This is a genomic window from Ferdinandcohnia sp. SAFN-114, assembly GCF_059415045.1.
In genome coordinates this window covers 1-57,671 of sequence record NZ_JBPFDQ010000007.1, presented here as the reverse complement: position 1 = coordinate 57,671, position 57,671 = coordinate 1, and the positions used below count along the sequence as shown (strand labels likewise).

The window sequence follows — 57,671 nt, the reverse complement described above, 5'->3', positions numbered from 1 at the left end:
GATGGCATTAATGATCCAATCATACTGACCTGCCCCTTCTCCTGTCAGAGCTTTTAAACTTAATATTTGAGCCTTTGGAGCAATCCCTACAACTCCATCGCTATTAAGACTAGCTGCAATCGTACCCGACACATGTGTCCCATGACCATTGTTGTCTTCAAATACATCGGGGTCTCCTTTATAATCACTTGTAAAATTCCGTCCGGCAATAATCCGATCTTTCAGATCAAGATGAGACGTGTCAATCCCAGTATCAATCACTGCAACGACAACACCTTCCCCCTGACTGCTATCTTCCCATAATGAAGGTGCCTGTACCAATTGAACTCCCTCTGGTGTTTCATTTGCCTGATCCACAACTGACTGAATGGTATACGGTAATAATTTGACCTGATTTTTCAAGATGAATCTCCTCCTTCAAATCTAGTTTTCAAAACAATTACCTTCATTCCCCTTCTGTCTTGTGTTTCCTTGGTTGCTTCGATATAGGAACGTTTGTTTCATTATACTAACTGGACAGCCTTTTATCAAGGTAAAATACTGAAAATTAAGAAAATGAATAGATGGTCCCAGATAAAATTCTATTTATCCTTAAAATTACATATGTACATCAGACTAATTCTAATTTTTAAACATTTCTATGTTCCATTGACACTTATCATTCCTATCGATAAAATCAACTAATAATTTCATACCATTACTCGTATAATCTTGGAAATATGGTCCATAAGTTTCTACCAAACTACCGTAAATGGTTTGACTACGAGAAGAGTTCGGCTTTTTGTGTACGCCTGCAAAAAGCTCTATTTCCTTCTCTGTGTCAAACCCTGGGTAAAAGCCCAGGGTTTTCTGTTTATATTGAGGAGGAAGTAAAATGGAAAAAGAATTAGTAAGGAAAAGAATAGCTGTCTCTTGTAAGCAAATCCCCGCAGATCTTGTTATTAAGAATGGAAAAATCATAGATGTGTTTAACCTTGACATCATTGAGGCTGATGTCGCGATTTCAGATGGTATGTTTGTTGGAATTGGTGAGTTTGAGGGTAAACAAGTCATAGACGCGAAGAATCGCTATGTATGTCCTGCTTTTATTGATGGCCATGTGCATATTGAATCCTCTATGGTCTCCCCTTCTGAATTTGCGAAAGTGGTCCTTCCTCATGGCGTAACAACCGTTATTACGGATCCTCATGAAATCGGCAATGTTTCAGGTAGTGAAGGATTATCATTTATGATTGAGGACTCTAAGAATCTCCCGCTTGATGTTTTTCTTATGCTCCCTTCAAGTGTACCTGCTACTTCGTTTGAAAATAATGGAGCAGACCTCAAGGCTAAGGACTTGGAACCATTTTACAGCCATCCACGAGTTCTGGGGTTAGCTGAGGTAATGGACTTCCCTTCTCTCAAAAACGCGGAGGATTCGATACTTGATAAAATTGTCATGACTGCTAAACATCATGGATTAATGGATGGCCACTTAGCAGGAGTAGATACAAATGCGATTGATATCTACCGAACAGCTGGTATCAAAACCGACCATGAATGTAATACGGCACAGGATGCACTAGAGCGGTTAAGACGAGGAATGTATGTATTAATTCGTGAAGGTTCTGTTGCAAAGGATTTAAAAACACTGATAAAGGTCCTCACTCCAACTAATGCACGTCGTTGTCTATTCTGTACAGATGATAAGCATTTAGATGATTTGATCGAAGAAGGAAGTATTGACCATAATATCCGGTTAGCGATTGAAGAAGGGATCTCTCCTCTCCAGGCTATCCAGATGGCTACATTAAACGCTGCTGAATGTTATCGTCTCCCCGATAAAGGTGCAATTGCTCCTGGTTATGACGCAGATTTCCTGTTACTGGACCAGCTTGAGACGATTCAAATAACAGAAGTGTATAAATCTGGGAATCTTGTTGCACAGAATGGTCGCTTTGTTGGAAAATCAGATGCTAAACATGTTCCAAATACACAGTTAATGTCAACTGTTCATGTGTCTGAGTTACATGAAAAAGACATTCAAATCCCATTCCGTAACGGAAATAAAGCAAATATCATTGAGATTATTCCAAATCAATTGATCACAAACAAACTAGTGGAACAAGTTACAGTGGAAAACGGTGATTTTCAGCCATCCATAGAAAATGACCAACTTAAATTAGTCGTCATTGAGCGTCATAAAAACACAGGTAATATCGGATTAGGAGTCGTTAAAGGATTTGGTTTTACAGATGGGGCGATTGCAACAACCATCGCACATGATTCTCATAATATTGTTGCAACAGGCACTAATGATGGTGATATTTTGGTGGCGATACAGGTACTTAAGGACATGAATGGTGGCTTAGTGATTGTCAAAAACAAACAAATCATGGCGTCTTTATCCCTGCCGATAGCAGGACTAATGTCGGATAAAGACTCACAAACTGTGAATGTGGAGCTTGACCAATTAAAACTGTCATTAAGTCAATTAGGGTTTGTCGGTGAGTTTAATCCGTTTTTAACCCTCTCCTTTCTTACATTGCCCGTCATACCATCTTTGAAATTAACAGATTTAGGATTATTTGATGTGGAAACATCTACACATATACCAGTACAAATGAACTAATTTTAATGAACCCCTTGAAAATATGGAATAAGAACAACTAAAAAAAAGTGTCAGGTACCATTGGTCTTGGCATTTTTTTATGTTAGTTAAGTAGCACACTTCTTATCATTTTTTGATACAATCGGCTTTAAATGAAATCATAACAAATAGTAAATTGTTTAAAATTTCACCAAAAGAGGGACAAACTATGTATCCATTTAAACAAACTTTTTTTGCAATCTATTTCTTCGCTACACTTTTGATAATCGGTGGATGTTCACAGGAGGAAAATCAACCTAATAACAATAATGAGAATATCACAAAAACGACTGAGGAAACGGAAATTAATCGTGATGAGGATACCCCATCCCCTACTGAAAAGCAAGAAAAGGCAACTCATTCATTATCTGAACTTACCGTTCATTATATGGATGTTGGTCAAGCTGATTCAACCTTACTACAATATACGGATAAGGGTGAAGAATATACTATCTTGATTGATGCAGGGAATTGGAACAGAGACGATGTCATACATTACTTACATTCCCAAAACATTTCCGAAATTGATATCGCAATTGGTACACATCCAGATGCAGATCATATTGGTCAACTCGATAAAGTTATCAGTACGTTTAGTGTAGGAGAAGTATGGATGTCCGGAAATACGAGTACATCCCAAACGTTTCAGAGGTTACTTCAAGCGATCGATCAAAACGAGGTTGATTATTATGAGCCAAGACGAGGCGATGAATTTAAAGTTGGCCCACTCCAAATTGATATTTTATATCCGATCTCTGTTTCAGAAAATGACAATGAAGAATCTATTTCGCTAAAGCTCACGTACGGAGAGGTTTCTTTTGTTTTTACAGGTGATGCAAGTCGAAATGATGAATTACGGATGATAAATGGTAGTATTGATGTAGACGCTGCTATCCTTCATCTGGGTCATCACGGTTCAAACACTTCTACTCACCCTGCTTTTCTAAAAGAAGTGAGTCCAGAAATTGCAATCTACAGCGCTGGAAAAGATAACAGCTATGGGCACCCACACAAAGAAGTGGTCGATCTAATTCTAGGGTCCAATATTAGACTTTATGGAACGGATGTACACGGGACGATTATTGTTAAAACGGATGGCAAAAACTATGAGGTGTTGACCAAAAAGGACGGTAAGATTACTCCCCCTACTTCTGGACGTGTACCTTTATCAAAGCCAGAACCAACAAAAAAGGATAAACAAGAGCCCGGTGATAAATGTATGAATATAAACACAGCTAGTTTTGAACAGTTACAAGAAATCATTCATTTAGGGCCAGCACGTGCAAAGGAACTGATCAACCTACGGCCTTTTACATCCATTGATGAGTTATCACGCATAAAAGGAATTGGTCCGTCAAGAATGGAAGATATAAAAGCACAAAATCTAGCTTGTGTAGGAGGATAATATGAAAGGCTATTTGGATCGAATCGAAGAAAATCGACATGCAGTTATTATAGTAGAAGAAATCAATAAGGAATTCATCATTCCTATCAATCAATTACCTAAAGAATCATCAGCAGGATCCTACTTTGACATTAGCATCGAAAATGGAAAAATCATTTCCATAACACTAAATGAGAATGAAACAATCTCACAACAACAAAAAGTAGATGATATGATGTCTAAAATCCGTAAGAAGAATTCCGGAAGCAAATTTAAGAAAAATTGACTTGAGTGCCTGTCCCTAATGTATTAATCCAGAAGGGACAGGCGTATTTTTTAGAAAATATCATTTTTATATTGTTTTTCTGATATATTTTAGCGGAATTACCAGCTACCATAGATAAAATGAATGCGATGTATAAATCAAACGCATTTTACGAATTGCGAAAATTGCGTTATGATTAAAAAGTCACAGGAATGTCACATCATCTTGCCTTTTAAGGTGAAATACATGATAGATGCACTTTACCAACAAGGTTCAAATTTCATAGGTATTTCTTCTATTACTAGATAACTAGGAAATTAGAATACACATAAATATGGTATAAATCAGTTAATGTCTTCCCCTTTTAAATGTGAATATGTGAACATTTTCTCGATATAGTATATTAAAACCAGATAATACTTAGTGAAAATTCAACGATGAAGGAGAATTGAAAATGTCAGAAGTATTGATTCAAGAAAAAGAGGCTACAGGCACAGAAAAAGAATTACTTGATCAATTATTAAAACCTGAAGTGCAAGAATCGCTCACTACTTTAGTCGAGCAACTACCAAAGTTAACAGAGGCTGTAAATCTCTTAACAAAAACATATGATTTAGCTCAATTAGTGGCGACTGACGATGTTCTAAAAAATGATACAGTCAGTGCAATCAAAGAAATTTCTGAACCTGTTATTGGCTCAGTTAAATCAATTGCTGCTACTGCTATTGAAGCAAAAGACCGTGCTGAAGCTTCAAATGAAGTGATCGGGCTATTTGGTGTATTAAAATTATTGAAAGATCCAGAAGCACAAAAAATGTTACGTTTTGTAAGCGCATTTCTAGAAGTTCAAGCTGAACGTAAAGCTTAATTAATAATCAGTACCCTTTTTATTACTTAGTAAGGACGGAGGATAAATCATGTCAAAAAAAATCGTCATCTTAGGTGCAGGTTACGGAGGTTTATTAACTGCTCTAACATTACGTAAATATGCAAGTAAAGAAGAAGCGCAAATTACAGTGGTGAATAAATACCCTACTCACCAACTTATTACAGAATTACACCGTCTTGCGGGTGGTACAACAACTGAACGCGCAATCTCTTTCCCGTTAACAAAGCTTTTCAAAAATAAAGATGTCAACGTGGTAATCAGCGAAGTAACGTCTTTCTCAGTAGATGAAAAAGAAGTCCAACTTGCGGATGGTTCTGTTTTGGATTACGACAACTTAGTCGTTGCTCTTGGTAGCCAAACTGGTTTCTTTGGTATCCCAGGTCTTGAAGAAAACAGTTTTGTATTAAAATCAGTTGAAGATGCAAACAGCATCTACCAACACATTGAAAGCAAAATTGCAGCTTATGCGGAATCTAAAAATCCAGCAGATGCAACAATTGTAATCGGTGGTGGTGGGTTAACTGGTGTTGAACTAGTTGGTGAAATCGTAGACCACTTCCCTGAAGTGGCTAGAAAATATGGTGTTGACTTTAATGACCTAGACATCAAATTAATTGAAGCTGGCCCTAAAATCTTACCAGTACTTCCTGATAACTTAATCGAGCGTGCTACTGAAAGTTTAGCTAAACGTGGTGTTGACTTCTTAACTGGCTTACCTGTTACAGGCGTTGAAGGAAATAAAATTTCCCTAAAAGACGGTTCAACAATTGAATCGAACACATTTATCTGGACAGGCGGCGTTGCTGCACTTCCAATCGTTCAAGAATCTGGCCTTGAATGTGATCGTGGTAAAGCAGTTATTGACGAGTATTTGCGCTCTAAATCACATCCAGAAGTATTTGTGGTTGGTGATGCGTCTGTGGCACTTCCAGCAGATGGGGGTCGCCCATTATATGCGCCTACTGCACAAAATGCATGGCAAATGGGTGAAACATGTGGATATAACCTTTTCGCTATCCTTAAAGGACAAAAGCTCGAAGAATTTAACCCAATCAATTCTGGAACGCTTGCTAGTCTCGGACGTAAAGACGGCGTAGCTTCTGTTGGTGGAAACAATATTCCTTTAAAAGGTCTTCCAGCATCCTTGATGAAAGAAGCTAGTCATGTTCGTTACTTATCTCATATTAAGGCCCTATACGGTTTAGCATATTAAGATTTAAATTAAAGGCTCTTTTCTAAAAGATTGTTGCTTTCTGATAATAAAGGCAAAACTAATTGATTGGAGCGTAAGGTGGCGACTCCTCGAAAATGTATTCACATTTTCTTCGTGCGTGGGTTATTTCAATGAAGCAAATTCAATGTCCAAGCGTGAGACTTGAGACCCCGCAGGAGCGGTAGCTACGAGTCCAGTTTCAGCGGCTAGAAACTCGAGAAATTTCAACTCCTCCTTCAGAGGCAAAATACGCCTCTGAAGGAGGAGTCTCCGACGCACAGGAAGTGCTAGTGCCGACTCCGCCACAGGACGTGGCGCTTTAGTCGGCCAATTTTCTCGTTTCTGTCAAGCCGCCTCCACATTTCGTTGAGGAGGCTCAAGCCACGCCCGCGGAAAGCGTCCACCTGAAGCGGAAGTCAACGATATAAAAAACAACAAAGTTTGCGAAAAAACAGCCAAATTAAATAACTACAGAAAGCCAATTTTCTTGAAAATTGGCTTTTTCTATTAGGATTAGGTGTCGTTGCTGGAGTAAATATTGCAAAGTCTTGTTATGCCATTGTTAGTAAGACTTGCGTATTTAACTACATACTTGCACATGATAAAAGAGAACATATTAATGAATGGAGGAATTGTGATGAACTTTAAAAGTAAATTACAAGAAGCCCAAGATATTATCCATACAGCCCATCATCATTTAAAACAAGTGAATTCGAATAGTCCTGAATCAGAGGCATGTCACTTTGCCCAAAGTGAACTAGAGAAGGCGCAACAAATTATCCAACAGGTACAACAACAAATACATAATTAGATTAGTGGATTGAAAAATGGCTGGATATATAAATCCAGCCACTTGAATTTTTTATTCATTTTCCTGTTGTTGAGTAGGAATTTTATAATCAGGATTTATTTCTTTTGCAATTTCCATTGCAAGATCGTAGTTTACTTCGAATGGATTCATTTTTAATTCAGAGGAATTTTGAGACGAATTTTGGGCTTGTTGAAATCTCTTCTGAACTTCTTGATTGATCCGACTATTTTTACCACCGAATAAACCAAGTATGGTTACACCTAATATAGAAATCCATATCCACATTCTATTGTTTCGTTTTCGTTTGAATGCTTTCAGTGATTTGTTGCCACCTAAGCTCCTAAGTACGGATGACAGTAGTTGCATATAGTTCATAACTCTTCCCTCCTCATTCTATTGTGTGGAGTAGAGCAAACCAATATATGTGGAAATTATTAATAACCTTTGAGTGTATGATTCAAAGATAAGGTAACGAGCATGTTCGTTCACAAAAAATCGCTAGAAGCAAAAGAAAATACTTTTTACAAATTATGTAACTGGTCTTCTTTTGAATAACTAAATTGACACCAGTCCTCAAAAATAGTGTCTTCTTTCGAGTCATCATGTAAGTTCACAAAAGTGGTAATGATCTACTCCAACTTTTTCTCAAAACAGTCAACTACCTTTCCTTCCCACTCGCTTTTTCCATAAAATGAATATCCAACTGATCTCCAAAACCGTTTTGCAGGCTCATTGTTGTGTAATACGCCAAGTCGAATCTTCTTGAAATGTTGTTGTTTTAGACTTTCTTCAAAAGCAACATACGCCTTTTTTCCGTAACCTAAAGAATGATAAGCACCATGGATCATAAATAAACCAATCCAAGGATGTTTGTCTTTTGGGTTATGTTCTAAAAAATCAACGATACCAATAGGTTCTTCCTTCTTTTTTTATTAAATAACTATTTGTTGTTGAGTTGAGCAGTTCACTTCTTACTTCTTTTATTGTTCTTACAGGATTGCCGTTTTCTATCATGTTGTATGTCGGATTTGAGTTCATGATGTCTAATGCCAGGTTTAATGATTCTTCTGTGATTGATTCGAAGTTCATATTTTGAGACTCCTTTTTCACATAGTTGTGCCAGGTTACCTACTTTCTCTCCCCTTCCATCTACTTATACATTACTTCGAGTTGTAGTCCTTCTCTATTTTATTGATTTCAGAATAAAGACTTCAACCTCGTTTACTAGTATACGTAATATGCTATAATTTGGAGTGTAAAATAGAAGTTAGAGGTGACCACTCTTGGCGATTCATGTTGTACTTTATCAACCAGATATTCCGGCTAATACTGGAAATATTGCACTCACTTGTGTAGCAACGGGTTCAGCCTTGCATTTAATTAGACCACTTGGCTTTTCAACAGATCCGGAAATGTTAAAAAAAGCAGGCATCGATTTCTGGAATGATGTGAACATCACGTATTATGATTCATTGGAAGACTTTTTTTCAAAAAATCAAGGTGAATTTTACTTTATAGAGACGTTTGGTGAAAAAACACATACAGGCTTTGATTTCAGTGATGAAACGAAGGAACATTTTTTTATGTTTGGAAAAGAAACAACGGGTTTGCCGAAAGATTTACTAGAAAAGAACAAAAATCACTTTTTGAGAATACCCATGAACAATCATGTTCGTTCACTCAATCTCTCAAGTACTGCTGCGATATTGGTATATGAGGCATTACGCCAGCAAGGATATCCGAATTTGAAATAAAAATTCTTCCGTTTTGGAAGATTTTTTTATGGGCCAAGTGGATATGAAATTCCCCTTAACTTCTCCTTCTTCTTATCATCGCAATTACTAAAAGGATGATTGGAAAGATGACTTGAAAGGGTAAGTGAAGCAACATAGGAACAAATTTGTAACCCTCATGTAAGTGTTCAGCAAAACTACTAGCCATCGTTATGGATAATAATAAAACAACCAAAGCCATTGGATAACATAAACGTGTATGACTTTCTATTGAGAACAAATTGGTAACCCCTGTGACAACCGCATAAAAAAAGATCCCGATTTTAAAAAATCCCCCAATAATTAAAGCTAACATAAAAAAGATATCGAGTCGTTCAATAAACTCCGCTACTTGAATCATTTGAATGGTAGCCAAGAGTGGAAAGGGTGCACGAGATGTCAGATTAACACCCAACACACTAATGTTCATTAACATGACAAGCGTTAGATTGATCCCACTTAAACCTATTGCACATAAACCGGCAATCCTTGCTTTACGTGTATTATTTAAGTAAGGAAAAATCATCGCAAATACAACACTCTCTCCAAATGGAAAAAACAAAGTCTGAGTAAATGCTGCTTTTACAACAGGCATAATGCCTTCACCTAATATTGGCTTTAGGTTGTTTACATCAATTAAACCAGAGATCACAATGAGGATAAATCCCGTTACCGCTAGCACATACATGATGCTAAAAAGCAGTTCCCCTGTTCTCCCTAATACCTCGATTCCTTTTCGAACCCCATATACTACTACGATAATTAAAAGTGCATTGACAATAAATAATGGTGTTTCTGGATAGGCGAATGTCACCAGCATTACACCAAAATCCCTTAATACTCTTGCTGCTAGATAAGCAAAATATAAGATGTACATAAAAGCAAGTAGCTTCCCGAGTGGTTTTCCAACAATTATCTGTACATACATGGTTGGTAATTTGTCGGGGTAATATTGATAGAGACGGAAAAAGATAATAAAGAGTATCATTCCACCCAACATCCCAAGGAGAACGGCAATCCAAGCATCCTGCTTAGCGTCCATTGCAAGTGGCAGAAGTAATGCACTTCCTAATTCAAACAGCAAGACAAGTACAAATAGCTGATAAGAACTGATTTTTGCCTTCTCCATGTGATATGCTCCTTATTTCTATTTACGATTTTCCTCTATTTCAGTAAGGAAAGATTTTGTGCGTATACCCGTCCGACGGACAAACGCATCTACTTTGACATCCACGACTAATTCTGGAAAATACACTGAATTCCAGTCAGACTTGAGCTTCTTCCAAAGCTTAGGATCGGCGCGTTGGACCACTTCTCCAAATCCAAAAACATCCGATTTATTTTTTTGGGCCTGTTTTATGGCCTCTTGGATTTCTTTCTTAATTTCCTTTTCAACCTCTTTTTCGATTTTTACTAATACAAGTGGGTCTGTTAAATCGACTGGTATTTCTACTTCCCCGATATCACCTTCAGCACTTACATCTATGGTAATCAAGGGTTCCTCATTATAAACCTTAGGCAGAACTTTGGTTTTTTGGCGAATCACTTCGTACGCAATGGCTTCTTCATGTTCTTGCCAATTAATATTCACATCCGTTTTTTCAATTTTATCCAAAATCCATAAAGATCCTCTTGCCGTACTCCCTTGTAACCAATCAACTAGCTTTCCGTTTCTAAAAAGAGCTATTCCCTCGGCCTCAAGAACCGCTTTAGGAGTCGTTTCTTCAATATTTGCCATTTTCATAGCCTGATCAATTTCACCTTTAATTTGAAACCCTGTAATTAATGGCTCTTTCCCATCGGATACTAGGTTATTAAGTACATCTTTCATATTCGCTCTCAGATGTGTCCCCCAGTTTTTTTCTGTTGACTTTAGTGTTTTAATCACTTTATTGGAAGGGATCTTATCAATTGGAGTTATTGTTCTTACAATATCTTTTGCCTCCATATCTTGAGCAATGATCACCTCAGATGTGATTCGAAATTCTGGGTCACGGTCCATGGCATCAAAAAGACGGAGGATTCCTTCCTCTCTTGCTAATCGCTCTCCAACAACTACTAAATTTGTATGGGCATAATATAGTCTTCGCGATATGCCGGTGGAAAACTTCCTACTAACTTCAGTAAGGTTATTTCCTGTCTCAGTATACACATTAATTGGTGGGCCAATACTTGAACCTCCATCTTGCTGGCCACCTGTAACATTCCCAGGATTAATTACTTGAATCGTACCTACGTACTGTCCTTTATCATTCTTATCGATACCAAAAGCAGAAATTATCGCGATGTCAGTAAGCTCCTTCTTGCTCCAACAACCCGATAGGAGAATAAGTACAGAGAATAAAAGGAGAAGAACAATACCTCTATTCATCTTGGTCACCTTTTTCTTCAGTAAACTTAAGCATGCCGCGTCCAATAGGCGGCTCAGGTTTCTGGTCTTTCCCTACGCGAATCATATTTCCTTCACTGATCAATTGTGGCCGCCTCTTTAATGCCCACCATGGTAACCGGAAAAAGGTATCCGCGTTCTCCTTCAGAATAAACGGAGCCATTGGTGTCATATAGGGAACACCAAATGAACGCAAGCCACTAAGATGAATCGTAAGCATAATAATCCCTAAGATAATTCCGTAAAAACCAAATGTAGCTGCAGCAATCATAAATACAAAGCGAACCAATCTTGCAGAAATCGCCATCGCAAAGGATGGAGTAGCGAAACTAGCTATTGCTGTCATTGCCAGCACAATGGTCATGGCTGGTGAAACAATTCCCGCCTGAACCGCTGCTTGTCCAATTACAAGGGCTCCAACTATAGAAATCGCAGAACCTACTGCCCGCGGCATTCGAATTCCGGCTTCTCGCAGAATTTCAAATGTGACCTCCATAATGAGAGCTTCTACAAATGCCGGAAAAGGTACAGCTTCCCTTTGTGCCGCTACAGCAATTAATAACTGTGTCGGAATCATTTCCTGATGAAACGTGGTCGCAGCAATATAGGCTGCAGGTGCAATAATCGAGATTGAAAAGATTAAAATCCGTAAAAAACGTAGTGCCGTCGCAATATCAAATCGCGCATAGTAATCTTCTACTGCCTGAAAGAACTGAATAAAAACAGCGGGTGCAATTAATACGAAAGGAGTCCCATCTACGAAGATGGCAATTCTCCCTTCAAGAAGATTCCCTGAAACCGTATCAGGTCTTTCCGTATGATAAAGTGTCGGAAAGGAAGTAAATGTTTGGTCCTCAATAAACTGTTCAATATATCCAGACTCAAGAATACTGTCAACATCAATTTGATCAATACGTCTACGAACCTCTTCAACAATTTTCTCGTTTGCAATTCCATTTATATACATAATGGCAACGTCAGTATTCGTCACCTTACCCAACTTTCTTGCTTCCACCCACAAATTCGGAGACTTGATACGCCGGCGCACTAAAGAGGTATTTGTGATTATCGACTCTGTAAATCCATCACGAGGACCACGCACCGTCACTTGACTCGTTGGTTCCTCAATCGAACGTCTATCGCCACCTCTTGTATCAACAACGAGCACCTTCGTTTTTCCATCTACAAGAATGATCGTTTCCCCATCCATTAACGCGGAAAAAAGTTGTTCCCAATCATTGGCATTTCTTATACTCCCAAATGGCAAAGCCTCATCTTCAATTACCTCTAATGGATCTTGTTGAATCAGCTTCTCCTGCAAATCAGGACTTTTTATGATGGATTCAATTAAAAAATCTTTTATGGACTGGCTATCGACAAGCCCGTCTATATAGACAATCGCGGTTTGAATCTTTGGTTGTAGCCCGATGCTAACATTTCGAATAATCACATCAAAACTATTACCTGTTTTATTTTTAATCACATCAAGATTATTAGATAATCGTACATCAATGGAATCAGGAAAATCCTGTTCTGATGGCGGTTGCGTTTGGTTTTCATTAGTTGTGTTACTTTTTTTATGTTTATTCTTGAAAAAACCAGGCATTTTTGTAAAACCTTTCTATTCTATAGTATTAACTGTTCTGCCCAGTAGATTAATATTTATACCTTGTCATATAAGCGTTTTAAAAGGAAATAATAATTTGAAAAAAGGTGTGAGAAAAATGAAGATAATCGGGATTACTGTATTGATGATGGGCTGTCTAATGAGCTTCTCGTTTTGGCTAGATTATCTGGAGGGTTTCGATCTGCAAACAGCATTTAGAAATGCAACGAGTCCCTTTCGAGTCATGGATCCTGCTGAAACGATTGTTTTTTTATCCTTTATTCTAACTGTCCTAATCGAAATAATCGTTTATTCGTACAAGAAAAGAAAGGGAAGAGCGAAGGCTGGATAGGAGTGGTTCTTAGTGTAAACTTTCTTTAAAACAAAAGCCCTTTTTTAGCACTAAATCCGAACGCGCAACACAAAAAAGCAGCCTAGAAAACTAGACTACTTCTAAATTCCCAAGTTTTAAATTTATTGGCCTTTTACTCTTTTAACAAACTTAGTTAATGTTTTTTTAAGCTGGTCTGACCCCGAACTCGGCCGAAATTCTTGGTTATCAATCACTAACGGAGCACCTATTACAACTAATGGCGCACCATACTTTGGCATTTGAGCAGCTTGTTCAATCGATAATCCTCCGACAGCTTGAACCGGAATGGAAACGGCCGATACAACATCTTCTAAGCAATCAAACGGTGAGCGATCCGGGTCTTCTCCTCTTTCATCAAAACCCGTATGAACAATAATGTAGTCAACACCATTTTCCTCAAGCATCTTTGCACATAATACTTTGTCAGATGAAGCCATGATATCCCCCATCACTTCTACACCATAATCCCTTGCTGCTTTTACAACTGCTCGGATGGTCGCTGGATGAGCAACACCCATGACAACAACATGGGTAGCTCCAGCCTTAGCCATCATTTCTACTTCCAAATAGCCACCATCCATTGTCTTTAAGTCTGCAACAATCGGCTTATCGGGAAATAATTCCCGTAGTTTTCTTACTGCATGTAAACCTTCTGCAAGTAATAATGGGGTTCCTGCTTCAATCCAATCAACCCCAGCCTCTATAGCGATTTCCGCCATTTCTAGAGCTTCATCAATGTTCGTTAAATCGAGTGAAATCTGCACAATTGGTTGCATCTTCAAGCCCCTCTACTAATTTCTATAGAATTTAAAAAAGGAAAAACGTATTACTCGTAAGCTGCCTTCGGAAACTGTGTTGCATATTTTCCTCCACTCACATCAATTAGAGTGCCGGTAATATACCCCGCCAAATCGGATGCTAAAAAACAGATAAGTTGTGCGATGTCCTTTTTCTCTCCCCATCTTCTTAACGTTAAGCTGTCTAATAACCGCTCTTGTTGTTCTTGTGGCAACTCGGAAAAGTGATTGAGAGTGGTCGGAATCATTCCCGCGGCATAGCTGTTAACCGTAATATTCCATGGTCCTAACTCTCCAGCAAGCACGCGAGAAAATTGTTTCACTCCAGCCTTAGAAGAGGCGTATGCAGCACTGCCAATACTTGGGATAATCGCTGCAAAAGATGCTGAATTAATAATCCGACCGAATTGCTGCTTTTTCATAATGGGAATAACAGATTTGCACATCAGGTACATCCCTTTTAGATTTACATCATGACAGTAATCCCAAACCTCTTCTGCTAAAGTTTCAACTTCTCCGTTCCCAGCAACACCTGCATTGTTAACCAACAGGTCAATCCTGCCATACTTTTGCACCGTCTCACGAATCACTTCAGAAATCCTAGTACTATCAGTAACATCACAGTCAAAAAACAAACCCTCTAATCCTTGTTCTTTAAATTCTTGTGCTAACTGGTCAAGATCATCTGGGAATACATCAATCCCCACTGTTTTAACCCCTTCTCGAGCTAAGGTCAAAATGATCTCTTTCCCAATTCCTTTTCCAACACCCGTAACGACTCCTACCATCCCATGTAAATCAATCAGCACATCGACCATCCTTTCCTGATGACGCTTATCCTTTTACTGCCCCTGAAATAATACCACTTACAATGTATCGTTGTAGAAGCAATGAAATAATCAAGATTGGTAGCGTAATGATGACAGCAGCTGCCATTAGAGCTCCCCAATTGATTTCTGAATAAGAGATAAAATTAAAGACGGCAATTGGTAATGTCTTCGTGTCATCCCCAGCTAGTACTAAAGCAAACATAAAGTTATTCCACGATAGGATAAACGACATCATAGAAGCTGTAATAATTCCTGGTGAAACCAATGGAAGCAAGACCCTAAAAAATGCGCCTTGCAATGTACAACCATCTACTCGAGCCGAATCCTCTAGTTCTTGTGGCAGTGCTTCAAAGGAAGATATCATTATCCAGATAATAAAGGGCAAACCTACTAACATATGACTTAATGTTAATGCCGTATAAGTGTCGACTAAGCCAAGCTTTGAGAAAATGATAAACCAAGGAATCATAAACGAAATACCAGGAATGATTCTAGCTATTAATATAATGACTCCAAATTTATGAAGCTTATATTTTGCAATCGCATAGGCTGCTGGTAATCCCAACACCAATCCAAGAACGGTTGAAGCAAAAGCAACAATAAAACTATTTACGATAAACTTAATAAAGTCATATTGCGCAAAAACTTCAGTGTAGTTTTTAAAACTAGGTGTAAAAATAAAAATGGAGTCCGTAGACATGATTTGAGCTTGGTTTTTAAGAGAAGCAATGAACATCCACACAAATGGGAATAAGAATACTACACTCACAAAAGCGATTAAAACATAACGTATAATCTCCATTCTCCGTTTATGCTTCATAATGTCACCTCCGTCTTCTTACGGAAGATCAAGATTAAGCAACTCATTATCAGCACAATCATAAAGAATACCATTAAAATAGCGCTCGTATATCCTAACTTGAAATACTGAAATCCATTGGCAAACCCATAAATATTTAAGGTTTCAGTTGCATAACCAGGTCCGCCCTGTGTCATGGCATAGATTAAATCAAAATGCTTTACCGCATCAATGGAACGTAGAAGAACTGCTGCGAATATGGTAGGAGCCATTAGAGGTAATGTGATTTTCCAAAAAATTTGCCATGCATTAGCGCCATCAACAGCCGCCGCCTCATAATTTTCATTCGGTAATTGAGAGAGTCCGGCTAATGTGATTAACGTAATCATGGGTGTCCATTGCCATGTGTCTACCATCGCAATTGCCGGCAATGCCTGTTTCGGTGACGCAATCCATAACTGTGGATCAATTCCAAAATAACCTAAGAACTGATTCGCAAACCCGATGGATGGTTCGAAAATTAATAACCAAACTAGTCCGATTGCAACCGGTGTTGAAACCATAGGAAGTAAAAATAAGGTCTTTACGAGATTACTACCTTTAAAGTTTCTAAAAAATAAAAGTGCAATCGCTACCCCCAATACGGTTTGAGTAACAACTGCCAAAATCGTAAAATAAAACGTTCTAAAAAAGGCTGGCCAAAACCGAGGATCATCAAAAAAGATTTTCTTAAAATTGTCTAAAAACACCCATTTCGGCGGTGAAACGCTCGACATGCTCCAGTCAAAAAAACTTAAATAGGCTGTATATCCAACAGGAAATACAATCATAATGAGAACAAAAAGTACGGAAGGCAACGTAAAAATATACTTAAGATGTTTTTCAATCCAAAGTTGAATGATATTCATCCCCCTTCTATGTATCGCTATAAAGAGGATAGAGGGGTATTAACATTTAGTAATACCCGCTCTTTCCCATTCAATTTTTAATTTTCATCATCTAATAATTGCTGGAACTGTTTGTTGGCTTCTTTTGCAGCGGCTTCTACATCCCCACCTTCAATGCCCGTCACAATCGCCGTACCAATCATGTCTCTTGCCTCATTTACTTTAATAACTAATGGACGGTCATATTCTTTTCCAATCTTATTCGACTCAGAGATGACTTTAACGAGCTCTTCAGGGAACGCCTCTGTTCCTTCTGGTGAATCCCATACAGATTGTCGTGGTCCTGGAACACTCTTCTTTTGTAACTCAGCTACAATGTCTTTACTTGTTGCCCACTTGATAAATTCCCACCCAGCATCTTTGTTTTTGGATTTAGCATTCATCGCCACGCCCCATGACGTAACGTTGTATGGCGTTTGTCCTTCTGGTCCTTCTGGGAATACGGCAAACCCAACCTTTTCACCTACAACTGATTTTTCAGGATCTAGTAGGTTTGGATAAATACTATCAGCATCTGTGTACATAGCTGCTTTACCTTGTGCAAATAAACCAGCAGCTTGAGGCCAACTCATATTTAAGACGCCTGGAGGTCCTGCATCCTTTAGTAAATTACCGTAAAACTCAAAAGCTTTAATCGCTTCTGGTGTATCAATCGCAGCTTTTCCGTCTACGATAAAGTCCCCACCAAAACCGTATAGATAGCTTGAGAATTGAGTTACAGCCGCAGCACGTTGTCCGCGTGATACCATTCCGTAAAAGTCATTGGAAGGGTCATTTAATTGTTTTGCAATTTCATATAGATCATCTAATGTTTTTGGAGGTTCAATATTATTTTCTTCAAAAATATCTTTTCGGTAATACAAGATTTCACGTTCAGTAACGGTTGGAATACCAAAAATCTTTTCACCGTCTTTTAAAGAATTAACGGATGACTCTGTAAAATCACTTAAATCCCAGTCTGAATCGCCTGTATAACTTGTTAAATCAGCAACCCACCCATTGAGATTAAAGAGTTTTCCTTCTTGCAGCGGACGAATCATAAATACATCGATACTATCAGAACCTGCAGTAAATTCTGTTGTAAGTTTTTGAGTTAATTGGTCCTCAAAATATTTTTCTAGCTTTACTTTAATGCCTGACTCCTGTTCAAACTGAGGAATTAATGGTTCGATTGCTTCTGTCCATGGATGGTTCGCAGCAATAATCCTTAATTCAACGTCTTTGTTCTTATTGTCATTTGAATCTGATGATGGCTCTTCTGAAGCTGGAGCATTGCTACTACAAGCAGCCAGTAAGCCTACGAACAATCCTAAAACCAGTAAAAAGCTAAGCCCCCTTATTTTTCTCACTCGCCTTTCCCCTTTCATACGTAATATGGTTAAGACGTAAAGCGCTTACAATTAATAGTCCTTACGTCAGTTACCCGATAAAAAATATTCGTCTACTTTCCTCTTTAAAAATTCGACAGATTCCTTCATTTCCCCTAAACCATTCACCCCATCTTCGATTGAAATCCATCCAGAAAAATGTATATTGGCTAATAGTTGAAAAATACCATCATAATCAATAATGCCCTTCCCAATGACACCATGTGCTAATCCCTCTGAATATCCTTGTACCAAATGATTCTCGATATCTTTCATGGAATACCCCTCTTTTAAATAACGATCACTGGCATGCATGGTAATTAAGCTGGACTTTACTTTCTCCAGTAACGCTAATGGGTCATCACCTGCAAAAACAGCATTTGATGGATCGAAGTTCACGCCAAACCAATCAGATGATATCCCTTCCACAATTTCTAAATAGATATCCGACTTCTGGGCAAATTCCGGATAAATCCAGAAACCATCTTTGTAATGGTTTTCCATGACGAGGTAGACTCGCTTACTTTCTGCATAGGGAAGGAGCTCATTGATACAATCAATGGTCCACCTAATTCCGTCCTCCCTTGATACCTCAGGTCTTCTTTGCCCAGATAAAACCCGACAGCTTCTAAAATCATCTGGTCCAAGAATGGCCATGGCATCAATCATTTCTTTCATCTTGCTTATTTCTTTTTCCCGAAAACCTGGATCGGGATGAGTAAAATCTGGTGATGCACACATCATTGGAATCACTAGATTTACAGAAGCAGCTGCTTGCTTCACCTTCTCCAAATATGACTTTTCAGTAGATTGTAAGAATGTAGGATACATTTCCATTCCATCTGCACCAAGTGTTCCTGCTTGCTCAATCCATTCAAACACATTCATTTTTCCATTAGATAAAACATCGATATACCCTTTTGGGAAAACTGAAATTCTGACTCTGTTTTCGTTCATTGAATTCTCCTTTTCGATTGTTTTAGTTTGGCACAATAACAGATTTCGCGTGCTTTAACGAATCCATTTCATCGAAGGCATTTTGCCAATCATTTAGTGAATAGACCTTTGCCATTGGAAATGGGTCAATTTCTCCTTTTTGCATTAATAGCAAGACCTTTTCCCACATTGGATACGTATGGCTAAAGGACCCTTGCAGTCTAGCCGCTTTTTGAATCAGTGGGTCAAGACTAAAGCCAATGGGTTCAGGTCCCCATCCAAGCTTCGTAATTTGCCCAGCAGGTCGAACAATCTCAATACTCTGCCTTAACGTTTGACTTACACCAACCGCATCAAGCACTAAATCAGCACCGAAACCATCTCCGTAATTGGTTATTTCACGGACAACATCTTGTTTCTCTGCAATAAGTACCTCATCTGCACCAAATTGTTTCGCTACTTCTAACCGGTTTGCATCTTTTTCCAAACCAACAACTGTCAATTTTCCTGGTGCAAACAATCTAGCAATCTGAATACACATTAATCCAATCGGCCCCGGCCCAAACACCACAACATGATCGCCGGGTCGAATTCTCGAATGATGGGCGACCGCATTATAAGCTACACATGAAGGCTCCGTTAAGGCTGCTTTTTCGAACGGAATCCCATCTGGTATGTGGTGAACGATGGCTTCTCGTGTTTTCACATACTGAGCCATGGCTCCATCAGCTAAAACACCAAAGCCTTTTCGGTCCGGGCATAAATTATATAAACCTGATTTGCAATAAATACAGTTTTCACAAACATATGATGGCGTCTCACTGACAACGCGATCTCCCTTTTTAAATTGGGTTACTTCAGAACCTACCTCTTCAACTGTTCCTGCAAATTCATGTCCTAAAATGACAGGTCGTTTCACAGCAAAGCCTTGTATATCATGATACATATGTAAATCACTTCCACAGACTCCTACAGCTTCCACTTTCAATAATATGTCTTTTGGTCCTATTTTCGGAATCGGTACTTCTCTGATTTCAACCTTATTTTTACCAGAATCGTAGTTTACAAGCGCCTTCACGTATATCACCTTTTCTTCGTTAAATTTTAGGAGAAGAAGAGTTTCCTACAGAGATTTCAGGTTCGATGAAAAGTTGAACGATTTGATGTTGACCTTCCCTATTCATTTGTTCTAATAGCAAACTTGCTGCACGTCTCCCAATTTCACGTGGAGATTGAACAATTGCAGTCACTTTAGGCATGATGATATCCCATTCGTACTCTAACTCTCCAAATGACACAACCGTAAGTTGATCTGGAATGGTAATCTTGTAGTTTTGACACGCCTTTAACACACCTGCCGTCATATTATTATTTGACGAAATGATGGCTGTAGGCACGATCGTTTTCGATAGAAAATATTCTACTGCTCGTTGACCTCCTTCATAGGTAAAATCACCAAAAAACTGGTGTTCAGTTGTAAGGCCATAATTCGTTAGTGACTGCAGAACACTATCGTACCTAAGTTTTCCGTGAACAGTGTTCAAATCTCCATGAACGACACCTATTTCTTGATGCCCTAATTCATAGAGGTATGTAACTAATTTTTCCATGCCGATAAAGTTATCGTCTGCCACTATATGAACAGGCAGATGAGGGATGGGTCGATCAACAAGGACCATTGGAATGTTTCTTTCGACTAACGAAAGAATATCTTCGTTGACTTGACCAGTCGAACAAAGAATAATGCCGTCAACTCGTTGCTCGTAAAAAAGTTGTAAATTTTTTCGTTCATTAGTAGGATTTTCATTTGTGGAGCTGATGATAAATAGATAGTCTTTCTCAAAGATAACTTCTTCAATACCTTTGGCCAAAGTCATCTGGAAGGGGTTTGTAATGTTAGATAGAAGAACAGCAATTGTTTTTGAGACGGATGACTTCAAACTTCTTGCTATCATGTTTGGGGAGTAGTTTAGGGCTTTTATTGCTGCGTTTACTTTGTTTTTGAGTTCAATATGGACGTTACCAATATTATTTATGACTTTCGATGCAGTACCAATAGACACACCAGCTAATTCTGCAACATCTCGTATCGTCACCTTTTTAGTCATGGTATACTTCCTATTTTTTATTAATGAAACGTTTCATCGAATAGAGCATAACAACGAATTAGAATATTGTCAATTAACTAAAAATTATAAAAGGAACTGATTTCGACCACTGATTAATTTGATAATACCTTTCAAATCAGGCTTGCCTGCTACATCATATCTTTTTAAATGAGATATAAATTTTTTCATAGACTGATTTCGACACTCGTATAAGAAAAAAATGACACCATTACACAGGGATGGTGTCATTTTACTTAAAACTATTCTGGAAAAACACTATATTAATAGTACTCTATTCATGTTTTAATTTATCTATCAAATCTATAAATTATTCATTCATGTGAGATACAAGGCCACGTCCAATGAAATTAGCAGACACAGGCTTTTTCCCTATTTCTCGTGACCAAACTGATAATTGTCCGATATGGTGAATTTCATGTGCAATTACATGTCGCATTACCTCACCCCATGTGTCTGTTTCAACTCTTCCGTCTGGGAGGGTATCGTACAATAAGTTATTTTCCATACTACTATCCCAATTTTTAATAAAATTCAGCACTTCAGGTCGAAACTTGGTGTCCAATTTACGAACCTGTTCTAAGCTTTTATAATCCTCAAAACTCTCTTGAAAATCTGGTTTTCCTTGTAATAGGCGAATCCAACTCCATTCCACATCCACTATATGAAAAAGTGTTTGCAAAATACTACCTACACCACCAGTTCTGGTTCGTAGAAGTTCCTCTTCACTTAACTCTTCACACCATCGATACCATTCTTCCCTGACCATCCAGTTATAACGAAACAATGTCTTCAATAAAACCCCTCCAATTTAGAATTAAACTAAAAATGAGTCTATTATAATTATTCAACTGAACTAACCTAAATACCTTCTTCCAAACCTGACACGTACCTTTTATCACGTAAAGGTTAGATTTGGTAATAGTATATCAAGGAAGTTATATTTCATAGAGTGTGTAATTGTTTTAATCACTACCCCCACCACAGCTTGAGCATGAACTGCTGCAAGAAGAGACAGAACTACATGAGCTACCTGAACCGCAACTTGTACAGCTTGATGAACTCACACTACCAATCTTCATGTAACTTAAAAAATCATCATAATGAAAATAAGAAACAGATAAGAATGGAACGAGCATGGCGTTGAAGTTTTTTTGAATTTTACTTTTTCTCATCTTTTCTTGTACAACACGTTTTTCATAATCTTTGACGCTATTTGCTGTTTTTTTCATAGAGGAGATCAGCGAGAGTATGGTACTTAAATAGTGTCTATCACTCTTAAAATACTTATCTATCAGTTCGTTTTCTGATAAAGTTTTAAACTCTTCAACGATAGTTGGATTTACGGGATGTCTGAAAAACCCCTTATACAAATGGATGTTCTCTTTTCTAATGAAAAAAAGCTCAGCATATACCCAATCAAAGAAACCTCGCAAGTCGGGATCAGATATTTTAGTTACATTAGGACTGTGATGCAGGATACTACCCGCATATTTTTTTGAAAAATCATCATACTCACGTGTAAACATAAGCATCTCATGCCACAGGTCATCAACTTTGTTGCTGAACATTGGCGATTCTTTTAATAGAGAAGTCAAGATAAAGTAGCGCTTTAAATCAAGTAGACGCCAGTTGTATTCATTTTCTTTTAACTTTTTTTCTTTCATTACCCGCTCTTCTACATGTTTCATATAGCTTTTACTAAGGGACTGCTCAAGGTTTTCACTTAGTCTCTTTAGCCCTTTAAGTGGTTTTGTCTCTATTGATTTAGGAGATAAACCATATGTAAATGAGAGTTTTTTATGTAAAAAGAATACAATTCCAATCACAACTACAAACAGGAATAACCAACCCATCCAATTCCCCCTTCATATTTAATATATTTAATATCTATAGCAGCCCAAGAGAATTCTTCAGATAGCCATCTTAAGCCGATACTTTATTTACGTGAACTATCCTGGAAAAGTTTCACTTTTCGAATAGTGACCAATAAAAAATGCCTGGTTCTTACTGTGTATGACCAAGCATTCACCTTCATTCTAATAATGTTTTATATTCTTCAATGTCTTCAAACTCTGTACCAATATATACAGGTGTGGCATCGACATTTTTAAATGTAATGGGATTTCCGTCATTTAACTTCTTAACGATTAGATCAAAAGAGTTGTTACTTTTTAAAGTAATCTCCAACTCTTGCATTTCGCCATTTATTTTATACAAACCATCTTCTATCTCCTCATAAGTTCCCTTATCTACTTCTCTATTATCAATGTATTCAACAAAACTATGATCTCTAGGTTGAAATGTCATTTGAATAATATATCCATTCACATGTTCACTTTGATAAGCACCTCTTAAAGGTGGGATCGTTTTAGGTATACAACCTATAATTGTCAAAATCAAAGCAAGTGCTACTACTAATACACCCACTGTCTTTTTTCTCATAAAATATCCACCTGCATATAGAAAGGCAAACGGATATGTCCGTTTGCCTCTATTTTATAACAATAATAGACCTATTGAAATTGGAATAAAGCTATATAGGAGGATCATAACACAGAACCCCATGATATCTCGTATATGCAAACCTGCAATGGCTAGTGCAGGCAATGCCCAGAATGGTTGGATCATATTGGTCCAGGCATCTCCCCATGCAACACCAACTGCTGTTTTCGCAAGATCTGCATTAATAGCTGCTGCTGCTTCAATCATAATCGGTCCTTGAACAGCCCACTGACCACCACCTGATGGAACGAATACGTTGATTAATCCCCCACTGAGGAAAGAGAAAAATGGTAAAGTCTGAGCATTTGCAAAAGAGACGAACCATAATGCCATTTCCTGAGAAAGCCCTGATAAGGTAACCATTCCCATTATCCCAGCATAAAACGGGAATTGAATGATAATTCCCCCTGCATTCTTGACTCCATTCGTTACTGTGTTTAAGAACTGTATCGGTGTTTTGTGCAACATAATTCCTATGAATAAGAAAATAAAGTTTACGATATTAATATTTAAATCAAAACCTTTTGTAACAAAATGATAGACGATAAAGCCCAACCCCATGATGCCAATTAACATCGAAACAATCACACTGTTCTCAATTTTTTCGGCTGGTGTCGTTGGGTTGGCTGATGTTGTTGTAGTAGGTGTGTCATCGGGTAACTTCCATCCAGATCGATCTTGGTCGATGGTATTTGAACTTTTCATTAAGTAACGGTTAAATATAGGTAAAGTAATGACGAGGGCTGCCACAATAAAGAGATTGGCTGGACTAAAAAGTGTTTCACTTACTGGAATGACTCCCATTTTATCTTCTAAAAAATGACCAGGTGTTGCCACCGTCAATGGAATGGACCCTGAAAGACCTCCATGCCATACTAAAAATCCACTATATGCTCCAGCTACTAAAATACGAAAATCTGCAGATGGTACTTGCCTTGCCACATGGATAGCAAATAAGGCCCCTACGACTAGACCGAAACCATAGTTGATTAAACAAGCAATTGCTGACACAAAAGTAACAAGCATAACCGCTTGAGCCGGTGTTTTCGCCAAATTACTCAATTTAGCTAGAAAATTTTTGATAACAGGTGCATTCGCTAATACATACCCCGTTACCACGACAAGCGCCATTTGCATGGTAAAGGCGAGTAAATCCCAAAACCCAGTTCCCCAATGTGAAACCATCTCAACGGGTCCGCTTTCTGTAAACAAGATGCCTAATACGAACACTAAAAAGGTAAGAATAATCGCAAAAATAAAGGCATCAGGTAGAAAACGTTGGACCAATCGAACAAAGAAATTTGTTATCGCTTTCATTTCTTCACTCCCTTAGTCATTATTTGCTACAGTATATTCTTAGTAGTTTTTGAATATGAAAAAAGCCTGTATTTCCTGACTTTTGTCGCATTTCACGTTTAAGAAAAGATAGGTATTAACTCCTTTCTTCAGTAGTTAACTAAAAAAAGGCCTCTTCCAAATCGGAAGAGACCTTTAGAATAACAACGATCTTATATTAAAGTACCATGTACTTGTTATTTAACTTGATGTGCCTCTGGTATATTTTTATATAATATTGACCAGGTCGTTGTCGCAAACCATGCACTATCCATTGATTTATTCAATCAGACTACACTGACTGCATCTTTTGCTTAAACAATGGCAGAATAAAGAAGACACCGATTAAGAATAAGATTCCGGATGCTAGGTAAACTCCAGATAAGGTAAGCGCTCCTTTCATCAAACCAGACATAGACATGCCGATGACCATCATCCCCATGAACATTGGGTTCAATACGCCATTCACTCGCCCGACAAAGTTTTCTTCTGTATTGCTCAAGATTAGCGTGTTGATTCCAATATGAATACATGGCAGGAATAAACCGTTAATGAATTGAAGTGCGATAGTCAGTCCAGGGCTATGAGAGTAACCGATTCCTACCGTCGCAACGACACTCACTAAAATTCCTATCGACAACAGCTTTTGAGGTGTTATCTTTTTGGACAGCGCAAAAATGACGCCCCCGCCGATAAGCATTCCAATTCCGCTTGCCATTAGCAACCATTGGATAAAATCCTTAGGCATGCTCAAGTTTTCTATGGCAACAAAGATTGCTAACGGTTGGACCAATCCGACTGCCAACCCACAGGCTGCAAATATCGCACCCATTGATTTCAAAACTGGGTGGTTTAACACATAACGGAAGCCGTCCATAAGCTCCTTCTTGAAATCCGGTTGTGTATCCGTTTTTTCCTTTTCTAAATCCTTAGGCAAGGATAGTAAAACGACTGCAGAAAGGAGGAACATGACGCCCATGACTCCAATAGAAGTGTATATCCCAAATTTCTGATATACGAATGTTCCAATAAGCGGACCGATAACCATGAAAATCGCCATGAGTGATTGGAACATAGCCATGACAGACTGCAACTGTTCTTCAGGTACGTGCTGTTTGAACAAACGCATTGCAGAAGGCATGGAAAACTGTGAAAGGATTGCGGAAACCAATGTGGCAAAAAATATCACATGCCACGAACCATAAAGCAATGTAAGTAATACGACAAATATCGAAACGGCTGACAATAAATCACACCAGACCATTGTCAACTTTGGTTTCCATCTATCCGCAAATGTTCCTCCGATAAAAGAAAAGATGAAAATCGGGGCGAACTCAGCTACTGAAATAAGAGATACATATACCGGATCATTATTTGTAATGTCGGTCACATATAAAAGTATTGCAAAGTTACGTATCCAAATCCCTAGTTGCAGTAAGAAATTCGAACTCATGATCGATAGAACGATCCGATTTGAGAATATGTTGCTTGAAGGCTTCGCCTGCACGCCTTTACCTTTTGTCATTCCCATAAAACACTGCCTCTCATTTCTAAAATTTTTCATATCCAGACTCCTACTATAGTACCACGCCACCCGCTTTGATGGGTAGAGGAATTATGAATCTAGAAAACTTTTTACAGCTGCCAAAAAGCCGTATAAATTGTCATCATGAACAAAATGTCCAGCAGACTCTAACGTCACAAATTCACAATTCGGAATTAGCTCAGATACTTCCTCCAATTTATGCTGAGGAATATGACTAGACCCACCACCTAAAAGGAGCGTCGGCATGGTAATATCAGTAAGTCGAGCCCACCATTCGGGATTGGGTTCATTAAGTTGCTGCAGTATTGAAGGTACAACCTCCCAATCAAACGGTAGAGAATCAGCAGGTTTAGAAGGAATTTCGATCGGCGTTCCCTGAAAAGGTGGTGGTGTGTCTTCAACAATTAACCGTTCAATCCTTGTCGGAAATGTTTCCGAGAAAAGATAGGATACTGTTCCGCCCATCGAATGACCCATTAGGGTAAACCTTTCTAGATTCATAGCATTCGCAAAATGAAGTAAGTCTTCACACATCAGTTCAAAACTGTAATTACTAGTTCTTGCACTCCCACCGTGCCCCCGTTGATCTATAGCTAATACACGGTAATTTTCTCCTAAAACCGATGCCACTGGATTCCAAGATTCTGCACTTGTTCCCAGTGCGTGAAGTGCAACAATCGGTGGTGAAGTTGGTTCCCCAGTCTCTCGATATTGAAAAGTAAGTCCATTCAATTTAATTTGATTCACCCGTGTTTCCATCTCAAACCCTCTCCTTTGTAAAATTTCATTATTTGAACCGCGATTTATTTAATGTCTCTATTTACAAAATTCCCTAATAATCTGCTGCTTTAATTCCTCTATCGGAAACTTCTGTGGATAGGTTGCAATCATCAACATGATCCCTTGTAGCACAGAAGAAAAATATAACGACCGTCTCCTCGGTTCACTTTCTCCCATTCTTTCAAAGATTTTACATTGCAATTCAAACTGTCGCGCGTTTTCTTCGATTATGAGACGACTGTATTTAATCAAATCTACATCAGCCTCTGGTTGAGTTTGCAGGTGAAGATAAAACCGATGGACTTCAGGATTTTTGTGAATATTATCAATGGCACCATTCACTATATGGGTTAGTTGTTCTTTAGGTGTCTCTTGGGAGAATGCTTCTGACATGACTTCGACCACTTCGCCAATTCTATCCTTTACCATTTCAGAAAGTAGTTCTTCCTTTCCTTTGTAATAGTTATAAATTAACCCTTTCGAAATCCTTGCATGTTTCGCTATATCGTTTATCGAAGTTGCGTAATATCCTTGTTTCATAAATAACTCCATCGCTGCTGCGCGTATTTTTTCTATCGTTGCTTGGCGAATACGCTCATTCTCTTCGGGTGTACGTGGCATTTTTATTTCCATCCTTTATAAATGTAGTGATTTCTTGATATAAAACTTCAGCATGAGTGAGGGGTAACATGTGATCGGCATCTTTTATTTCGATAAAACGGATGTTTGGAACCTTATGAAATTCATCAGCAACTCGAAAATTATCTGTTAAATCCAGTTTGCCAATCATAAATAATGTTTCGGATTTCAATTGTCCTAATTGTTCCACCGCAGGCGGCCGTGGCCATTTCATACTGAAATCAGCAGGCCACTTAAGCATTCGCTCGAAGTGTTGCCTTAGCATTTGAACAATGAGATCTTTTTGCGGAGTATGAATCACCACTTGATACGTTGGTGAATAAAGGGCAAGCTCTAACATCATCTCTATATTTGGGGCAGCTTCTACTATTTTGTTGTGATATTGTTCAAACTCTTTTGAATAGGAAAAACCAGTTAAAGATGGTGCAATTAATACAAGCTTTGATACTCTTTCAGGGTAAGTAAGTGCTAAATCAGTAGCAATTTGACCGCCCATGGAATGGCCGATAAGTGTTGCCTGTTTAAGTTCAAGGTAATCCAACAGTGACAGTACATCTTCAACATAGTTTGTATGTTTTATAGGGTTTGGTGACTCGCCTGCACCTCGGCCATCAAATGCAATCACCCTGTAATGCTTAGACAAAAGAGGTATCAATAAACTCCAGAGTCTTCTATCAGACCCACCACTATGAATAAGAACAACAGGATGACCATTACCAGTAATCTCAAAAGATAAATCCATTACCATCCCTCCCCATTTTACAGAACTTTCCACATTATTTTATTATTGAATGAACGCTTAGTCAATGAAAAATTAAATTTAAATTTCGAATACTCTGAAATTCCATTTCTCTTCTCCGCAGGGCTCTAATACCCCATCACACCAAGACGCCGACCCTTTGTCTCGAGTTTGGATGTATTAGAAAACTAGAAGTAAAAAAGGCCTCATCCAAATCGGAAGAGACCTTTAAATTATACGATTTACAGTTTCTTTAAGATTTCTTTAATAAATGCCGGTTCGTCTTTAGGTGTACGAGACGTAATGATATTTCCGTCAACCACTACCTCTTGGTCTAAGAAGGTTGATCCAGCGTTTTTCAAATCATCTCGGATTCCAATGTACGAAGTTGCGCTTACCCCTTTTAAAATATCAGCACTAATCATGACCTGTGGTCCATGGCAGATACCAGCAATTACTTTACCTTGTTCATTGGCTTGTTTTACAAATTGCACGACTTCATCATTGACACGAAGGGCCTCTGGAGCAGAGCCACCAGGAATAATAACCGCATTATAGTCGTCAGCCTTTACTTCACTAATGGAAAGGTCAGAAGTATAAGACACTGTACCTTTCTTCCCTTTAAGTTCTACCCCTTTTTCAATTCCAACTACAACAGTTTCGTGACCCGCTTCACTCACTGCATCATAAGGATTCTTCATCTCTGAATCTTCATAGCCATTATCAAGTAAAAAGCATACTTTTGCCATCTTGTATCACTCCTATGTATTGGTATTTATTTCTATTTTAATAGATTTAAGTTGTTACATCAAACAAAGTGATTCTGCAAAATTCGTGATATTTAAAATTTGAACTATATTTACTAGTAGGTTATTCGGCGAAAATTAGGGCTACAATTGATAAGAGCTATATTATCTATTTCGAAAGAAAAGCTTTTTCTGTATTCACGCGAACTATCTGCTTCGTTTCATTTGATTCAAGTGCTGCTAATATTACCTGAAGTGACTTCATTCCTTCTTCCCCGCTTATAGGTGGCACCGTCTCGCTGATAATACAATTAACAAAGTTTTCAATGACATGCGAATTAGTTTGCCCACCTTCTTCATTTGATTGGATTTTATCTAACTCATATTTCACAACTTCACCGTTTTTGTATTCCACGATTAATGAGTGTACAGGGTCAGCTTCAAGCCTTAGTACTCCATTTTCACCATAAATAATCGTTGAATTATCGCCCCCAGAAACATATGACCAACTCGCTGTTAATGTACCAATCACACCGTTTTCTGTTTTAAGGATACAAACGGCATTATCATCTACATCTGTATTTTCCTTTGCATTTGTCTCAACAAATGAGCCAACTTCTACTATTTCGCCAAGCAAATAACGAATTAGATCCGATTTATGTACACCAAGGTCTCCCATTGCTCCGATAAATGCTCGTTCCTTATCGAAAAACCAGCTTGTCGCTCCGTCAACGCTCCATTGTTCTGGCCCGGGATGTCCGAATGTTGTTCTAAAGCTATAAATTTTGCCAATTTCACCACTATCAAGAATCTGCTTTGCTTTTACGTGTGAAGCAACAAAGCGCTGATTATGGGCAATCATCAGTTTTTTATTGTTTTCTATTGATGCTTGAATCATTTCTTCAGCCTCTTGCCTTGAAGTAGCCATTGGCTTTTCGCATAGCACATGTTTTCCGGCATTTAATGCATCAATCGTAACTGGCGCATGCATAGCATTTGGCAAACAAACACTTACAGCATCAATTTCTTCATTTTTTAGCAATTCTGTATAATCCACATATGCGGTTGCCCCGTATAATTCAGCCATTTCATTAGAGCGTTCCTCAACAATGTCACAGACAGCCACAATTTCAACATTTTCATGTGCCGCATATTCCGGAAGGTGACGACGTCTTCCTATAGCTCCACATCCAATTACACCAACTTTTACTTTACTCATAATAAATTCCTCCCTAATAAGTTTTAACATTGTTATTCTTTAATTCTTCTATTCCGTTCACAGGAAGTGGGGCAGCCTGTTCATAAGTACTTTTCATTATATAATGCATACCATTTAATGAAGATTCGTAAATGCCATGCATCACTTCAAGTACATGATAGGACTGTTTTCCAGATGCACGTGGAGGTCTGTTTGAGTGAATGGCAGCTACCATATCAGCAACCCCAAGCCCGCGACTGTTTTCTGTAAATCCATGCGTTAAGTGAATTTCTTCCCATTCGACCTCCCCTGGTTTACGAATCAAGACGGGCCCACCAAATGTATTTGGATCAGGAACACTTAAAGTTCCTTCTGTTCCATAAATTTCAATAAACGGTGTTCTCGACCCCCATACATCAAAACTTGTAATAAGCGTGCCAACCGCACCATTTTCAAAATCAAGAATGCCTGCGACATGTGTAGGTGTATTGACTTGTATCTTTTTTCCGTATTTTTCCTTACTTGTAATGGTACGCTCAGGAAGGGATATTTGAGCTGATCCTGTTACACGTCGAACAGGACCAATTAGATTAATAAGTGCAGTAATATAATATGGTCCCATATCAAACATAGGTCCAGCTCCGTCTTGGTAGAAAAATTCAGGATCAGGATGCCAGCTTTCCGGTCCATGTTTCATCATAAATGCAGTTGCCGCAATCGGTTTGCCAATTGCCCCATCTTGGATTAACTTTTTACAGGTTTGAATGCCCCCTCCTAAAAAGGTGTCTGGAGCAGCACCAATCATTAATCCTTTTTCTTCGGCTTTTTCTAATACTTTTTTACCGTCGTTAAGGGTTGTTGAGATTGGCTTTTCAACATATACGTGTTTTCCTGCATCTAAAGCCTGTAAACAAACATCAGCATGAGCACGAGGAATTGTTAAATTTATAACAAGCTCAATTTCAGGGTCTGCTAGTAGCTCTTGAACTGTTAAAATCTTTCGGATTTTATACTTTGATGCTTTTTCTGCAGCTTTGTTTAAATCTAAATCTGATACAGCTATCACTTCAAGGTTCTGAAACGTTTGACAGTTTGTTAAATAAACATCGCTAATATTTCCGCAACCGATCACACCGATCTTCACTTTTTTCATTTCTAACCATCCTTTCTTTACTCCTTTACTGCACCCCCAGCAAGACCTTTTACAACTTTTTCTTGTGAGAATAGATAGACAACCAAGATTGGAAGACTAGCAAGTGTCAAAGCGGCCATCAAACCAGGAATATTCACTGAAAATTCGCCTTTAAAATCTTGTAAACCTAGAGGTAATGTCATGTTTTCTGGACTAGAAATTAGGACTAGTGCAAAGATAAATTCATTCCACAAATGAATGAAATTATAGATTAAAACTGTCATTAAGGCAGGAGTTAGCATTGGAAGAATAACTCGCCAGAAGATTTGGAAGTGATTGCATCCATCTATTTTCGCGGCTTCCTCAAGTGATTTCGGAATTTCTTGCATAAATTGAGTTAAAATAAAGATTGAAATTGGCAAACTAAATGCAATATATGGCCCTAACAATGCCCAAATAGTATCAAGTACCCCCATGCTTTGCGAAAGTTTAAAAATGGGAATAAGCGTTGCATGAATAGGAAGCATCATTCCTGAAATAAACAATAAAAACAATAGTTTATTTAATTTAAATTTCATTCTGCTTAATGGGTAACTTGCTAGAGCCGCAATAATCATTACTGCAAAAACTGCTACAGTAGAAACAAGTATACTGTTTATAAAGTATCGGCTTAATCCCATTTCAAAGACAGTTTGGAAGTTTTCAAGATTAAAAGAAGAAAATAGTGCAAATGGCTTCTCAAAAAATTGACCCTGTGTCTTCAATGATGTTGAGATCATATATAAAAAGGGAAAACCTGTGAAGACTAGCAATAAAACTGCAACGACATAAAGTGGTATCTTTTTAAATCCAATCGTCATACGTAGGCCCCTCTCTTTTTACGATAATAATCCATCACTTGAATAATAATGGTGACAAAAAGTGCAACAAAGAACATCACAAAGGCAATTGCACTAGCATACCCCATGTTAAAGTTAATAAATGCCTGCTTAAACATATATGTACCTAATAACTCTGTCCCATGGTTAGGACCTCCGCCGGTCATAATATAGAATATATCAAACGCTTTTAACGACCCGACAATTGCTAATATCGAAGAACTAACAATGGTTGGCATCAATAATGGAAGGGTTATACGAAAAAACTTCGTTAAAGGATTCGCGCCGTCAATTTCCGCTGCTTCATACAAATCTTCTGGAATTCCGACAATCGCAGCTTTAAAAAGAATCATGTAGAAAGGTGCGAATTGCCATACAATAACGAGGAGTACAGCAAAAAGGGCAGTGTTAGTCTGGCTCAACCACGCAACATTTTCAAAGCCAAACAAATTAATAAACTGATTAATCATTCCGTTGATTGGGTCAAACATCAATACCCATAACATTCCGATTGCAACTGTTGACATAAGAAACGGGAAAAAGTAAATACTGCTGAAAAACCTAATCCCTTTAATAGGCGCAAACAGCATAAGGGCCATAATTAAACCTAATGGAATTTGAACAAAAACGGATGTTAATACAACCCAGGTATTGTTTGTAAGGGCCTTCCAGAAAATAGCATCTTTGAATAGATCAATATAGTTTTGTAGTCCTATAAATACTCCGACACCCATTCCATCCCAATCGTAGAAGCTGTACATTAACGTTGTTAAAATTGGGTATATCACATAAATTGAATAAACGATTAACGCTGGTGCTACAAACAATCCGATGGTTAATGCACTTTTAAATTTGTTTTGTTTTGTACGAGATGCAACATTTACAATTGACCTTGTGTTTGTTACTTTAACTTCTGTTGTTTCCATTATATATCCCCCTCCTTTTTTATGTATGTGTAAGAGAGGGGAGGCTCCCCTCCCTCTTTAAGTTACTCTAAAACCTCTTTTGCTTTTGCTTCCATTTTCTCAGCGGCTTCTTCTGGTGTCATATCCAACCCATAAATGGCTTGGGTCGTATCTTTATGCAATTCTGCCAATTCTGGAGGAAGTGTTTGATCATATGGCATTTGCAAATGTGTTGCACCTTGAACAACCTCATAAAAACGTTTTGTAAACTCGTCTGCTGGCTTAACATCTTTTATACCTGATAGTGAACCTGTACGATCCATATAATTTTGAGCAGTTTCTGCACTTGTAAGTTCTATGGCTAATTCAGTTGCTAAGTCAGGATATTTACTGTTTTTCGCTACTGACCAAACCGGTCCTGTTGCAGCTCCTACTTGGGTTTGATCACCTTTCCCACCTTCAACAGTTGGGAATAAGAAAAAGTCTAGCTTTTCTTCAAATTCAGGTGCTTCTTGTCTTACGTTGTTTACGAAAGAGATTGTCATATCCATCATGGCTGCCTGTCCGGAATAAAGTAATTGGCGACCTTGTCCTTCATCATAAGGGACACCATTAAACCCAGGGTTAAACGCTTCTCTTTCAACCATTTCTTGTAGATATTCGCCTGCTTGAACATATGCTGGATCATCGAAACCTCTGCCTTTTCTATTAAACGCGCTATCAAATAATTCAGGACCTGCAATACGGCTTGCAAAGTTCATAAACAGATAAGCCCCTGGCCATTTTGTTTGATTTGCTAAAGCGATTGGAATAATATTGTTATCTTTTAATGTATCAATCACTGAGAGCCATTCATCATATGTTTTAGGTGGTGTTAATCCGTATTTTTCAAAAATTTCTTTATTGTAAAACACAACATCAATTGATAAACCTAAAGGAAGACCATATACTTTATCATCAAACGTTGTATTAGCAAGAGCAAGTTCATTAAAATGAGCCTTATCGGTTGATTCCGTAAGTTCTAACACCTTACCTTGGTCAACAAAGTTCTTTAACCAGCCTCCCCCCCAGTTACTAAACACATCGGGAGCTTCATTACCTGACATCGCAACAGAAAGTTTTTGTTTAAAAGCATCATTCGGTATCCGAAGAACCTTTACGTCGACATCAGGATGTTTTTCTTCAAATCTAGCAACGGCTTCTTCATAAATCTTTTCTTTTTCACCTGGATCAATATGCCAGAATTCTAACACTTTCTTACCCTCATTACTTTTACTGTCCTCTGCCTTTCCTGATGATGTTTCACTTGTTGAACCACCACCATTTAACCCACAAGCAGCTAATAATAATACAGCTAACATCGTAAATATAGTAAGCAACTTTTTCATTATTCAACCTCCTGATTATCTAATATAAAAAGTAAGATTCTAACTTTATTACCTATTACAAACTATTATTTAACTAGATAGAACTGACTTCTTTTTCAAATATTGAATACTCATTTCAACACTTTCAAGTGGGGAGCGCCTTGAACGATCTTGTTCAACAATGAACCATTCTACATTTGATGCCGGTCCTTGCTTTAATACCCCGTCTATATCTACTCCACCTGTCCCTAATTCAGCGAAAAATTGTTCACCGTCCGTTGTCATATCCTTTAAGTGAACAAGTGGTGTTCTTCCTTTATAACGCTGCAACCACTTAACCGGATCTTCACCAACTTTTGTTAACCAATAAATATCTAACTCTGCTTTTACCCATTCAGGATTAGTTTCATCTAGAAGTGTTTCAAGTGCGGTACGTCCATTCGATAGGAGTTGTAATTCAAAATCATGATTGTGATAACAGAATGTAATTCCTTCTTTTTGACACTCTTGCCCAATATGATTCAAACTATTGATTAGGTGTAGATAATCTTCTTCTTTTCGTCGTTCTGGAGGAAGGAAGGGACAAACAATTTTGTCGTTTCCTATTGCTTGTTCGTAGGTGATAATCTCACGTAAGTTTTCTTCTAAAGAGGATAAAGGAATATGACTTGATGTAGCTTTTAAACCAAGATGATCGATCACTTTTTTTAACTCATTTGCAGGGAGACCGTAATATCCAGCAAATTCAACCCCTTGATACCCGAGTTCTGCGACTTTTTCTAATGTCTCTACAAAGTCATTACTACATTCATTTCGTAGTGAAAACATTTGTAGTCCAATCGGAATGTTTATCATTTTAACTCTCCTTTTACTAAGAATTTTCTTTTTATGTAACGAAGCTTCTTTTTTCACCTCCTTAAAAATCTATTAAACCGGTTACATTATTTCATCAAAAAACAAGCTCTAACCTTGTTGTTATGAGAAAACGTAAAATAAACTTTGAAACCGATTACATTTTTGTTGTATAAAAAAACTATATAGCTATTTTTCTATAACTGTTGCTTTCTTAAAACCGCAGGAATCTCTAATCGTCAACCTCGCATTTAGTACATGTTTTAATCTTGTTAGCTTTTCTCCATTAATTTGCTGGAGTAATAACTCCATTGAGCGTTTCCCCATTTCAAAAAATGGTTGTTCGATTGTAGTCAAGGCAGGCTCGAAAATCTCTGAAAACTTAATATTATCAAAACCTACAACAGCTATATCTTCCGGTACTTTGAGTCCCTGTGATTTTGCAGCTTTCACAACACCCATTGCCATGACATCATTTCCAGCAAACACGGCAGTTGGCGGATTTTCTATAGCCAATAACTTTAGCATCTGATTATATCCAGATTCAAAAGAATAGTCACCTTCTTGTACTAGTAAACTATCTAAATCCACTTCGTGCTGTAGTACTGCTTGGTGATACCCCTTTAATCTATCCCTGCTTATTGAAATTTCAAGTGGTCCAGTAATATGAGCTATCCTCTTATGACCAAGCTTAATCAGATGTTCCGTAGCTTCTCGTCCACAACTAATATTATCAATGGCTACGGTAGGAATATTTAATCCCTCATTGTAATCCGAAGTTAGAACAACCGGATACTTTGCTGCAACCTCATTTATCACCTTTTCCTCAAGTGGGATTGTTAATAAAATCATCCCGTCCACTTGTTTTTGTTTTAATTCATTAATAAAGATTGATGTTTTCTCAGGATCTCGATTGGTATTTCCTAACAGAACTTTAAACCCGTGCTCATTTGCTGCAGCATCAATCCCTCCAATAATTTGAGGGAATACATTATTCATAATGGTTGGAACAACAACGAGTATTGTTTTTGTTTCCGTTCTACGAAATTGTCTGGCAAGCAAATTCGGTTGATAGTTTAGTTGTTCTATTGCATGTAGTACTTTTTTTCGAGTTTGTTCTTTGACTGTCTCTGGATGTTGCAATACCCGTGAAACAGTAGCTTTTGATACATTTGCTAATTTTGCAACATCACTCATTTTGGCCATGATATTTCTCCTTATCGTTTCCCATATTAGCTTGTTTAGTAAGTCTATATATTATTTTAAGAGAATGACACAAATGTAACCGGTTGCATTTTATATGTAAAAAGGTTCCAAATGCTTGTTCTTCACCATTAGTATAAAGAATCCTTTTTTAACTTTCAAGTATTTTTAGAAAATTTTATTTATTTAAAAAACACTTAGAACTTTTGGCCTATTTTAGATCCAAATTTTATTTGTAACGTGATCTTTGGTGAAAAAGTTATATTAAGGTTGGTAATTTGTAAGAAGATATGAAATTAGTCAGCTTGTACGCTTTGGAGATGAACGAGATATAGTCCCTATTCGGGGTTCATAAGATGCTCTTCACGGATATCTAACTTAATTTGTTTTCTTCATAATATGAAGAAGAAATTAAGAATGTTGCTAGACAATTTGTATGAAGAAAGGTCGAGGAAGCTTCGACCTTTCTATAAATATTCCCTGTTGAAACTTCACTTAAATGGTTTCTTACACTTTATTAAAACGTCAATACTACCTTTGAAACCTTCATTGGTTCAGTCTCCACCAGATGAATGGCTTCCTGAATTTTTTCAAATGGGTAGATATGCGATATAAAGTCTTTCCCTGTGATTTCTCCCTTGTTGAACCAATCAATGACTTCCGGGAACTTATTAGCATGTAGTCTAGAACCACATATATCTAACTCATCTTTTGTAATTAGTAATTGCGGTATTTTAGATGGTCTATCGGTAAAACCTAAAACTACAATCCTGCCGCCTTTACTTACTACTTCAATTGCTTGTTCAAATGAACTAGCATTTCCAACTGCGTCTATCACAACATTTGCACCAATATGTTGTGTATATTTATCAATCTTTTCATTTACATTTTCTTTTCCTGCATTAATTACATAATCTGCTCCTAGCCTTTTTGCATTTTCAAGCCTTTCATCAACTAAGTCCGAAACAATACAGATGGCTCCCTTGTTTTTAGCCACTTTTAGTGCACACAGTCCTGCAGGTCCGGAACCCATTATAAAAACATAATCATCTTTTTCCACTTGCCCACGTGAATTGACTTGCGCAGCAACTGTAAATGGCTCAATCATTACCGCTTCTTCATAGGAGACAGAGTCTGGTATTTTAAAAATGTTCTTTTCTGGTGTTACAAGATATTCCCTGAAACCACCATCTTCATGTACACCTCGAACCCTTAATTTTACACATAAATTTGGTCTATTCTTTTTACATTGATAACACTCTTCACAATTAATAATAGGATCTATTACAACTCGATCTTGTACCTTAAATTTCTTTACTAACTCACCAACCTCAACAATTTCACCCACGATTTCGTGCCCTAAAACTCTAGGATACGTCGCTACTGGAGAAGTTCCATGATAAATATGTATATCCGAACCACAAATGCCACCTGCTTTAACCTTGATTTTCACAGCATAAGCATTAGTGATTTGGGGCTCAGCAATCTCTTTTATTTCCAATTTTCCAGGTTCCGTTACATAAGTCGCTTTCATCTACATTCTCCTTTTTATAATATCGAATGCTTCTAAGCGCGTGTTCTATTTTCTACAAAAAGTTCTATTCGAATCTGAGGCTTATTCACTCTATAGAGACAATACTTCTTTCCATATACCATCATCAACAGGTATTTCTTGTTCCATATTTCTGTTGCGATTATTTAATGAGTTTTCTCCAGGGTAATAGACTTGACCGCCATCTTGTTCAGGTTCAGAAGCTTTAATAAATTCTGCAATACCATCTGTAATCTTTTCTGTATGATCCTCTCCATTGATTTGGCTAGGGTCCAAGGCGATAAATACTTGGGAACACCCTCCACAACTTCCTTCCTGTACCTTATCAATTTCATTGGTTGATAGTCCACCAGACATGATAGCCGCAATAGCATCTAATAAAATAGAAAATCCAGAACCTTTCCAGTACCCCATTGGTAAAATCCGCTTTGTTCTCTCAATTGGACCTGGTTCTCTTGTTAGGTTTCCTTCCTCATCAAAACCGCCTGGGAATGGTAATAGCTCATTTTTCAACTCCGTCGTTTGTAGTTTTCCGTACGAATATTGAGACATTGCCATATCCAAAATAATATGTCCCTTTTTACGCGGAACAGCCATGACAAACGGGTTATTTCCTACCCTGGTGTCTTTTGCTCCCCATGCTGGCATAACGGACTCTGTATTGGTCCAACAAATCCCAATAAACCCATTGTTTACAGCTTTTAATCCATACGTACCTCCACGCATCCAATGGGTTGTATTTTGTAAAGTAACAATTCCAACACCATACGTTTTCGCAATTTCCATCGCTCGATCCATTGCAGTTAGTGCATTTAGTATTCCTGGGCCACGATTACCATTGTAAATCTCAATAGCACCCAATTTTTTAACTAACGTTGGTTCCGCATCAACGTCTACCCAACCTCTTTTGATATAATCTACAAAACGTGGAACACGATTAAGCCCATGAGAAGCGACACCATCGCAACTAGTCTCTGTATGAACCCTTGCACAAATTTCTGCTTTTTCTTCACTCATGCCAGCATTGACAAATGCCCTTTTAATCTCACTTTTCATCGTTTCAAAGCTGATCCTCGTCATGTTCATACTCCCCTTCTAAGAATAGTGTAAAAGTTTAACTTGGCAGTTTGATATAACTATTAAAATATCTAAACTCCTGAATAAGCCATAAATCCACCATCAACTGGAACTGTTATACCAGTAACAAATCCTGACATATTCTCGTCAACTAACCACAATAATGTACCTAATAAGTCTTCCGGTCTACCAAATCTTCTCATTGGAGTATGCCCTATGATCTTGTTCGATCTCTCAGTTAGAGAACCATCATCATTCGTTAATAGATTACGATTTTGTTCTGTTAAGAAAAAACCTGGTGCAATAGCATTAACACGAATTCCAGAATCAGCAAAATGAACAGCTAACCATTTGGTTAAATTTTCTATTCCAGACTTTGCAGCACTATATGCCGGAACCTTTGTCATGGGGGAAGGTGCACTCATCGACGACATATTGATGATAACAGTCCCTTTTCGATTTACCATGTCCTTTGCAAAAACTTGAGTTGGGATCAATGTCCCTAGTATATTAAGATCAAAAACAAAACCAAATCCTTCTGTCGTTAAATCAAAAAAAGTCTGAATTTGATCATTCTCAAGATCATCTATGTTAAAAGTTTCTTTCGTAGTAATTCCTTTCGGATGGTTTCCTCCTGCACCATTAATTAATATATCGCAAACGCCTAGTTTTTCAGTTATGATGTCTCTTGCTTTTTGTACATCATTCTTATTTAAAACATCACAAGAAATCGCCAAAGCTTCTCCTCCTGCATCGGTGATGACTTGTTCAACTACTTTTCCCTTTTCTAAATTCCTATTAATAATAGCTACTTTGGCACCTTGTCTTCCAAGTTCCTTTGCCATCGCACTACACAACACTCCACTACCACCTGTGATAACAGCAACTTTACCTTTTAGTCCCTCACTTCGTAATAACATTAACATGTTCTCCCTTCATTCTTTGAAGTGAATCCCATATGCCCCAAATATACATAATGCCTAGTGCGCGATCATATAGTCCGTATCCAGGTCGACACTTTTCTTCCCATATGTGTCTACCATGATCTGGTCTGGCATATCCTGTAAAACCAATATCATGGTAAGCCTTTACAATTCCAACGATATCAAGTGAACCATCACTCTCTCTATGCGATGTTTCAATAAAATCTCCATTTTCAAATCGCTTAATATTACGAATATGTGCAAAGTGGATTCTACTTCCAAACTCCCTAATCATTTCAGAGATATCATTTGATTCATTTGCTCCTAAGGAACCACTACATAAAGTTATTCCGTTGTATGGGCTATCTACGATACTTAATAACCTTGAAATATTTTCTTTATTCGTAATTATCCTTGGTAAACCAAACATTGACCACGGTGGATCATCCGGATGAATAGCCATTTTAATGTCATATTCTTCTGCAACTGGTATGATTCTTTCTAAAAAATACTGTAAGTTGTCCCAAAGCATTTCTTCTGTAAAATCCTTATAGGCTTCAAATAACTCTGAAAGCTTCCCCATTCGTTCAGGTTCCCAACCTGGCAAAGTAGAATCTTGATAGTTTGAGAATCTGTTTACAAGTTCTTCTGGATTCATATTTTCTACCTTTGATTTTTCATAAAATAAAGCTGTTGATCCATCCTCCATTTCCTTAAACAAATCTGTCCGAATCCAATCAAACACAGGCATGAAATTATAACAAATTACCTTTACACCGACACTCGCTAGTTCCTTAATTGTCTGTATATAATTTTCAATGTACTTAGTTCGTGTTGGGAGTCCCAATTTGATATCTTCATGGACATTTACACTTTCGACTACATCTATATTAAATTGATATCTGTCAGCTAAGCTTTTCATTTCTTGAATTCTTTCCTTTGGCCATTTTTCACCAGGTTCAAGATCGTGTAGTGACCATACAACCCCGCTAACTCCCGGAATTTGTTTTATTTCGGAGAGGCTCACATGATCATTTCCGTCTCCAAACCACCTAAATACCATTTTCAATTTTCTTCACCTACGGTCATCATTTTTTGAAATAGATACAAAGCTTAATAGGGTTACAATTCTTCAATACTCAAAAACTCACATAAGTAATTCTGGTAAGAATAAAACAATGTCAGGTACTAACAGTAACAATGCTAATAATGCAATTACACCAAGTAAAAATGGCATTGATTCCTTTACATAATCCTCGATTGGAACTTTCATAATGGAGGTCGTCGTATACATCGTTACTCCTACTGGTGGAGTCATTCCGCCCATGGTGACAATTGTCATCATTAAAATCCCAAAATGAACAGGGTCTACTCCAATTTGTTCAACGATAGGTAAAAAGATTGGCGTTAATAGTAAAACGAGAACAGTGGACTCAATAAACATACCTGCAACAACAAGAAATACTAATATTAAAATTAACAGCAGGGTTGAATTGCTTGTTAGACCAATTAAAAAGTCTGCAGCATTATTTGGTAATCTTTCGTATGTAATGAGGAATCCTAAGATGGATGATGTTGCAATAATTAATAGAATCGATGCATTATCAATGACAGACTGTTCTATTGATTCGATAAAATTTTTCCAATTCAGTTCTTTATAAACAAAGAAACCGATAACAAGTGCATAAACAACAGCAAACGCTCCGGCTTCAGAGGCAGTAAATACTCCAAAGCGAATACCCACTATAAGGATAACTGGAAATAATAGAGCCCAAATACTTTCTTTGAAAGAAACACCCACTTCTTTGAGAGTTGCTTTCTTCATTACAACATTCTCATCGTATCCTCTCTTTCTGGCAATTACATAGGATACAACCATTAAGAAAACCATCATAAGGATCCCTGGGATTACCCCTGCTAAGAACAGCTTTCCAATTGAAACTTCCCCGACATATCCATATAAAATAAGACCAATACTTGGTGGAATAGTTGCTGTAATCAATGAACTTACTGCGATAACACCAGCAGAATATCCACCCGAATACCCCCTTGCAACCATTTGATGTCCTAGAATTCTACTTTGCATCGCTGCATCAGCATTTGCTGATCCAGATACACCACCCATGATTGTACTTAGAACGATTGACACGTGAGCAAGGCTTCCTCTTAAATGTCCCGTAAGAGAATTTGCAAAACGAATAAGACGTGATGTAATGCCAGATGAATTCATTAAGTTACCAGCCAAAATAAAGAATGGAACAGCGAGTAAAGGAAAAGACTGTGTACCAGCAACCATCCTTTGAGTTACTATTTCAATTGGAAGATTGGGTGAAAATAGAAAAAAGGATAAACTGGCAATTCCAATTGCAAATGCCACCGGCATGTTAAGAAATAGTAAAATGAAGAAAATCACAGCAACAAGTAACATTTATCTCACCCCTTTATATTTACATTTCCCGAAACGTTTTTAGTAAAATGAAATTTTCCTTTTAGTTTAACCAGGAGAGTTATAATCATTAGAATACTTCCAATAGGTACAGAAAGAGTTACCAAAGAATAGCTAAGAGAAAGATTATTAATCATTCTTTCTGAATTCTCAACACTTAATAGAATTCCGTAATACCCTAAGAAAATAAGAAATGCTAATACAAATATGTTCATTAGAATTTCTATCCCAAAACTTAATTTCCTTGGGAGTTTTTTTGTAAGAAAATCAACACTAATGTGCTTATCTTCTCGCAAACAACGGTTAGCGCCTAAGAAAATTGCCCAAACAAATAATAATTGTGCAAATTCAACGGACCAAGAGATGGGGTATCCTACCCATCTCATGGCTGCAGCCAAAAAGACAAAAATTACAATACCGATCATGAGAAAATTTGTGATAAAATTTTCAGCCTTCACATATCCTTTAGCAATTTTTTTTATCATAGTATCACTCTCTATTTTCCTAGTATTTTATTAACCTCTTTACGTAAATCTTGGTATCCATCAAACTTGTCATAAACCTTATCCGTCGCTTTTTTAAACGGTTCAATGTCTACTTCATTAACTTCTACACCAGCATCTATTAATTTTTGTTCAAAATCTGCTGACATTTTCAAAATATTATTAGATGCAACCTCTGCCGCTTTAATTGACTCTTCATAAATGATTTCTTGATATTCCTTTGGAAGACTTTCCATCCAGTCTGCTGAAGTAACAAGACCCGTTAATAACTGGAAATGACTTGTTTTAGTAATATAACCAATAACCTCTTGTAAGTTGGCACCAAAGGTAGCGGAATGATGTGCTTCTGCAGCATCGATAACACCTTGTTGTAGACCTGGATACACTTCGGCCCATGCTAAGCCAACAGGACTAGCTCCCATAGCTGATACAGTTTCTAGCGATATAGGTGATCCTGCTGTTCTCATTTGAATGCCTTTAAGATCTTCTGGTTTTTCAATTTTTTTGTTTGTTAATAAGTGACGATCCCCTTGATACCAGTTAAAAGACAGAACTTGCAGATCTTGTTCATCTGCCAACCTTTGTTCCCAACCTTTAAATAAATCTGACTGTACAACTTTATTAGCTTCTTCATAACTATCAACCAAATACGGTGCTGATAATATACCAATTTCATGAACCATCTCCGCTAATCGACCAGCATCTGTGAGAACTGCTACATTTGCCCCTACTTTTGCTTGTTCAATAATGTCACTATCTTCCCCAAGTGAGCCCCCTCCAAAAATCTCAAACACTACTTCACCATTTGTTTTTTCTTCAACACTTTCTTTAAGTGCTACCAATCCTTGATAAATAGGGTCTGATTCAGTCAATGCTGTAGCTATTTTTAAAGTGTACTTACCTTTCTTATCACCGGACTCATTACCATCGCCTGCTACTTGATCACCTTTACATGCAGATAACAATAACATGGAAAGAATAAGTAAAACTGAAAATACCTTGCCTTTAACATTCATCTCCTAATTCCCCCTGATATTTTATTTTTACGTAGATCATGTACTACGTTTTAAACCCCGATATAAAGCGCTTACAATCCAATTGAAAAAAATTTGTTATTTAAAATACTGGCTATATTCCTTCTTCAAGTCATCTTGTTCAAATAGCATCTTCGTTAAATGTTCTTCCATGGCTTTTTCCGCTAACTCAGGATTCCTCTCTTCTATCGCTGTTATGATGGTTTGGTGCTGAGACAATATTAATTCCCAATTATAATTAGCGGCCAAACTTAACATTCTAAATCGGTTTAAATGAGCATTCATTTGTTGAATAACATTCCAGATAAGTGGCCTACCACTTTCAGTGGTTATCGTGTGATGGAATTCTTCATCCAGTTCGTATAACCTTGTATAATTTTTTTCTTCCACACACAATATTTGCAAACTGAGATTATGTTTTAGTTTTAAAAGATTTTCACTTGATAATTTATAGCAAGCTTCTTTCACTGCTGCTCTTTCGAGATGTTCCCTAATAAACCTTGCTTCTTCTACATGTTTCAAATCAATTAGAGAAATGTATGTACCTCTTTGAGGATAAACCTCAAGTAAATCTTCTTGAGCCAATTTTACAAATGCTTCTCGAACCGGCGTTCTACTAACATTGATCATTTCAGAAATCTCTTTTTCTGAAATACTTCTTCCTGGTTCTAACTTGAGAGAGATAATGTTTTCTTTTAATACTTCATATACATAGTCTCTTGTTGAGTAATTGCTAACTTTATGTTTTGCACTAATGTCTAACATTTAGATTATAGCCCTCCTTTTCTTTACGACTCTTATATTACCACACTACCATACAAGTATGGTAGTGGTTTTTTTAGAAAATATTTATTTTTTTAAAAATAACGAATTGTTTATTATTCCCTGAAAATATTATTCTTTTGACTATACTATTCTAGTAAATAACTGGTGATAATAAAAATAACTTTTCTTAGGAAACAAACAATAGATTTGATATTGTAGAAAATTTTCCTTTCTATTTAAATAACTCAAAATAAAATGGTTATATAATTAATTTTCTTTAGTATTTAATACTAGATATTTAACCCACTTTTCTATGTAAAATAAAAAGAAGATGAGTACCCTCATCTTCTTTTCCAAGATATTTAGTTCTAAGCCCGAATTAAAACCTCATTTTCCCCGCTCAATTTCCATTTCTAATAAAGCATTGCTGAGGCTTTTTCCATGTGTATCAATCGCAAGTGATGTTGTCACACCTCCCATTAAACTTTCTTCACATACGAAGTTAAATGCTTTGATGTTGGGTAGCTCATATCTCGTTACTTTACCCTTTACAATATGCTTTAGGTGGTCTTTCACTTTTTCTGCTGTGACACTAGAGGAGAGCCATTCGTAATCGTCCTCTTTGTAAGGAATCAACGAGATGTTAAGTGTATTGCCTTTGTCTCCTGAACGGCTATGAGCGATGTCTATTAATTTTATTTTTTCCATTACTTTCACCCCCAAATCTCTGTGTTTACGGTAATCTCTTCTCGATTGATAAAGGTGGAGACAATTCCAATGACCTCTTCGACTCTTTTTCTTGCGCCACCTCCAGCGGCAGGTCCATTCGTATATAAGGCTTCCACTTCATGACCAATTGTTTTCGCTTCTTCTACAGTCCCGCAAAGAGCGGCCACTCGTACTCGTACTTCATATGGTCGATAGTTACCGATCTGTCCATGATGAAGAGAAGATACGCCAATCAAATCTGTCTTTAAGTCAGGAAAACTTTTTAATAGTCTTTTTTCTAAAATATCCTGAGCTAATTCCCCTCTTTCTAATGCAGAAATTCCTGCAAAAGAAATTTCTCCCTCTCCTAAAAAACCTGCGTGATAGCCAACTGAAACCTTGAATGTATCTGGCTTTCTTTTTCCGGATGCTCCAGATACACGGACTTGGTCTTTTCCAACCTCTTCTAGTTTTGCTGTGGAAAAATTAGCAATACAATCAGGAGTGATATAATTTTCAGGGTCATGAACTTCATATAATAATTGTTCTTTTACTGTTTGTAGACAAATGGTGCCACCAGTATTGTCTAATTTTGTAATCGTCGCATTGCCATTAGGTTCAATTACTGCATAGGGAAACCCTAGATTTTCAAGTCCTTGAACATCTTTTCGTCCAGGGTCAGCAAAATAGCCTCCTGTAATTTGTCCTGCACACTCCAATAAATGACCTATTAACGTACCTTGACCTATCAATTCATAGTCTTCAAGATTCCATCCATAATGATGTACGATAGGAGCTAGAAATAGGGATGGATCTGCGACTCGTCCTGTAACAATTATATCAGCCTCTGTTTCTAACGCAGGTAACAATGAATCAATGCCAAGATAGGCATTAGCAGAAATAACAGGTTCATAATCTCTAAGTCTTTTACCAGATTCGAACACTTTGTAATTCCCATTTATTTTCCCCAATACATCATCGCCTGTTACTGTAGCGACCTTGCATGTCAGATTCATTTCTTTAGCAATTTCAATTATTTTCTTTGCAGCCCCAGTTGGATTGGCTGCTCCCATATTGGTAATCAAACGTACATTCTTTTTTAATAAAATAGGCAGCAAAATCCGAATTCGCTCCTCTAAATATTCATTGTATCCATGGGATGGATTTATTTGCTTTTGTTTTTGTGATAAAGCGATTGTACGCTCAGCCAATCCTTCTAAAATAAGATAATCCAGGTTTCCTTCTTCCACTAGTGCCTTGGCAGGTTCAATACGGTCTCCTGCAAAGCCGGCTCCAGAACCAATTCGCAACAAGATAAACACTCCTCAATTAAAAAATAGAAATCGCACCAGTTAAAAATGCAACAATCGTCATCACAATCGTTGTACCAAAAGCCCATTTAAATATAAAACGTTGATGATCTCCAAGTTCTACACCCGCTAAACCAATTAAAAGGAAAGTAGAAGCCGTAAGAGGACTCAATGGAAAACCGGTGGTCATTTGTCCTAAGATTGCTGCACGTCCTATCTCAACTGAATCCACTCCAAAGGCACTGGCTGTTTCACTTAAAATCGGTAATACACCAAAATAATAAGCATCTGGGGTAAATACTAAACTAAGAGGCATACTGGTAATTGCAACAAGCAGCGCCATAAAAGAGCCTGTGCTATCTGGAATTACACTGACCATAGCGTTGGCCATGGCTTCAATCATTCCGGTTCCGGATAGGACACCTGTAAAGATACCCGCTGCAAAAATTATGGTTACTACTGTCACCATGCCGTTTGCCTGTTCAGTGATTCGGTCTTGCTGATCCTTTGGCTTTGGATAGTTCACAATAAGTGCAATAGCAAACGCTACCATAAAAACGATTGGTAAAGGTAGCCAGACTTTCACAAGGGCAACTAGAGTTAAAATTGTTAACAAAAGATTGAACCAATATAATTTTGGTCTTTTTATGCTTAATTCTTTTTCACTTAGTTCCTGGTTAAATTCATATTGGAGTTCTTTTACTCCAATGCGTTCTCTTTCTTTCTTCCCTAATAAATAACTAACAAATAAGACCCAAATCAGACCAGCAATCATTGCAGGGATAACCGGTGTGAATAAAGTATTGGCCTCGACTCCTAATGCACTTGCAGCACGTGCAGTTGGACCGCCCCATGGAACCAAGTTCATGGTGCCCGCACTAAGTGCTACAACACCTGCAAGTACCAGACGACTCATCCCCAAACGATTATAAAGTGGAAGTAAGGCAGGAATTGTAATTAAGAAGGTAGAAGCACCAGAACCATCAAGGTGGGTCACCATTCCTATAACCGCAGTACCGATTACTATTTTTAAAGGGTCACCTTTAACCATTTTTAAAACATTAGAGATAATTGGATCAAATAATCCTACACTATTCATTAATCCAAAAAACAAAATAGCAAATGCTAGCATGATTCCTGTCGGAGCAACCCCGGAAACCCCATCTAAAATCATACTACCTAGATTCCCTCGCTCACTTGTAAATAATCCAAATACGATTGGAACCAAAATTAAAGCAACAATCACAGAAACTCTTTTTGATAGAATGAGATACAAAAAGATTGCGATCGTTAAAAAACCTAATAATGCTAACATTAAAAGCCCCCCTCTTTTTTTACAACGCTTACAATAATAATGTAATTGTTGTGCTACCTAATACCTCTTCTAAAATATAAGGTATTGTTTTAAAACGGTTGTCATTGTTTAACGAATCTAAATTCTTACCGTTTAGAGAAAAAGACTGTCGAAACAATCCTTTTCTCTTGAATTTCTCTAAAATCAACCCTACTGTTATTTGTTAACCTGTTTAAAAACCCACTCTATCATTTCGCTATTTTCATACGCAGGTACCCATGAACCATGATTGTAGCGAAGTTCTGCTTCGTATTCTGTATAAATAGGGCTTCCGCCAGCATTTTTGATTGCTTCAATCATATCTCTTGTGTGTTCAACTGGAATAACTGCATCGTCTTCAGCATGAAAAGCCCAAATCGGTTTGTCTATAAGTTTATTAGCTTCAGCTGGGTCCCCTCCACCTGCAATTGGAACCATAGCCGCAAACAAATTAGGGTATTTGATATTTAAATTAAACGTACCGTATCCACCCTGGGACAAGCCGGTTGAATAAAGACGACTAGTATCAATATTATATTCTTTGATTACGTGTTGAAGAATTTCATGTGCTTTCCCAAGATCCTTAGAATACTCAAATACTTTGCTTAGATTGACTATATTATTAGAATCACGAGTTACCGTGAAACCTCCGTCATGAACATTACGGGCTTGAGGTGCTAATACAAAAGCTGGATGTTTGGCCTGATTTTCAGGAGCAGCCCAAATGATAGCGCCATCATTAGACAGAAGTTGCTTTTCATTATCCGTTCCACGCTCTCCCCCACCATGTAAAAACAATACTAGAGGATAAGATTCAGAAGTGTCATAATGCTCCGGTACAAAAAGTCGGTACGGCATTCCATCATACGTAAAGCTTAAAAATTTATTAGCAATGGATGCTCTTGTTTCAAAAGTAAATGTAAAAACAGCAATCTCACTTCGGGTTTTACCTTTGCTACCAGCTAAAGCTTTACTATTTACGTTACCACGAACGGCTATTGCTTTAATTATCGTATCTTCCTCTACTAGTATTGGCTCAGAATAAACTTGACCATTATTTATTGGATCGCTTCCATCGGTCGTGTAAAAAATTTTAACATTCGGTGTAGGTGAACTTAACTCAACAAGTTGAGCTCTGTAATAAGAACCAGGCGCAACAGACGATACCGGCTTAGCAACCTCCCCTTGATTCCCCTTAGCAAACGTATTTAAGCTAAAGAAAGACAATAAAAGCAACGTGAATACCAATGAAATGATCAATTTTTGAAAAAGACTTTTCTTCAATATCTCAATACCTCCCAATGAAAGTTTTTTGATATTTAATCGAAACTAGTCCTCCCTTCTTGTTGACTTACTTAATCATATTTAATGCAACTTTCGTGCCAAATAAAAAAAGCCCTAGATTACAAGGCTTAAGTATCTATACTAAGTTTGTTATTTCTAATTTTTTAGAAACCTATTGTTTAAAATGTACCTTCATTCATTGAAGAATAAGGTTTCTAAAGAGCTAGAAACATATTTGCTCGGATTCTTAGATATTAGAAATTATAGATTTATTTGTAGTTTTGACATTTTATTATATAAAGACGCTAATGAAATTCCTAATTTATTTGCTGCTGCCTTCTTGCCTTTTACCGATAACCCAGTTTCATGAAGCACAGCCAATATTGCTTTCCTTTCTGTTTCTCTTAACAATTCTTCTAAAGATTGATGGGATTGTGGCTTTCCTTTTTGATGTTGAAAGAGGGATTTAATGGTTTCTGGAAGATTTTCGAATGTTATAACATCATGTTCAGCCATGTTCATTGCGTAATGAATCGTGTTTTTTAACTCTCGGATATTCCCTGGCCAATCATACTGCATTAGCGTTTTCATAACCTCTTCTTCAATTTCAAAATGTGCGTATTCACTCTGGTCATTAATTAAGGAAGAAACAAACTTTGGAATATCATCCCTTCTCTCTCGAAGGGAAGGTACAGCAAGATGCACCGTGTTAATCCTGTAATATAGGTCCTCCCGGAAACGATCTTTGTTTACCAAATTTAATAAATCCTTATTAGTTGCTGCAATGATACGTACGTCAATATGTTCTTCTTTTAATCCGCCTATTTTTCGAAAGGTCCCCTCTTGTAACACCCGAAGCAGCTTCGCCTGAAGGTCGGTGGGCATGTCCCCTATTTCGTCAAGAAATAGTGTCCCTTTATTTGCAAGCTCGAATAAACCAACCTTCCCGTCCTTCTTTGAATTCGTAAAAGCACCCTCTTCATAACCAAACAATTCGCTTTCAAGAAGAGAACTTGGAATTGCAGCACAATTCACAGGAACGAAGGGATATGCCTGTCGTGAACTAGAATGATGAATAGCTTGAGCGAATAGTTCCTTTCCTGTGCCTGATTCTCCCGTAATTAAAACATTTAAGTCAGTTGGCGCTATTTTCTTGGCTTGTTTAATAAGCTTTTTGAATCGCTGATTTTCCCCAACCATATTTGAGAATGTATATTTTACTTGATGAATGTGGCCTATCGCTTTCTCCAATTGATTGACACGTTGTTTATTTTTCTTTAATTCTAATGATAACTGATATACCTCAGGTACACTTTTACAAACAGATACTCCGCCAATGATTTCACCCTTTTCAAAAATGGGAGCCATATCAACTACATACTCCAGGTCCTTTTCTTTTCGGAATACACCTTCGATGGACATTCCAGTTCTCAGTACCGTTGGTAATAGTGCGCCAGGTCGAACTACAGTAAGAGGCTTACCAATGATTTGTTCTTTTCTTACACCTGTAATATTCGTATACTCTTCATTTACTAACTGAACAATTCCATCTTTGTCAATCACTAAAATTCCATCATGAACCGCCTCAATAATTCCTTCAAGCCATCCGATCCTATTACTTACATCTAGCACTTGAACAGCTCCTTTATTCACCAACAAGTATTGTATTTTTATGAATCATCAAAATTATATGATACTTATTTAGGATTTAATAGTTAAAAACCAACTTTTCACTGTAAAATGTTATAAAAATATGGAAAAGTAAGCTACTTTATCACACCGATGGGCAATCTCTTTTTTCTTGAATTAGGATTTCCTGCCTAGTTTGCCTGAACCAGGGAGAATATACTGTTTGAGAAACAGGTTGAACAAATGCTTTCTTCAAATTGTCTAATTTAAAGTCTTTACAAACTTGCTACATTAAGAAGTAATGTAATCTGAAAATAAACCAATTACTATTAGAATCACAACAATAGAAAAGTGCATCTTTTTTTCGTTAATCCCTGTCTTTTCAAGAAACCATATGATAATTCCTATTATTCCTATATAAATAAACTACGGTAGTTTCTGGGTGTTGGAAAAAAACTGATAAATCGCTGATATCATTCCAAAAACAAATAGTATTAACGGGATACGAAGTTTCCATCGCATAATCTCACCTTAACAGGATATAACATTAATTTCTTCAATTATAAACATAAAAAGGAAATACTCCTTGTGTAAATTCACAATATTTACAAAAAAATGGCCAAAATAAAAACCCAATTCCTCAATACCTCTGAGAAATTAGGCTTTAGATTTACAAATGCTCACCAATTGCATTTGTAACATCCCCGTTTTCTTGTAAAAGTCCGGAAAATCAACCTTCTACTTTCCAATAGGAAACATATTCAATTCTTACTTTCTCTCTCTACTCGTTTCCGCAAATTCTAGTATACTACCATTTGTCTCAATGACTTGTTTATACCAATAATAGCTTTTCTTTTTGATACGGCGGAGATCGTGCGTTCCTTCTTCATGTTGATTCACGTAGACAAATCCGTAGCGTTTTTGGAAACCATTTAGCCAGCTTAAAAGGTCTGTAAATGACCAGGTGCAATATCCTAACATATCCACGCCATCACTAATAGCTTCTTGAACTGCTTGAAGATGAGCTTGCAGATATTGAATACGGTACTCATCATTTATGATATCGCCTTCTTCAAGAGTATCATACTCACCTAATCCATTTTCACTGATTAAGATTGGCAACTGGTAGCGATTTGTAATGCGGCGAAGGGCTATTCGCAGTCCAGTTGGATCTATGGTCCAATCCCAATTTGTGCGTTCGAGATTTTCATTTTTGATTGTTTTATAGAGACCAGGTACACCGGTATCTTGGGAACTGCCCTTTTTTCCGGATGTATTCATTTTACCTGCAGACACGCCATCTAATGTGTTCTTTTCAAAGGTTGTCGTTTGGTAATAATTTAATCCCATGAAATCAGGTGTACCTTCTTTTAATAAATCGAGGTCGCCACTCTCAAGTGTTGGAGCCACGCCTTTTCGTTCTAAGTAATCCCACGCAACCCTAGGGTACGTTCCCCATGCATAGATATCCATCCACCAATGAGCATTAAACTCTTCCGCATTTTCTGCGGCAAGGATGTCGTCAGGGTGAGAGGTCGCAGCATAGGAAGGAGAGTATGCGAAACTTGGACCAATCTTGCCATCTGGTACATAGTTACGGAACTCTTTAATCGCACTCGCATTTGCAAGATTCGCGTGATGGTTCACTTGATAGAACAGTTTCTCATCCTTTACGCCTGGAGGGTGAAGGGCTGTTCGATATCCAAAACTAGTAAAAATGTTTTGTTCATTTAAGCTCACCCAGTACTTCACACGGTCACCAAAATGCTTAAATAAGGTAACGGAATAGTTGGTGAAGTCTTCGACTATCTTACGAGATTCCCAACCACCGTACTCATCTTGAAGCGCCTGTGGTAAATCCCAGTGATAGATGGTTAGAATCGGTTCAATATTATGTGACAGTAGTTCATCAATTAAATCACTATAGAACTGGATGCCTTTTTCATTGACTTCCCCTTTGCCTGTTGGAAAAATTCGACTCCATGCAACGGAGAATCGGTAGGCTTTCAACCCCATTTCCGCCATCAGACGGACATCTTCTTTATACCGATGGTAATGGTCGACTGCTGTATCACCTGTTGTCCCTTTAAACGTTTTACCAGGAATTCGAACAAAGTTGTCCCAGTTAGAGGGACCCTTTCCATCCTCATCCCATGCCCCTTCTACTTGATAGGCTGCAGAGGCAGACCCCCATAAAAATGTACTAGGAAATGGCTTTAATTCCTCATGTATCAACGTATTCCCTCCTTATCATTTAAACTAACAACTGGACGTGCTGACTCTCTTTGTAAAAAATGGCATAGCGCACCGATTAAATTTGAGTCATTACCAAATTGGCATGGATAGATTTGAATGTCGATACATTCGTCATTCGGCTTCATCACCTTAAGCTTTTCATTAATTTGATCAATAAAACCTTTACGATTACTAATGGCGCCTCCAATTAGTATTTTTTCTGGATCAATGATGTATTGCAAGTTATAAACCCCGACTGCCAAGCGTTTAATAAACTTATCAATTTCATCTTGTACTTCGAGGTCGCCTTCATCCGCCATTTCAAATACTTTTAGCCCATCAAGTGTATGTGGATCTAGGTTTTTACGCTTTGCGACCTGCATAACTAAGCCAAACGTAGCGGCAAGCGAACTCCAAGTTTCCCCGATTGGTTGATTCAAATAATCTTCGAGAATCATATAGCCAAATTCACCGCCGAATAGATTCTTTCCACGTCGAACTTTTTTATCAAGGACAAGTGCTCCGCCGATTCCAGTACCAATCACAATGCAAATATAGTCATTGACATCTTTCGCAGCACCAATCCACCCTTCCGCTAATCCTGCACAATTCGCATCGTTTTCGAGCTCGACCGGAAGTTTCGTTCGTTCTTGGATTAATTCCTTTATATTGGGACCATGTATATATGGAATTGCCGTAAAACCTTTAATATATCCAGATTCCACATCTACAGCTCCAGGCATACTTAAGGTGATGCCACGTAGAACATGACTTTTTTGAAATTCCTTCACCACTGAATCAATCGCATCTATAAAAGAGTCAATGCCATCTTTAGGTGTTGGAAGAAAAGACTTCTCCAAAAAACCACATCTTTCATCCATAAGGGAATATTTGATTGTGGAACCACCAACATCAAAAACTGCATAATAGTTCACCGTAACCCCCCCTTACACCTCATCCATTCTTGTTGTTCTTCTTTTTCTACTAAATTCAAGTCGAGATAATCTGAATTTACCAGAAGGCTTTCTTCGTGCCACACGAATCCCTGACGATCACTTCAGAGTCTGTAAACACAGGTTTTAATTTTGATTTTCCCTCAATTAAATCATTTAACATATAAGCGGAAAGCTTTCCGATTTTCTCCTTCTCCTGTTTCACAGTACTCAAGGCAGGATCACTGTATCGGCAAGCCGCAATGTCATCACATCCAACCACTCTTATATCACGTGGAACTTGTAATCCAGCTTCTTTAATAGCCCTGATTGCACCTAGTGCCATTAAGTCTGATGCAGCGAAAATAGCTTCTGGATAATTCTTCGAACTAAGTATTTCCTTCATGCAACGATAACCACTTTCCTCATTATAGTCACCGTATTGGATCCACTCGTCTCTTTTCTCAAGACCAAACTGATTAATCGCATTATTAAAACCTTCCAACCGGTAATTCGAAATGACAGAATCTCTCATTCCGCCGATAAAGCCAATTTTCCGAATCGAATTCAAATAAAAATGTTCAACCACTTTTCGTGATAAATTCTCATTATCTGTTATGACATAGCTAGCCCTAGGTCCTGTCAATTCAATATCGATTCCTATACAAGGGAAACCGCTTTCCGCAAGCTCATAGGTCGCATCCTCTACTTTTTCACCTGCAATAATTAAACAGCCATCCACGTTAAAATGCTTGCATCTAGCTAAATAACTGCCTTGATCTTGTAGAAAATGTTCGTTGGAAAACATTAAGATATCGTACCCTAGTAATCCAATATTTTTCTTAAAGGTTGAAATTACCTCATTGAAATAGGGATGCGTCATATCAACATTGATCTTACCAGCATAGATTAGACCAATCAGATTGGATTTTTTTGTTGCTAGTGCACGAGCTGAAAAGTTAGGCGCATACCCCATATCATTAATAACCGTCAGGACCTTACTTTTTGTTTTCTCACTTATCCCACCGTAATTATTGATCACCTTTGAAACGGTTGCCTGAGAAACTCCTGCCATTTGTGCAATGTCTTTTATCGTTAAACTCATCGTGTTATCCCTTCTATTCCGTTAAAAATCTTCCTACTGCTAGATTACTAAGAGTTACAGAGTGAAACAATAGCTTGGCAGGAAAATTCATGATTTTACGGACCCCTCCGTAATACTTGAAATAAACAATCGGTTAAATAATAAGAAAATAATTAATAATGGAACCGTCGCCCAGAATACACCAGATAAAATCATACCAAAATCAACATTATGCGTATTGCTCAATTGTGCCAATGCAACCTGAATGGTATACATTTCTGGATCACGTAATACTGTAAACTGCCAGAGGAATTCTCCCCAAACGGCTGTAAAGACAATGATACCAAGCGTCGCAAATGCTGGTAAAATAATCGGTAAAACAATTCCTCTGTAAATACGGAAGTTCGAACATCCATCTAATTTCGCAGCTTCAATCAATTCATCCGGAACGGCTTCAGTAATATACTGTCGCATCAGAAAGATTCCTAATGGATTTAAAAAGAATAAAATCATAACCCCTGGTAATGTATCCAGAAGCCCTGCTTTTGAAATTAAGAAATATTGAGGAATTAATCCTAGCTGTGGCGGTATGATCATCGTTACTAAGATGGCAACAAAGAATATGTTTTTGCCTGGAAATTTAAACTTCGCAAACGCAAAGCCTGCTAATGAACTAATAAAGAGTACAACGATTGTAACAACTGCGCACAGTACAAACGAATTCCACATTCCACCGAAGAAGTCAATTTGATTAAGTACCTTCTTAAAATTTTCAACTAACATTGTTCCTGGTGTTAAAGTTGGCGGAATACTGTTATACGCGGCACTTGGCCGTGTCGCCATCACGAACATCCAATAAAATGGAAACAAGGAGAGGACAGCAGCAATGAGTAAAAACAAATATACAAGTGTTCTGCTTACGGAGATCTTTTTTCGTTTTTTCTTTGCTACAGTACTCATTTACTGACACCCCTCTTTCTTCCAAAGCCTTGCGTTAATCTAATATTAAGGACAGCAAACACAGAAATGATGACTAACAGTATGATCGCTGTTGCTGAAGCTGTTCCAAATGACTGTAATCGAAACGCATCTCGGTATAGGTACATCACAATCGTCATCGCTTCATCCCTTGTAAAAGCATCCGCACCTAAGAAAACAGTAGGTTCAGAGAATAATTGCATGGCGCCAACGGTTGAAGTGAAGACAGTTAGGATGATAAATGGCTTCATCATTGGGATTGTAATATACAAGAGCTGTTGAAACTTATTGGCACCATCGACAGTAGCTGCCTCGTATAAATCATTCGGTATACTTTGAATCCCTGCTAAATAAATGATGGTATTGTACCCTACCCATCTCCAGAACACCATGATTGATATGGCAATTTTCGTTCCCCATTCCGATGCAGCCCAAGCGATAGGATCCAGTCCAAAGAAATGAGTAAGCACATAATTGGCAAGTGAAGATTCATGATTGCTAAACAACACACTAAAGATAAGGGCTACTGCCACCATTGACGTTAAATAGGGCATAAAAATCGTGACTCGAAAAAATCCTTTAAACTTAAGAAACGTCATATTTAATAAGTAGGCAAGAATAAGACCAACAAGTAATTGTGGGGCCGTACCCATAATCCCCATTACAATCGTGTTATAGACTGATTTCCAAAACAGTGGGTCGGTCAACACGAGTTCAAAATTAGCTAATCCATTAAATGTCATCGGGCTTAACCCGTTCCATTTTTGGAAGGCTAGGTAAAAACTAAATAAAGCTGGGTAAAGCCCAATAATGGCAAAAATGATAAAGAAAGGCGCTATGTATATGAACTGACCTAGCCAAATGAGACATATATAAAACACCTATCCATATTAAATTTAACACTTTTTCATTAATTTGAT

Annotated in this window: 57 protein-coding genes and 1 riboswitch (1 of these 58 running past the window's edge); of the genes, 8 read left to right on the top strand and 49 right to left on the bottom strand. The window is 37.6% G+C overall.

Annotated features, from left to right (window positions below):
* Nucleotides 1-402, bottom strand: the beginning of a protein-coding gene (locus ACR65M_RS03785) for a S8 family peptidase (RefSeq protein WP_440272574.1). Its footprint begins 576 nt before the window's first position; only the first 402 of its 978 coding nucleotides appear in the window; it begins with the start codon at nt 400-402; its stop codon lies beyond the left edge, outside the window.
* A gap of 279 nt (nt 403-681) precedes the next feature.
* Nucleotides 682-783: riboswitch (purine riboswitch) on the top strand.
* A 91-nt stretch (nt 784-874) separates the two neighbouring features.
* Between ACR65M_RS03785 and ade the strand changes: the two genes are divergently transcribed.
* The 6 genes from ade (at nt 875) to ACR65M_RS03755 (ending at nt 7,191) form a co-directional block, all read left to right on the top strand.
* Nucleotides 875-2,611 carry an adenine deaminase gene (ade, locus tag ACR65M_RS03780; protein WP_440272573.1) on the top strand — a complete coding sequence of 579 codons (1,737 nt, stop codon included), beginning with the start codon at nt 875-877 and terminating at the stop codon, nt 2,609-2,611.
* Nucleotides 2,612-2,798: 187 nt separating this feature from the next.
* The gene (locus ACR65M_RS03775; protein ID WP_440272572.1) at nt 2,799-4,034 is read left to right on the top strand and encodes an MBL fold metallo-hydrolase; all 1,236 of its coding nucleotides are present in this window, start codon (nt 2,799-2,801) and stop codon (nt 4,032-4,034) included.
* A gap of 1 nt (nt 4,035) precedes the next feature.
* A complete protein-coding gene (locus ACR65M_RS03770) occupies nt 4,036-4,299 on the top strand; it encodes a DUF3006 domain-containing protein (protein WP_440272571.1) in 264 nt (87 codons plus the stop codon).
* 433 nt (nt 4,300-4,732) lie between these two features.
* A complete protein-coding gene (locus ACR65M_RS03765) occupies nt 4,733-5,146 on the top strand; it encodes a DUF1641 domain-containing protein (protein WP_121446038.1) in 414 nt (137 codons plus the stop codon).
* Between the two features lie 49 nt (nt 5,147-5,195).
* Nucleotides 5,196-6,380 (top strand): NAD(P)/FAD-dependent oxidoreductase, encoded by a 1,185-nt coding sequence (locus ACR65M_RS03760; protein ID WP_440272570.1) that lies wholly within the window; start codon nt 5,196-5,198, stop codon nt 6,378-6,380.
* Between the two features lie 637 nt (nt 6,381-7,017).
* Nucleotides 7,018-7,191: a hypothetical protein gene (locus ACR65M_RS03755; protein ID WP_335395415.1), complete on the top strand. Its 174-nt coding sequence runs from the start codon at nt 7,018-7,020 to the stop codon at nt 7,189-7,191.
* Nucleotides 7,192-7,242: 51 nt separating this feature from the next.
* Here the strand turns inward: ACR65M_RS03755 and ACR65M_RS03750 are convergent, their stop codons facing one another.
* From ACR65M_RS03750 to ACR65M_RS03740, 3 genes are all read right to left on the bottom strand, one after another.
* Nucleotides 7,243-7,566, bottom strand: coding sequence for a hypothetical protein (locus ACR65M_RS03750; protein WP_440272569.1), 324 nt, complete (start codon nt 7,564-7,566; stop codon nt 7,243-7,245).
* A 254-nt stretch (nt 7,567-7,820) separates the two neighbouring features.
* Entirely contained in the window at nt 7,821-8,096 is a 276-nt protein-coding gene (locus ACR65M_RS03745; protein WP_440272592.1) for a GNAT family N-acetyltransferase, read from the bottom strand.
* Nucleotides 8,089-8,280, bottom strand: a complete 192-nt coding sequence (locus ACR65M_RS03740) for a hypothetical protein (RefSeq protein WP_440272568.1) — start codon at nt 8,278-8,280, stop codon at nt 8,089-8,091. The genes ACR65M_RS03745 and ACR65M_RS03740 overlap by 8 nt, the downstream gene beginning before the upstream one ends.
* A gap of 194 nt (nt 8,281-8,474) precedes the next feature.
* On the opposite strand from ACR65M_RS03740, the gene ACR65M_RS03735 reads away from it, so the two are divergent.
* Nucleotides 8,475-8,945, top strand: a complete 471-nt coding sequence (locus tag ACR65M_RS03735) for a tRNA (cytidine(34)-2'-O)-methyltransferase (RefSeq protein ID WP_440272567.1) — start codon at nt 8,475-8,477, stop codon at nt 8,943-8,945.
* A 55-nt stretch (nt 8,946-9,000) separates the two neighbouring features.
* Here the strand turns inward: ACR65M_RS03735 and ACR65M_RS03730 are convergent, their stop codons facing one another.
* From ACR65M_RS03730 to ACR65M_RS03720, 3 genes are read right to left on the bottom strand one after another with little or no spacing between them, the layout of a single operon-like run.
* Nucleotides 9,001-10,092: a GerAB/ArcD/ProY family transporter gene (locus tag ACR65M_RS03730; RefSeq protein ID WP_121446031.1), complete on the bottom strand. Its 1,092-nt coding sequence runs from the start codon at nt 10,090-10,092 to the stop codon at nt 9,001-9,003.
* 18 nt (nt 10,093-10,110) lie between these two features.
* Entirely contained in the window at nt 10,111-11,334 is a 1,224-nt protein-coding gene (locus tag ACR65M_RS03725) for a Ger(x)C family spore germination protein (protein ID WP_440272566.1), read from the bottom strand.
* Nucleotides 11,327-12,958 carry a spore germination protein gene (locus ACR65M_RS03720; RefSeq protein WP_440272565.1) on the bottom strand — a complete coding sequence of 544 codons (1,632 nt, stop codon included), beginning with the start codon at nt 12,956-12,958 and terminating at the stop codon, nt 11,327-11,329. The genes ACR65M_RS03725 and ACR65M_RS03720 overlap by 8 nt, the downstream gene beginning before the upstream one ends.
* A gap of 118 nt (nt 12,959-13,076) precedes the next feature.
* Between ACR65M_RS03720 and ACR65M_RS03715 the strand changes: the two genes are divergently transcribed.
* Entirely contained in the window at nt 13,077-13,310 is a 234-nt protein-coding gene (locus ACR65M_RS03715; RefSeq protein ID WP_440272564.1) for a YczF family membrane protein, read from the top strand.
* Nucleotides 13,311-13,432: 122 nt separating this feature from the next.
* Here the strand turns inward: ACR65M_RS03715 and ACR65M_RS03710 are convergent, their stop codons facing one another.
* From ACR65M_RS03710 to ACR65M_RS03505, 42 genes are all read right to left on the bottom strand, one after another.
* The gene (locus ACR65M_RS03710) at nt 13,433-14,107 is read right to left on the bottom strand and encodes an orotidine 5'-phosphate decarboxylase / HUMPS family protein (RefSeq protein ID WP_440272563.1); all 675 of its coding nucleotides are present in this window, start codon (nt 14,105-14,107) and stop codon (nt 13,433-13,435) included.
* Nucleotides 14,108-14,157: 50 nt separating this feature from the next.
* On the bottom strand, nt 14,158-14,946 hold the full coding sequence (locus tag ACR65M_RS03705) for an SDR family NAD(P)-dependent oxidoreductase (protein ID WP_440272562.1): 789 nt from the start codon (nt 14,944-14,946) through the stop codon (nt 14,158-14,160).
* A 16-nt stretch (nt 14,947-14,962) separates the two neighbouring features.
* The gene (locus tag ACR65M_RS03700) at nt 14,963-15,778 is read right to left on the bottom strand and encodes a carbohydrate ABC transporter permease (protein WP_440272561.1); all 816 of its coding nucleotides are present in this window, start codon (nt 15,776-15,778) and stop codon (nt 14,963-14,965) included.
* Entirely contained in the window at nt 15,775-16,665 is an 891-nt protein-coding gene (locus ACR65M_RS03695; RefSeq protein WP_165918130.1) for an ABC transporter permease subunit, read from the bottom strand. The genes ACR65M_RS03700 and ACR65M_RS03695 overlap by 4 nt, the downstream gene beginning before the upstream one ends.
* Nucleotides 16,666-16,742: 77 nt before the next feature.
* Nucleotides 16,743-18,053: an ABC transporter substrate-binding protein gene (locus ACR65M_RS03690; protein WP_440272560.1), complete on the bottom strand. Its 1,311-nt coding sequence runs from the start codon at nt 18,051-18,053 to the stop codon at nt 16,743-16,745.
* 66 nt (nt 18,054-18,119) lie between these two features.
* Complete coding sequence (locus tag ACR65M_RS03685; protein ID WP_440272559.1) at nt 18,120-19,028, bottom strand: sugar phosphate isomerase/epimerase family protein; 909 nt, start codon at nt 19,026-19,028, stop codon at nt 18,120-18,122.
* A 22-nt stretch (nt 19,029-19,050) separates the two neighbouring features.
* Nucleotides 19,051-20,085, bottom strand: coding sequence for a zinc-binding dehydrogenase (locus tag ACR65M_RS03680; protein ID WP_440272558.1), 1,035 nt, complete (start codon nt 20,083-20,085; stop codon nt 19,051-19,053).
* Between the two features lie 19 nt (nt 20,086-20,104).
* The gene (locus tag ACR65M_RS03675; protein ID WP_440272557.1) at nt 20,105-21,115 is read right to left on the bottom strand and encodes a LacI family DNA-binding transcriptional regulator; all 1,011 of its coding nucleotides are present in this window, start codon (nt 21,113-21,115) and stop codon (nt 20,105-20,107) included.
* Between the two features lie 328 nt (nt 21,116-21,443).
* Nucleotides 21,444-21,929, bottom strand: a complete 486-nt coding sequence (locus tag ACR65M_RS03670) for a DinB family protein (RefSeq protein ID WP_440272556.1) — start codon at nt 21,927-21,929, stop codon at nt 21,444-21,446.
* Between the two features lie 169 nt (nt 21,930-22,098).
* On the bottom strand, nt 22,099-22,989 hold the full coding sequence (locus ACR65M_RS03665) for a UCP032817 domain-containing protein (protein WP_440272555.1): 891 nt from the start codon (nt 22,987-22,989) through the stop codon (nt 22,099-22,101).
* Between the two features lie 178 nt (nt 22,990-23,167).
* The gene (locus tag ACR65M_RS03660) at nt 23,168-23,578 is read right to left on the bottom strand and encodes a hypothetical protein (RefSeq protein ID WP_440272554.1); all 411 of its coding nucleotides are present in this window, start codon (nt 23,576-23,578) and stop codon (nt 23,168-23,170) included.
* A 54-nt stretch (nt 23,579-23,632) separates the two neighbouring features.
* Nucleotides 23,633-24,955 (bottom strand): short-chain fatty acid transporter, encoded by a 1,323-nt coding sequence (locus ACR65M_RS03655; RefSeq protein WP_440272553.1) that lies wholly within the window; start codon nt 24,953-24,955, stop codon nt 23,633-23,635.
* A 310-nt stretch (nt 24,956-25,265) separates the two neighbouring features.
* Nucleotides 25,266-26,537, bottom strand: coding sequence for an MFS transporter (locus ACR65M_RS03650; protein WP_440272552.1), 1,272 nt, complete (start codon nt 26,535-26,537; stop codon nt 25,266-25,268).
* Nucleotides 26,538-26,588: 51 nt separating this feature from the next.
* Entirely contained in the window at nt 26,589-27,278 is a 690-nt protein-coding gene (locus tag ACR65M_RS03645) for an alpha/beta fold hydrolase (RefSeq protein WP_440272551.1), read from the bottom strand.
* Between the two features lie 57 nt (nt 27,279-27,335).
* Nucleotides 27,336-27,920: a TetR/AcrR family transcriptional regulator gene (locus tag ACR65M_RS03640; RefSeq protein ID WP_440272550.1), complete on the bottom strand. Its 585-nt coding sequence runs from the start codon at nt 27,918-27,920 to the stop codon at nt 27,336-27,338.
* Entirely contained in the window at nt 27,895-28,680 is a 786-nt protein-coding gene (locus ACR65M_RS03635; RefSeq protein ID WP_440272549.1) for an alpha/beta fold hydrolase, read from the bottom strand. The genes ACR65M_RS03640 and ACR65M_RS03635 overlap by 26 nt, the downstream gene beginning before the upstream one ends.
* 239 nt (nt 28,681-28,919) lie before the next feature.
* Complete coding sequence (locus tag ACR65M_RS03630; RefSeq protein ID WP_440272548.1) at nt 28,920-29,426, bottom strand: type 1 glutamine amidotransferase domain-containing protein; 507 nt, start codon at nt 29,424-29,426, stop codon at nt 28,920-28,922.
* Nucleotides 29,427-29,592: 166 nt separating this feature from the next.
* Nucleotides 29,593-30,642: a Gfo/Idh/MocA family protein gene (locus tag ACR65M_RS03625; protein WP_440272547.1), complete on the bottom strand. Its 1,050-nt coding sequence runs from the start codon at nt 30,640-30,642 to the stop codon at nt 29,593-29,595.
* Between the two features lie 13 nt (nt 30,643-30,655).
* On the bottom strand, nt 30,656-31,774 hold the full coding sequence (locus tag ACR65M_RS03620; protein ID WP_440272546.1) for a Gfo/Idh/MocA family protein: 1,119 nt from the start codon (nt 31,772-31,774) through the stop codon (nt 30,656-30,658).
* A 17-nt stretch (nt 31,775-31,791) separates the two neighbouring features.
* A complete protein-coding gene (locus ACR65M_RS03615; RefSeq protein WP_440272545.1) occupies nt 31,792-32,613 on the bottom strand; it encodes a carbohydrate ABC transporter permease in 822 nt (273 codons plus the stop codon).
* The gene (locus ACR65M_RS03610) at nt 32,610-33,557 is read right to left on the bottom strand and encodes a carbohydrate ABC transporter permease (RefSeq protein WP_341331501.1); all 948 of its coding nucleotides are present in this window, start codon (nt 33,555-33,557) and stop codon (nt 32,610-32,612) included. The genes ACR65M_RS03615 and ACR65M_RS03610 overlap by 4 nt, the downstream gene beginning before the upstream one ends.
* Nucleotides 33,558-33,619: 62 nt before the next feature.
* A complete protein-coding gene (locus tag ACR65M_RS03605) occupies nt 33,620-34,924 on the bottom strand; it encodes an ABC transporter substrate-binding protein (protein WP_440272544.1) in 1,305 nt (434 codons plus the stop codon).
* A gap of 69 nt (nt 34,925-34,993) precedes the next feature.
* Nucleotides 34,994-35,758, bottom strand: coding sequence for a sugar phosphate isomerase/epimerase family protein (locus tag ACR65M_RS03600; RefSeq protein ID WP_440272543.1), 765 nt, complete (start codon nt 35,756-35,758; stop codon nt 34,994-34,996).
* Between the two features lie 186 nt (nt 35,759-35,944).
* Entirely contained in the window at nt 35,945-36,961 is a 1,017-nt protein-coding gene (locus ACR65M_RS03595) for a substrate-binding domain-containing protein (RefSeq protein WP_121446006.1), read from the bottom strand.
* 514 nt (nt 36,962-37,475) lie between these two features.
* Complete coding sequence (locus ACR65M_RS03590; protein ID WP_440272542.1) at nt 37,476-38,492, bottom strand: zinc-binding alcohol dehydrogenase family protein; 1,017 nt, start codon at nt 38,490-38,492, stop codon at nt 37,476-37,478.
* A 90-nt stretch (nt 38,493-38,582) separates the two neighbouring features.
* The gene (yiaK, locus tag ACR65M_RS03585) at nt 38,583-39,590 is read right to left on the bottom strand and encodes a 3-dehydro-L-gulonate 2-dehydrogenase (RefSeq protein ID WP_440272541.1); all 1,008 of its coding nucleotides are present in this window, start codon (nt 39,588-39,590) and stop codon (nt 38,583-38,585) included.
* A 68-nt stretch (nt 39,591-39,658) separates the two neighbouring features.
* Nucleotides 39,659-40,507 (bottom strand): SDR family oxidoreductase, encoded by an 849-nt coding sequence (locus tag ACR65M_RS03580; protein ID WP_440272540.1) that lies wholly within the window; start codon nt 40,505-40,507, stop codon nt 39,659-39,661.
* Nucleotides 40,491-41,579 carry a mannonate dehydratase gene (gene uxuA, locus ACR65M_RS03575; RefSeq protein ID WP_440272539.1) on the bottom strand — a complete coding sequence of 363 codons (1,089 nt, stop codon included), beginning with the start codon at nt 41,577-41,579 and terminating at the stop codon, nt 40,491-40,493. The genes ACR65M_RS03580 and uxuA overlap by 17 nt, the downstream gene beginning before the upstream one ends.
* Before the next feature lie 78 nt (nt 41,580-41,657).
* Entirely contained in the window at nt 41,658-42,938 is a 1,281-nt protein-coding gene (locus ACR65M_RS03570) for a TRAP transporter large permease (protein WP_341331494.1), read from the bottom strand.
* Between the two features lie 5 nt (nt 42,939-42,943).
* Nucleotides 42,944-43,441 carry a TRAP transporter small permease gene (locus ACR65M_RS03565; RefSeq protein WP_440272538.1) on the bottom strand — a complete coding sequence of 166 codons (498 nt, stop codon included), beginning with the start codon at nt 43,439-43,441 and terminating at the stop codon, nt 42,944-42,946.
* Between the two features lie 11 nt (nt 43,442-43,452).
* The gene (locus ACR65M_RS03560) at nt 43,453-44,475 is read right to left on the bottom strand and encodes a C4-dicarboxylate TRAP transporter substrate-binding protein (RefSeq protein ID WP_440272537.1); all 1,023 of its coding nucleotides are present in this window, start codon (nt 44,473-44,475) and stop codon (nt 43,453-43,455) included.
* Between the two features lie 96 nt (nt 44,476-44,571).
* Nucleotides 44,572-45,258, bottom strand: coding sequence for a GntR family transcriptional regulator (locus ACR65M_RS03555; RefSeq protein ID WP_121445998.1), 687 nt, complete (start codon nt 45,256-45,258; stop codon nt 44,572-44,574).
* 387 nt (nt 45,259-45,645) lie between these two features.
* The gene (locus tag ACR65M_RS03550; protein WP_341331489.1) at nt 45,646-45,966 is read right to left on the bottom strand and encodes an AtuA-related protein; all 321 of its coding nucleotides are present in this window, start codon (nt 45,964-45,966) and stop codon (nt 45,646-45,648) included.
* A 5-nt stretch (nt 45,967-45,971) separates the two neighbouring features.
* Nucleotides 45,972-47,279 carry an acyclic terpene utilization AtuA family protein gene (locus ACR65M_RS03545; protein ID WP_440272536.1) on the bottom strand — a complete coding sequence of 436 codons (1,308 nt, stop codon included), beginning with the start codon at nt 47,277-47,279 and terminating at the stop codon, nt 45,972-45,974.
* Nucleotides 47,280-47,295: 16 nt separating this feature from the next.
* Nucleotides 47,296-48,591, bottom strand: coding sequence for a CitMHS family transporter (locus ACR65M_RS03540; protein WP_440272535.1), 1,296 nt, complete (start codon nt 48,589-48,591; stop codon nt 47,296-47,298).
* A 195-nt stretch (nt 48,592-48,786) separates the two neighbouring features.
* Nucleotides 48,787-49,893, bottom strand: a complete 1,107-nt coding sequence (locus tag ACR65M_RS03535; RefSeq protein ID WP_440272534.1) for a chitobiase/beta-hexosaminidase C-terminal domain-containing protein — start codon at nt 49,891-49,893, stop codon at nt 48,787-48,789.
* A gap of 261 nt (nt 49,894-50,154) precedes the next feature.
* A complete protein-coding gene (locus ACR65M_RS03530; protein WP_440272533.1) occupies nt 50,155-51,525 on the bottom strand; it encodes a sigma-54 interaction domain-containing protein in 1,371 nt (456 codons plus the stop codon).
* 765 nt (nt 51,526-52,290) lie between these two features.
* Complete coding sequence (locus ACR65M_RS03525; protein ID WP_440272532.1) at nt 52,291-53,757, bottom strand: glycoside hydrolase family 1 protein; 1,467 nt, start codon at nt 53,755-53,757, stop codon at nt 52,291-52,293.
* Complete coding sequence (locus tag ACR65M_RS03520) at nt 53,754-54,692, bottom strand: ROK family protein (RefSeq protein WP_440272531.1); 939 nt, start codon at nt 54,690-54,692, stop codon at nt 53,754-53,756. Before ACR65M_RS03520 ends, ACR65M_RS03525 begins: the two co-directional genes overlap by 4 nt.
* A 76-nt stretch (nt 54,693-54,768) precedes the next feature.
* On the bottom strand, nt 54,769-55,794 hold the full coding sequence (locus ACR65M_RS03515) for a LacI family DNA-binding transcriptional regulator (protein ID WP_341331482.1): 1,026 nt from the start codon (nt 55,792-55,794) through the stop codon (nt 54,769-54,771).
* An 87-nt stretch (nt 55,795-55,881) separates the two neighbouring features.
* Nucleotides 55,882-56,733 carry an ABC transporter permease subunit gene (locus ACR65M_RS03510; RefSeq protein WP_121445994.1) on the bottom strand — a complete coding sequence of 284 codons (852 nt, stop codon included), beginning with the start codon at nt 56,731-56,733 and terminating at the stop codon, nt 55,882-55,884.
* Complete coding sequence (locus tag ACR65M_RS03505) at nt 56,730-57,632, bottom strand: carbohydrate ABC transporter permease (protein ID WP_440272530.1); 903 nt, start codon at nt 57,630-57,632, stop codon at nt 56,730-56,732. Before ACR65M_RS03505 ends, ACR65M_RS03510 begins: the two co-directional genes overlap by 4 nt.
* Nucleotides 57,633-57,671: the final 39 nt, after the last annotated feature.

Excerpts from the sequence above, each read along its gene's own strand:
- ade (WP_440272573.1), top strand. The coding sequence starts at position 875 with ATGGAAAAAGAATTAGTAAGGAAAAGAATAGCTGTCTCTTGTAAGCAA.
- ACR65M_RS03775 (WP_440272572.1), top strand. The coding sequence starts at position 2,799 with ATGTATCCATTTAAACAAACTTTTTTTGCAATCTATTTCTTCGCTACA.
- ACR65M_RS03770 (WP_440272571.1), top strand. The coding sequence starts at position 4,036 with ATGAAAGGCTATTTGGATCGAATCGAAGAAAATCGACATGCAGTTATT.
- ACR65M_RS03765 (WP_121446038.1), top strand. The coding sequence starts at position 4,733 with ATGTCAGAAGTATTGATTCAAGAAAAAGAGGCTACAGGCACAGAAAAA.
- ACR65M_RS03760 (WP_440272570.1), top strand. The coding sequence starts at position 5,196 with ATGTCAAAAAAAATCGTCATCTTAGGTGCAGGTTACGGAGGTTTATTA.
- ACR65M_RS03755 (WP_335395415.1), top strand. The coding sequence starts at position 7,018 with ATGAACTTTAAAAGTAAATTACAAGAAGCCCAAGATATTATCCATACA.
- ACR65M_RS03750 (WP_440272569.1), bottom strand. The coding sequence starts at position 7,566 with ATGAACTATATGCAACTACTGTCATCCGTACTTAGGAGCTTAGGTGGC.
- ACR65M_RS03740 (WP_440272568.1), bottom strand. The coding sequence starts at position 8,280 with ATGAACTTCGAATCAATCACAGAAGAATCATTAAACCTGGCATTAGAC.
- ACR65M_RS03730 (WP_121446031.1), bottom strand. The coding sequence starts at position 10,092 with ATGGAGAAGGCAAAAATCAGTTCTTATCAGCTATTTGTACTTGTCTTG.
- ACR65M_RS03725 (WP_440272566.1), bottom strand. The coding sequence starts at position 11,334 with ATGAATAGAGGTATTGTTCTTCTCCTTTTATTCTCTGTACTTATTCTC.
- ACR65M_RS03720 (WP_440272565.1), bottom strand. The coding sequence starts at position 12,958 with ATGCCTGGTTTTTTCAAGAATAAACATAAAAAAAGTAACACAACTAAT.
- ACR65M_RS03715 (WP_440272564.1), top strand. The coding sequence starts at position 13,077 with ATGAAGATAATCGGGATTACTGTATTGATGATGGGCTGTCTAATGAGC.
- ACR65M_RS03710 (WP_440272563.1), bottom strand. The coding sequence starts at position 14,107 with ATGCAACCAATTGTGCAGATTTCACTCGATTTAACGAACATTGATGAA.
- ACR65M_RS03705 (WP_440272562.1), bottom strand. The coding sequence starts at position 14,946 with ATGGTCGATGTGCTGATTGATTTACATGGGATGGTAGGAGTCGTTACG.
- ACR65M_RS03700 (WP_440272561.1), bottom strand. The coding sequence starts at position 15,778 with ATGAAGCATAAACGGAGAATGGAGATTATACGTTATGTTTTAATCGCT.
- ACR65M_RS03695 (WP_165918130.1), bottom strand. The coding sequence starts at position 16,665 with ATGAATATCATTCAACTTTGGATTGAAAAACATCTTAAGTATATTTTT.
- ACR65M_RS03685 (WP_440272559.1), bottom strand. The coding sequence starts at position 19,028 with ATGAACGAAAACAGAGTCAGAATTTCAGTTTTCCCAAAAGGGTATATC.
- ACR65M_RS03675 (WP_440272557.1), bottom strand. The coding sequence starts at position 21,115 with ATGACTAAAAAGGTGACGATACGAGATGTTGCAGAATTAGCTGGTGTG.
- ACR65M_RS03665 (WP_440272555.1), bottom strand. The coding sequence starts at position 22,989 with ATGGGTTGGTTATTCCTGTTTGTAGTTGTGATTGGAATTGTATTCTTT.
- ACR65M_RS03660 (WP_440272554.1), bottom strand. The coding sequence starts at position 23,578 with ATGAGAAAAAAGACAGTGGGTGTATTAGTAGTAGCACTTGCTTTGATT.
- ACR65M_RS03655 (WP_440272553.1), bottom strand. The coding sequence starts at position 24,955 with ATGAAAGCGATAACAAATTTCTTTGTTCGATTGGTCCAACGTTTTCTA.
- ACR65M_RS03650 (WP_440272552.1), bottom strand. The coding sequence starts at position 26,537 with ATGAAAAATTTTAGAAATGAGAGGCAGTGTTTTATGGGAATGACAAAA.
- ACR65M_RS03645 (WP_440272551.1), bottom strand. The coding sequence starts at position 27,278 with ATGGAAACACGGGTGAATCAAATTAAATTGAATGGACTTACTTTTCAA.
- ACR65M_RS03640 (WP_440272550.1), bottom strand. The coding sequence starts at position 27,920 with ATGCCACGTACACCCGAAGAGAATGAGCGTATTCGCCAAGCAACGATA.
- ACR65M_RS03635 (WP_440272549.1), bottom strand. The coding sequence starts at position 28,680 with ATGGATTTATCTTTTGAGATTACTGGTAATGGTCATCCTGTTGTTCTT.
- ACR65M_RS03630 (WP_440272548.1), bottom strand. The coding sequence starts at position 29,426 with ATGGCAAAAGTATGCTTTTTACTTGATAATGGCTATGAAGATTCAGAG.
- ACR65M_RS03625 (WP_440272547.1), bottom strand. The coding sequence starts at position 30,642 with ATGAGTAAAGTAAAAGTTGGTGTAATTGGATGTGGAGCTATAGGAAGA.
- ACR65M_RS03620 (WP_440272546.1), bottom strand. The coding sequence starts at position 31,774 with ATGAAAAAAGTGAAGATCGGTGTGATCGGTTGCGGAAATATTAGCGAT.
- ACR65M_RS03615 (WP_440272545.1), bottom strand. The coding sequence starts at position 32,613 with ATGACGATTGGATTTAAAAAGATACCACTTTATGTCGTTGCAGTTTTA.
- ACR65M_RS03610 (WP_341331501.1), bottom strand. The coding sequence starts at position 33,557 with ATGGAAACAACAGAAGTTAAAGTAACAAACACAAGGTCAATTGTAAAT.
- ACR65M_RS03605 (WP_440272544.1), bottom strand. The coding sequence starts at position 34,924 with ATGAAAAAGTTGCTTACTATATTTACGATGTTAGCTGTATTATTATTA.
- ACR65M_RS03600 (WP_440272543.1), bottom strand. The coding sequence starts at position 35,758 with ATGATAAACATTCCGATTGGACTACAAATGTTTTCACTACGAAATGAA.
- ACR65M_RS03595 (WP_121446006.1), bottom strand. The coding sequence starts at position 36,961 with ATGGCCAAAATGAGTGATGTTGCAAAATTAGCAAATGTATCAAAAGCT.
- ACR65M_RS03590 (WP_440272542.1), bottom strand. The coding sequence starts at position 38,492 with ATGAAAGCGACTTATGTAACGGAACCTGGAAAATTGGAAATAAAAGAG.
- yiaK (WP_440272541.1), bottom strand. The coding sequence starts at position 39,590 with ATGACGAGGATCAGCTTTGAAACGATGAAAAGTGAGATTAAAAGGGCA.
- ACR65M_RS03580 (WP_440272540.1), bottom strand. The coding sequence starts at position 40,507 with ATGTTATTACGAAGTGAGGGACTAAAAGGTAAAGTTGCTGTTATCACA.
- ACR65M_RS03570 (WP_341331494.1), bottom strand. The coding sequence starts at position 42,938 with ATGTTACTTGTTGCTGTGATTTTCTTCATTTTACTATTTCTTAACATG.
- ACR65M_RS03565 (WP_440272538.1), bottom strand. The coding sequence starts at position 43,441 with ATGATAAAAAAAATTGCTAAAGGATATGTGAAGGCTGAAAATTTTATC.
- ACR65M_RS03560 (WP_440272537.1), bottom strand. The coding sequence starts at position 44,475 with ATGAATGTTAAAGGCAAGGTATTTTCAGTTTTACTTATTCTTTCCATG.
- ACR65M_RS03555 (WP_121445998.1), bottom strand. The coding sequence starts at position 45,258 with ATGTTAGACATTAGTGCAAAACATAAAGTTAGCAATTACTCAACAAGA.
- ACR65M_RS03550 (WP_341331489.1), bottom strand. The coding sequence starts at position 45,966 with ATGGAAAAAATAAAATTAATAGACATCGCTCATAGCCGTTCAGGAGAC.
- ACR65M_RS03540 (WP_440272535.1), bottom strand. The coding sequence starts at position 48,591 with ATGTTAGCATTATTAGGTTTTTTAACGATCGCAATCTTTTTGTATCTC.
- ACR65M_RS03515 (WP_341331482.1), bottom strand. The coding sequence starts at position 55,794 with ATGAGTTTAACGATAAAAGACATTGCACAAATGGCAGGAGTTTCTCAG.
- ACR65M_RS03510 (WP_121445994.1), bottom strand. The coding sequence starts at position 56,733 with ATGAGTACTGTAGCAAAGAAAAAACGAAAAAAGATCTCCGTAAGCAGA.